The sequence below is a fragment of the Mesorhizobium sp. B2-4-3 genome (assembly GCF_006442815.1).
GTDB lineage: Bacteria > Pseudomonadota > Alphaproteobacteria > Rhizobiales > Rhizobiaceae > Mesorhizobium.
This window is the reverse complement of record NZ_VFVL01000003.1, coordinates 1-53,617: the sequence shown is the minus strand read 5'-3', so window position 1 is coordinate 53,617 and position 53,617 is coordinate 1. Positions and strand designations below refer to the sequence as shown.

Sequence of the window (53,617 nt, the reverse complement as noted above, 5' to 3'; positions counted from 1 at the left end):
CCAAGGCAGCGGGACTTTGAGCAACCATCCACTCGTAATCATGCGGCGCCCCGCAATGGACCGACTGCGAAAGATAGCGCGAGACCGTTGGATTTAGAAAATCGTAAGGGTTTTCAAAAGGCTGCATAAACCCTGCTTTAACCCGCCTTTAAACCGCCGCATCTAGTCTTCAACCCGAACGCCATCGGCACCCGGGGGCAGGCTAGCAAGAGCGCATGGCGAACCGCAGAGACAGTCGCATCGAACCGAGCTTCGAGGGATCGCCGCGCGCGAAATCCTCCGAAGGCTTTTCGGTGAGCGAGGAGGATCGCGCCGTGCCGGGCAGTCGTAAATCCGCTTCGAAAGGCAGGTCCGCCAAGGCGAAATCGCGCGGCCGCGGCCGTGGTCGCGACCGCAATCGGCGCGGGCTGCTCGGTATCGCCACGCGGCTTGCCTACTGGTGCTTCGTGCTCTGCATCTGGGGCGGTATCGCGGCGGCCGGCATCGTCGTCTATTACGGCGCCAAGATGCCGGCTGCGACGACGTGGTCGGTCCCAGACCGTGCGCCGAATATCAAGATCGTCTCGGTCGATGGCGCGCTGATCGCCAATCGCGGCGCGTCGGGCGGCGAGGCCGTCGGCCTGCACGAAATGTCGCCCTATATCCCGGAGGCCGTGGTCGCCATCGAGGACCGGCGCTTCTATTCGCATTTCGGCATCGACCCGATCGGCCTGTCGCGCGCCATGGTCGCCAATCTGCTTGGCGGCCATTTCTCGCAGGGCGGCTCGACGCTGACGCAGCAGCTGGCCAAGAACCTGTTCCTGACGCCGGACCGCACGCTGGAGCGCAAGGTCCAGGAAGTGCTGCTCGCGCTGTGGCTCGAGCACAAGCACAGCAAGGATCAGATCCTCGAAATGTACCTCAACCGGGTCTATTTCGGCTCGGGCGCCTATGGCGTCGAGGCGGCCTCGCGGCGCTATTTCGGCAAGAGCGCGCGCGACGTGACGCTTTCGGAAGCCGCGTTGCTGGCGGGGCTGCTCAAGGCGCCGTCCAAGCTGTCGCCGGCGCGCGACCCGAAGGCGGCCGAGGAGCGGGCGCAGCTCGTGCTGGCGGCCATGCGCGAGACCGGCAAGATCAGCGACAAGGAATACAAGACGGCGCTGAGCGCGCCGGCGACGCGAGCGCCGTCCTACTGGACCGGCTCGGAAAACTATGTCGCCGATACGGTGATGGACGAGCTCCCGGATCTCATCGGCGACGTTCGCGGCGACATCGTCATCAACACCACGGTCGACCTCAACCTGCAGAAGCTTGCCGAACAGTCGATCCGCCGACTGATCGACGAGAGCGGCAAGAAGCTCAACGTCACGCAAGGCGCGCTGGTGTCGATCGACGATTCCGGCGCGGTGCGCGCAATGGTCGGCGGCTATGATTATTCGACCAGCCAGTTCGACCGCGCCTCGGAAGCGCGCCGGCAGCCCGGCTCGGCCTTCAAGCCCTTCGTCTATATGGCGGCGCTGGAAGCCGGCCGCACGCCGGACAGCATCCGTAACGACGCGCCGATCAAGATCGGCAAATGGACGCCGGACAATTACGGCGGCAAATATTACGGCAAGGTGACGCTGGCGACGGCTTTGGCCAAGTCGCTCAACTCAGTGGCGGCCCAGCTCACCATGGAGGTCGGCCCCGACGCCGTGGTGGAAGCCGCGCATCGCATGGGCATCCAGTCGGACCTGCAGGCCAACACCTCGATCGCGCTCGGCACCTCGGAGGTGACGCCGCTGGAACTGACCTCGGCCTATGTGCCTTTCGCCAATGGCGGCTACAAGCCGGACATCCACTTCATCCAGCGCATCACCACCGCCAACGGCAAGGTGCTCTACGAGAACAATGGCGGCAGCGCGCCGCGCGTCGTCAAGGCCGATATCGTCGGCATGATGAACTCGATGATGACGGGCACGGTCGAGGTCGGCACGGCCAGGAAGGCGGCGTTCAACTGGCCGTCGGCCGGCAAGACCGGCACCAGCCAGAACTCGCGCGATGCCTGGTTCGTCGGCTACACCGCCAATCTCACCACGGGCGTATGGTTCGGCAATGACGACGGCAGCCCGATGAAGAAGGTCACGGGCGGCGCGTTGCCGGCGCAGGCCTGGCACGAATTCATGGTGGCGGCGCATGAAGGCGTGCCGGTCAGGCCGCTGCCCGGCACCTGGAAGTCGACGCCGTCCGATACGATCGTGCCGGACGAAATCCCGTCGGCGGACGCCTCGCAGCCGCCGCCGGCGCCGCCCGCTGCCGTCGGCCAGTCACAGCCGGCCGCTACATCGCAGCCTGTCACCCGGGCGCCCGCGCGTCCGGTGCGGACCACGCGACCTGCCGAGACCGTCGATGCCGGCGGCTTCGGCATGCCGAGCGACAGCGGCGAGACCGCCTCGATCAAGCATCCCGTGCCGCCCGGCAATGTCGGCGGCCCGACGAAAAAGCGCCAGACTTCGATTCTCGATATACTGGGCGGGGGTTAGGCAATGGCCGGCGAACCGGCGGAGCCGGCTGATCTGAAGGCATACAAGCATCTAAGCAACTGGCAGTGGCTCCTGCTGCTCGGTATGACTGTTAGTGTCGTGGTCATTCGGCATCTGCCGTACCTCCACTACCCCAATCCGGCATATCTCGATCAGGAAAGAATCGGCGCGATTTACGGCTCCGTCATCATGGGGTTTTTGTTGCCTTATGGGATTGCCTGGGGTGTTGCGCGGCTGGCCAGGCGGTCGCGCAACACTTTCCTCGCGGTTCTCTGGACATTGTCGGGTCTGGTCTTCCTTCTCAATATCGGCCTGCATGTGGCGTGCCCGACCTGCTATTGAATGACGATTTCCGGCCGGCCTTGTGATCTCTGGTGGCCCCTCGCCATTATAACCATATTCGGCTAGATCACGCGCCGGAGACCGCGACATGGCCGAGACTGACAGCAGAAAAACCATTGTGCTCACCGGCGCCAGCCGCGGCATCGGCCATGCGACGGTGAAGCGCTTTTCGCGCGAGGGCTGGCGCGTCATCACCTGCTCGCGGCAGGCTTTCGCCGAGGATTGTCCGTGGCCGGCCGGCCCCGAGGACCACATCAAGGTCGACCTCGCCGACCAGGAAGACGTCGGCATCGCCGTTTCGGAAATCCGTCACCGGCTGGAGGCGCATGGCGGACAGCTGCACGCCCTGGTCAACAATGCCGGCATCTCGCCGAAGCTGAAAGACGGCAGGCGCATGGACTCGATCGAGACGCCGATGCATGTCTGGCGCGACGTGTTCCAGGTCAATTTCTTCGCGCCGATCATGCTGGCGAGGGGGCTGTTCAAGGAACTCGCCGCTGCCAAGGGCTCGATCGTCAACGTCACCTCGATCGCCGGCACCCGCGTGCATCCGTTCGCCGGCACGGCCTATGCCACATCGAAAGCGGCGCTGGGCTCGCTGACGCGCGAGATGGCGCATGACTTCGGCCCGCACGGCATCCGCGTCAACGCGATCGCGCCGGGCGAGATCGACACCGCGATCCTTTCGCCCGGCACCGACAGAATAGTCGAGACGATCCCGCTGAGACGGCTGGGCGCCACTTCGGAAGTGGCCGACATCATCTTCTTCCTGTGCTCGGGCCAGGCGTCCTACGTCACCGGCTCGGAAATCCACATCAATGGCGGCCAGCACGTTTGATTGGCTGACTTCAGGCCATGGTGACAACAGCCTTGCCGCTGAAGCTGCGTTGCCGCAGCGCGTCCAGGGCTTGGCCGATGTCCGTCCACGGCACGGTCATCGCTACGCGGGTCTCCAGCCGACCGGCCGCGACCAGATCGAGCAGCGTGGCGATGTCGGCGCCGATGGCCGAGCCGGACGTATAGTAGGCGAAAGTCTGGAGCCTTGCGCCCTCGTGGCCCGGAACGAACTGTCTGAATCCGATCGGCGTGAGCTCGCCGCTGCTCGAGCCGAACATGACGACAGTCCCGCCGGGCGCGACACGCTCGATCGCGTCGGCGAGGCTTTTGCCGCCGACCGACTCGGTGATCAATGAAAATAGTCCCCCGGCCAGTTCGATCGACTCGACGACCTGCCCGGCGCCCAGATCGCGAAGATCATCGTGGTGCCGGGCCGAGGCGATCGCCGTCACCGAAGCGCCTTGCTCGCGGGCGATCTGGACCTGGAAGCGGCCGACCGCGCCGCTCGCGCCGGTGATCAGGACCCGCTGGTCGGCGAGGTCGCCGCCATGGCGCAAAGTTCTCAGCGCCGTCGTGCCCGCCACCGGGAGCGTGGTTGCGTCGGCGAAGCTGACCGCGTCCGGCACGACGGCAAGGCGGTCGGTCGGAACGGCGACGCGCTCGGCCCAGCCGGCCTGGTCGACCAAGGCGGCAACGCGCGTGCCCGCGGCCGGGCCTGAACCATCGGCCGCCGCGCGCTCGACAATGCCGACGATGTCCTGGCCAGGTATCCAGCCGTCGGGACGTATGCCGAGCAGGCGCAGCTCACCACGATTCAATGATGTTGCATGAACAGCTACCAATGCTTCATTCGTATTGCAGCTTGGCTCATCAATTTCGGCGAGCTTCAGCCTGTTCGGACTGTCTGAAGAGATAGCGAGAGCAAACATAGGCCACCTTGACGCTCGAGCGCCGCGATCGATTGCGAACGGAAACGGCTCGAAACCTATCGACTTTCGCGGCTGTTGAATTTAGAGATAAAGACAAATGATCGCTAAAAGACGTCAGATATGAGACAACCGCTCCGCTGGCCCTGGCTGGATTTCGACGTCGACGACGTGGCCGCGCCGGCGATCGCCGTTGGCGTCGATGTCACCGGGACCAAGGCCGAGGTGCCGGCGCATTGGCATCGCAAAGGGCAGCTCGTCTTCGCGCTCGGCGGCGGCGTCACCTGCCGCGTTCCGAGCGGGCTTTGGATGGTGCCGCCGCATTGCGGGGTGTGGGTGCCGAGCCGCATGGAACACAGCAACATCGCGACGGCGAATGCGCGGATTTTCTTCGTCTATATCGAGCCGGGCGCCGCCGAGTTGCCGGACCGGTGCTGCACGCTATCGATCTCGCCGCTGCTGCGCGAATTGATCATCGAGCTATCGGAATGCGCGCCGGACGAGCCGAGATGCGATTTCCTGGGAAAGGTTCTGCTTGCCGAGCTGCCGCTTATGCCGGTTCAGCAGTTGCACCTGCCGATCTCGGCCGAGCCCCGGCTGCGACGGATCGCCGAAGCGTTGGCGGACGACCCCGCCGATCGCAGCACCTTGGCCGGTTGGGCAGGCCGCGTCGCGCTTAGCGAAAGCAGCCTGGCGCGTCTCGTGGCGAAGGAGACGGGCCTGAGTTTCGGGCGCTGGCGCCAGCAGCTGCACCTGATCGTGGCGCTCAGGGAACTGTCCGCCGGCGCCAGCGTGCAGCAGGTGTCGGGCGATCTCGGCTATGAATCCGTCACCGCCTTCATCACCATGTTCAAGAAGGCGCTGGGCAAGCCGCCGGCGAAATATCTCAGCGATATCGCGCAGCACGGCGGCTCCGCGTTCGTGGCGTGATGCCAATCAAGCAGGCTGCGGATCGATCTCCATGGCAGACCCGGCTGGATCCCTGGCCTTGCCCGTCACAACCTCGACGATGCCGCGGGCGATCTCGCGCTCGCCCATGATGACGGTGTCGGCGCCGAGGCCTTTCAGATGCTCGACCTCGGCGTCGGAATGCGCGCGGGCAATGACGTTGATCGCCGGATTGGCCGCGCGGGCCCTGAGCACAACCTGCCCCGCCTCGAAGGCGTTGGGGATGGCGAGGATAAGCCGCCTGGCACCTTCCGGGTTGGCGGCCGAGAAGACGTCCGCATTGGCGGCGTTGCCGGCGACGGTCTCGACGCCGTCGTCGCGCAGCTTCGCCAGCGTCTTGTCGGCATCCTCGATGACCAGGAAGGGCAGGGCGGCGTCCTTCAGCGCGGCACCCACCAGGCTGCCGACGCGGCCATAGCCGATCAGGATGGAATGGCCGGCAAGCGCCGTCTTCGGCGGCGGGCCATCTTCCTCTCCCAGGGCCGCCGACACCGAGGCGACCTGGCCGGGCTCGGTCGCCGGGCCGATTGGTCGCTGCTCCACGGCCGGCGCTGCCTTGCCGGTGCGCTTTTCGAGCCACGGCTTCATCCAGTCGACGACCAGGAACATCAGCGGATTGAGCAGGATCGACAGAATGGCGCCGGCCAGGATCAGGTCGCGGCCCTGCTCTGGCAACAGTTTAAGGCCGACGCCAAGCTCGGCCAGGATGAAGGAAAATTCGCCGATCTGGGCAAGGCTCGCCGAAATCATCAGCGCGGTGGCGATCGGGTAGCGGAAAGCGAGCACGATGACGAAGGCCGCGATCGACTTGCCGATGACGATGATGGCCAAGGTGGCGAGGATGGGCAGGCCGTTGCTGATCAGGCTGAACGGGTCGAACAGCATGCCGACCGAGACGAAGAACAGCACCGAGAAGGCGTCGCGCAGCGGCAGCGATTCTTCCGCCGCGCGGTGGCTGAGCTCGGATTCGCTCATGATCATGCCGGCGAAGAAGGCGCCGAGCGCCAGCGAGACGCCGAACAGCTTCGCCGCGCCGAAGGCGACGCCGAGCGCTATGGCAAGCACGGCGAGCCGGAACAATTCCCGGGAGCCGGTATGGGCGACGTAATGCAGGATCCATGGAATGACCCTGCGGCCGACCACCAGCATGACGACGACGAAGGCGGCGACCTTGGCGAGCGTGATGCCGACCACGCCCCATATGCCGTAGCTGGCGGGCAGCGAGAGCAGGCTCGCATGGTCGTCGACCTGCGGCTGGCCGCCAAGCACGCCGGCGAGCGCCGGCAAAAGCACCAGCGCCAGCACCATGGCGAGATCCTCGACGATCAGCCAGCCGACGGCGATGCGGCCGCGTTCGGTCTCGATCAGCCGCCGCTCCTGCAACGCGCGCAAAAGCACCACAGTCGAGGCGACCGACAGCGCGAGGCCAAAGACCAGGCCGGCGCCCAGCGACCAGCCGAGCAGCCAGGCAAGCCCAACGCCAAGCAAGGTGGCAAAACCGATCTGCACGATGGCGCCCGGCACCGCGATGGCGCGGACGGACAGAAGGTCCTTCAGCGAAAAATGCAGGCCGACGCCGAACATCAGAAGAATGACGCCGATTTCCGCGAGCTCGTTGGCCAGGCTGGCATCGGCGACGAAGCCGGGCGTGTTGGGGCCGACCAGGACGCCGGCGACAAGATAGCCGACAAGCGGCGGGATGCGGAAACGGTTGGCTAAAGCCCCGAAGACAAAAGCAAGCCCCAGACCGGCGACGATGGTGGCGATAAGGGGCGTGTCATGCGGCATTGTCTATGGAGCGCCTTTCGAAAAATCGCGATGTCGGATGGGCGCCCGCCGAGGCCGTCGCCTTCGGCAATATGGTGGAGGGAGCGGCGATGATGCAACCATCGCCGTGCAGAAATCGACGCCGAAGCAGGGCGCGCCGCCCAAAATCAGCGCCACGCCGCCAAAGCGGCGGCTTCGAGACTCTATTTGCCTCGAAGCTGCTTTCCTTCCGCCGCTTTATGCCGCCTGCAGCAAGTTCTCGATCTCGGAAATGGTGTGATTGGTGAGCGTCTTCGGGATTTCGGCCTGCACTTTCTCGCCGACTTTCTTGTGCAGCTTCTGGCGCATCTCGCCAAGCACCTGCGGCGGCGCGATCAGCACGACGGCGTCGAACTCGCCGCGGTGCGCCAGCTTGTAGAGCCGGTCGGCGATGTCGACGGCGAAGCGTTCCTTGCCGAGACGATGCCAGTCGGTCTCCTCGATGGCGCTGCGAGGACCCTCGTTGCCGTACCGGCCCGGCTTGTCCGTGCCCTGCTCGCGCGTAGCGGGGTTGTCCTGCTCCATCTCCTGCACCACCTCCAGTTTCGGGAACTTGGCGTCGCCCTGGTTGCGCAGGAAGAGCGCCTTCTCGCCGTCAGCCACGATGACCCACAATCCGTGTTTCAGCTTGATGCTCATGGCGTTCCTCCTTGCCTGCTGCTTGCCGATAGATGGAGCTTGGGATCGGCAAATGGATTGCTAGGCAAACGAGCCGCGAGGCATGATTGTTCCGATCCGGCGGTGGCGCCTCGATCGCTCCGGCAGACACGGCCAAGCGCCGATCCCGCAGGGTCGGCTTTAATCTACTAACTTAGTAGAATTTGGGAAAAATTGTTTTGCGGCTTTCCAGGCAAGGCGCTAAAAATTGCGGCGGATCAAGGCAGTTTCTCATGCTGTTCTGATTGCTTCATTCTCAAAGTAGAATTTTTTTCTCTTGCCCTTCGCGGTTGCGAAAAAGCGATTGCCTGCCGTTCGGCGGCGCGCGAGTGCTTGCCTTCTGATTTTTGGCGTGGCCGCGTAAAACTGCCAAACTGTTTCAGTATTGCTCATCGTCATGTCGCCAGCCAACGCCAAGCTCAATACCTTTCCCGTCTTCATGCGGGTCGACGGCGAAGCCGTAGCCATCGTCGGCAATGGCGAGGAAGCGCTCGCCAAGGCGCGACTGCTTTCGCAATCGAGCGCGGTGCTGCGCATCGTTGCCGACGATGCAAGCGACGGCCTGCTTGATTTCATCGCGTCGGCCGGCGCCATTCACATCAACGCGGCCTACGAGGTCGCGCATCTCCAAGGCGCTGCCCTGGCGTTCGCCGCAAGCGGCGACGAGGCGCTCGATCGCCGCGTCGTCGAGGACGCGCGCCGGCTGGGCATTGTGGTCAACGCCGTGGACCGTCCGGAGCTTTGCGATTTCTTCACCCCGGCGCTGGTCAACCGAGCGCCGGTGGCGATCGCCATCGGCACCGAGGGCGCCGGGCCGGTTCTGGCGCAGATGCTGCGCGGGCGTATCGACCGCATGCTGCCGCCGTCGCTCGGCCGGCTGGCCGCACTTGCAGCGTCTTTCCGCACTGCGGCCGAGACGCTGCCGAAGGGCAATCGCCGCCGCCGCTTCTGGAGCGATTTCTTTGCCGGCGCGCCGGCAAAGGCCACTGAAGCCGGGGAACTCGCCGAGGCGCATGGCGCGGCGCTCGAGCTTTTGGCTCAGGATGCTCCGGTCGGCGGACACATCGCGCTGGTCGGCGCCGGTCCGGGCGCGGAGGACCTTTTGACTTTGCGCGCGCATCGCCTGCTGATGGAAGCCGATGCCATCGTCCACGACGCGCTGGTGCCGGAGGCGATCGTCGCCATGGGTCGCCGCGACGCCGAGCGCCTGCCGGTCGGCAAGCGCAAGGGCTGCCATTCCAAGAGCCAGGAAGAGATCAACGCGCTGCTCATCGAGCTGGGCCGCGCCGGCAAGCGCGTGGTGCGGCTGAAGTCCGGCGATCCGCTGGTGTTCGGACGCGCCGGCGAGGAAATGGCAGCACTTCGCGAGGCCGGGATCGCCTATGAGGTGGTTCCGGGCGTCACCGCCGCTTTTGCCGCCGCCGCCGATTTCGAGCTGCCGCTGACACTGCGCGGCGTTTCGTCCTCAATGGTGTTCACCACCGGCCACGATCTCAAGGGCAACTCGCTGCCCGACTGGGCCAAGCTCGCCATCTCGGGTGCGACCGTCGCCGTCTATATGGGCCGTTCGGTCGCGGCTGAGGTCGCCGGCCGGCTGATCGAAGCGGGGCTGTCGCCGGACACGGCGGTTGCCGTCGTCGAGAATGCCAGCCTCGGCAACCGCCGCCGTTTCCACGGCACGCTGGCCGACCTGCCGTCGCTGGAAGAGCGCGCCGACCTCACCGGCCCGGTGATGACGATCATCGGCGACGCCGTTGCCGGCGCCAATTTTGAACAGTCCGAGCCGCTCGCGGCACATAAGCATGAGGGCGCGGTTTCAGCCGTCGCCCAAGGAGTTGAGCAATGAAGGTACTGACCGCGAACAGGCTCTCCGACGGCATCGCCGTTTGGTACGCCGATGGCGGCTGGGCGGAGACCGTAGGTCACGCCGATATCGCGCATGACAAGACGGCGGAGGACCGGCTCGAAGCGATCGGCGCCGCTGCCGCTGCCAACAATGAAGTTCTGGACGTCAACGTGATCGACGTCACCATTGTCGATGGCCTGGTGGAGCCGGTGCGGTTGCGCGAGAAGATCCGCGCCGCTGGCCCGACCATCCACCCCGATCTCGGCAAGCAAGCGGCGCGGGCGGCTTAAATCCAAGGTAGGCAGCGGGCGGACGCGCCCTGAAAGACGAAGCATGTACCGTTACGACGAGTTCGACCACGATTTCGTTCAGGCCCGTGTCGCCGAGTTCAGCGACCAGGTGAAGCGCCGGCTTGCCGGCGAAATCAGCGAGGACCAGTTCCGGCCGCTCCGGCTGATGAACGGCGTCTATCTGCAGCTGCACGCCTATATGCTGCGCATTGCGGTGCCCTACGGCACGCTCAACAGCCGGCAATTGCGCATGCTCGGACACATCGCGCGCAAGTACGACAAGGGCTACGGCCATTTCACCACGCGCCAGAACCTGCAATTCCACTGGCCGGCGCTCGCCGACGTTCCGGCGATCCTGGCCGATCTCGCCAGCGTCGAGATGCATTGCATCCAGACTAGCGGCAACTGCATCCGCAACGTCACCGCCGACCATTTCGCCGGTGCCGCCGCCGACGAGGTCGCCGATCCGCGTCCCTATGCGGAAATCCTGCGGCAATGGTCTTCGGTGCATCCGGAATTCTCGTACCTGCCGCGCAAGTTCAAGATCGCGGTGACGGGCGCCGAGCGCGACCGCGCCGCCATCCAGGCGCATGACATCGGCCTGCACCTGAAGAAGAACGCGGCCGGCGAGCTGGGTTTTGCCGTCTATGTCGGCGGCGGCTTGGGCCGCACGCCGATGATCGCCAAGAAGGTCCGCGACTTCCTGCCGGAAGCCGAGTTGCTGTCCTATTGCACGGCGATCCTGCGCGTGTACAACCTCTACGGCCGCCGCGACAACAAGTACAAGGCGCGCATCAAGATCCTGGTGCACGAGACCGGCGTCGAGGAGATCACCCGCCAGATCGAGGCCGAATGGCAGCAGCTCAAGGACACCGAGCTGAAGTTGCCGGAGGCCGACATCCAGGCCATCAACGCCTATTTCGCGCCGCCGGCGCTGTCGGCCCGGCCGGAAGGCGATGCCCTCGTCAAGCAAGCGCGGCTCGATTCCAAGAGCTTTTCGGAATGGCTCGACCAGAATGTCGTGACGCATCGCCATCCCGACTATGCGGCGGTGACGATTTCGCTCAAGGGCATCGGCGAGGTGCCCGGCGATGTCACCGACAGCCAGATGGAAGCTGTGGCCGACATTGCCGAGAAATATGCTTTCGACGAATTGCGCGTCAGCCACGAGCAGAACCTGATCCTGCCGCATGTGGCGCGCGCCGATCTCAAGGTGGTCTATGACGCGCTGGTCGAGATCGGCCTGGCGACCGCCAATTCCAACCTGATCAGCGACATCATCTCCTGCCCCGGCCTCGACTATTGCGCGCTGGCCACGGCGCGTTCCATTCCGGTGGCGCAGGAAATCTCACGCCGCTTCGCCTCGCTCGAGCGGCAGCGTGAGATCGGCGAGTTGAAGCTGAAGATCTCCGGCTGCATCAACGCCTGCGGTCACCACCATGTCGGCCATATCGGCATCCTGGGGGTGGAGAAGAAGGGCTCCGAGCTCTACCAGGTGACACTCGGCGGCTCGGCCGACGAGAACACCTCGGTCGGCGAGATCATCGGCCGCGGCTTCTCCTCGGAAGAGATCACCGATGCCATCGAGCAGATTGTCGATACCTATCTCGGCCTTCGGCTCAACCCCGACGAACGTTTTATCGACGCCTACCGCCGTGTCGGTCCCGCGCCGTTCAAGGAGGCGCTCTATGCTGGCGAAACCAAGGCCGCTTGACAGGGTAGGCGGCGTCGAGGCCGGCGTTGCCGCGGAAGCGGCGGGGCTGGACGCGCTGCTCGGCCATCTGAAGCCGATCGAGATCATCGAGCGCTCGGCGCGCGAAGCCTTCCGCGGCGAGGTCGCCGCGGTGTCGTCCTTCGGCGCGGACTCCGCCGTGCTTCTGCACATGATCTCGGAGATCGACCGAACCTTGCCGGTGATCTTCCTCGATACCGGCAAGCATTTCGAGGAGACGCTCGGCTATCGCGACGCGCTGGTCGCCGATTTCGGCCTGACCGATATCAGGGTGATCAAGCCGGAGGAGGCGGCGCTCGAACAGGTCGATCCGACCGGCAGGCTGCATGAGACCAACACCGACGCCTGCTGCAATGTGCGCAAGGTCGAGCCGCTGGCGCGTGGCGTCGAGCCGTTCCGCGCCTGGTTCACCGGGCGCAAGCGCTTCCAGGCTTCGACGCGCGCGGCACTGCCCGTCTTCGAGGCGGTCGGCTTGCGCATCCGCATCAATCCGCTGGCGCATTGGACGACCGCCGACCAGGCAGACTACATGCGCGCGCATGCGCTGCGCGAAAATCCGTTGGTCGCCTATGGCTATCTCTCGATCGGCTGCTTCCCCTGCACGCAGCCGGTGCAGCCGGGCGAGGATGCGCGCAGCGGCCGCTGGGCAGGCCACGCCAAGACCGAGTGCGGCATTCATTTGTCGGGGCTAGAGAAGTCGCTGACCGACGCTTCGCTTTAGGTTATGTAATATTCAGGTACTGCTGGCCACCGACGGTGGCCTGCTCCCTTTTTGTGCTTTTAGGATCTTTGATGACTGGATCGACGACAGCGGGGACCCGCCTCTGGACCCCGGATGGTTTTCGCGAGGATGAGTGGACGCACGCCGAAAGCGTCGAGGCGCTGGCCGGCAATGGCCGCTTCATCCTGCCGCTGCAGGCCTTTCTCGGACTCGATGAGGAGGTCCGCAAATCGGCGCGCGAGCGCATCGGCGTCCTGCTGCAGCCTGGCGACGAGCTCGACAAGATCACCGGCCTGCTGGACCAGCTGTCGCTGGTGGCGCTCGCCTTCCCCGCCTTCAATGACGGCCGTTCCTTTTCCAAGGGCGAATTGCTGCGCGCCCGGCATGACTTCAAGGGCGCGGTGCGCGCGACCGGGCAAGTTCTGGTCGACCAGCTGCCGCATATGCTGCGGCTCGGCTTCGACGAGTTCGAGGTCTCCAATCCGGTGCTCTTGAAGCGCCTGGAGGAAGGGCGGACCGGCGGTTTGCCGGTCTATTACCAGCCGGCCGTGGAAGTGGAGCCCAAGGGTCCAAAATATTCGTGGCGACGCAAGCGTCCCAGCTGATCGAGACTTGTGCAGCAAGCTGGATCATCCTGGTCCGACCACCGTTGCGTATTTTGTCGGCCAAATCTGCTCAAGACAGGCCTGGAACGCAACCTGTATTGTTCTGGTCAGACCACATTGGCGATTCAGGCTTCCCCTCCCGTCGTCTTGCCCTTAGGATAGGGTCATTATTTCGCGCTGCGAAATAAATAGCCAGCTAAGGGAGGAAACGGCATGGCAGGCAAGAAGATATTGATGCTCGTTGGCGAGTTCAGCGAGGAATACGAGATTTTCGTCTTCGAACAGGCCATGCACGCGGTCGGCCACACCGTCCATGTCGTGTGCCCGGACAAGAAGGCCGGCGACGTGCTCAAGACCTCATTGCACGACTTCGAGGGCCACCAGACCTATACCGAGAAACTCGGCCACGACTACATCCTCAACAAGACCTTCGCCGAGGTGAACCCCGCCGACTACGACGCGGTCTACGCGGCGGGCGGGCGCGGGCCGGAATATATCCGTATCGACAAGCGCGTGCAGGCGCTGGTCAGGCATTTCCATGAGACCGGCAAGCCGATCTTCACCATCTGCCATGGCGCGCAGATCCTGATCGCGGTCGACGGCGTGGTGCGCGGCAAGGAAGTGGCGGCGTTGCATTATTGCGAGCCGGAAGTGACGCTTGCCGGCGGCATCTATATCGATGTCGCGCCGACCGGCGCGCATGTCGACGGCAATCTGGTTTCAGCCAAGGGCTGGCCCGGCCTTGCCGCCTTCATGCGGGAATGCCTGAAAGTGCTGGGCACCGAGATCCGCCATGGCGAAGCGCTGATGCGTGACGACCGGAAGGCGGCCTGAATCGTCAGTCGCGGCGCGCGGCTACCGCCGCCGCCCGCCGCCTGCATTCTCGGCCTCTGCCCCGCCGAGGCGGTCAAGCAGCTCGCGTAGCTGCCGGGGCATTTCCTTTTCCAGGCGAAATGCGGGCAAGGTGCGCAGAAAGCGCTTGGTCGCTTCGCTGCCCGCCTGCCGCCTGATATCGTTGGCCAATTCGGCGCGCCTCTTGCCTTTGTTGCCGTTCATAGTCCCAAAATCCTGTGTTGGCTTCGAAACTCCCGCAGCCCTTCTATGGTTCCCGCACCGGCGCTCGAGGGCAAGCAAAGCTGCTCGATACGGTAAAATTTGAATTAATCTGGAACGACACGCTGATGTCGGCCACCAACGCTTACCCCTTGATTTTTGGCCCCCAAACCTCGATATCGGGCGCAAATCCAGACCAATCCGAATGACGGGAAACGCGATGAGCGACCAGGCAAAAGACGAACGCACGCCCGAAGAGATAGAAGCCGCCGAGGCTTCCGGCGAGCGTGCGGAAGGTGGCGTCGACGGCGACTACGAAGCGCTGGTGCGGCTGCTGAAGGAAAACGAGGAACTGAAGGACCGCGCGCTGCGCACGGCGGCCGAAATGGAGAATTTGCGGCGGCGCACCGCGCGCGACGTGCAGGACGCCCGCGCCTACGCCGTCGCCAATTTCGCGCGCGACATGCTGTCGGTGTCCGACAATCTGCGCCGCGCGCTGGATGCGATCCCCGCCGAGGCGAAGGCTGGCGGCGACGCCGGCTTCAAGTCACTGATCGAGGGCGTCGACCTCACCGAGCGCGCCATGCTTTCGGCGTTGGAACGCCATGGCGTGAAGAAACTCGCGCCCGAAGGCGAGAAGTTCGATCCGAACTTCCACCAGGCGATATTCGAGGTGCCCAATCCGGAGGTTCCGGCCGGCACCGTCGTCCAGGTGGTTCAGCCGGGCTATTCGATCGGCGAGCGCGTGCTGCGGCCGGCGATGGTCGGTGTCGCGAAGGGCGGCCCGAAGACGGCCGCCGAGGCCAAGGTCGAGCCGGGTCCGGTGAACGAGCAGGCCGAGAAGGATGCGTAGTTAGGGGAGTAGGGGAGTAAGGGAGTAAGGGAGTAGGGATAGCGACCGTACAATTCACGCGACTTGTGCTACTTAATTCCCTATTCCCTTACTCCCTACTCCCTACTCCCTACTCCCCTGCTCTCATGAACCCCATCGCGTTGCTCGACTATGCCGGCGTCGCCGTCTTCGCAGCGACGGGCGCGCTTGCCGCATCGCGCAAAGAGCTCGACATCATCGGCTTCCTGTTCCTGGCCAGCGTCACCGGCATCGGCGGCGGGACGCTGCGCGACGTCATCCTCAACCTGCCGGTGTTCTGGGTCGCCAACAGCGGCTATATGCTGATCTGCGCCGTGGTCGCGGTGCTGGTCTTCTTCAGCGCCCACCGGTTCGAATCCCGCTACAAATTGCTGCTGTGGCTCGATGCCATCGGACTGGCCGCTTTTTCGGTGATGGGCGCGGCCAAGGGGCTGGCGATCACCGGCTCGCCCGTCGTGTCGGTCATCACGGGCGTGCTGACGGCGACCTCCGGCGGCATTTTGCGCGACCTGCTCGCCGGCGAGCCCTCGGTTCTGCTCAGGCCCGAGATCTATGTCACGGCCGCCCTTGCCGGCGCCACCATCTTCACCCTTGGCGATCTTGCCGGCCTGCCTGCGCTGGCGTCCAGCCTGCTCGGCTTCGCGGGCGCATTCATGGTGCGCGGCGGGGCGCTTAAATTCGGCTGGTCGTTTCCGGCCTATAGGAGCCGGCCGGGGCGAAGGCCGGAGGATATTCCCTGAGGGGGTAGGGTTAGTGAGTAGTCAGTAGTCAGTAGTCAGTAGTGACAAGGCGAGAGTGGTGGTATCCATCACTGCTCACTACTCACTACTCACTACTCACTGGAATCACGCCGCGAAGCGCTGGCCTTCGCCGCCATAGTAGTTGACGTAGCGGGCGCCGATCTCCTTGACCGGCATGACGACGAAGACGTCGACGGTCGAGAATTCGTGGTCGATGACGCAGCCGTCGCCAATGCGGGCGCCGACGCGCAGATAGCCCTTGACCAGCGGCGGCATGGCGGCGATCGCCGCCTTGGTGTTCACCGCCTCGATCGGCATCAGGTCCATGGAGCAGTAACGTCCCGGAACCGCGCGGACATCCCAGGCGGAGTCGGTGCGGCAATGATGGGCGAGGTAGGTCAGCGCCTCGGCATGCGCCGCCGGCACGATGCCATGGAAGGAGGCGCAGCCGGTCATCACGCCGATGTTGTAGTGATTGATGTAGGCCCAAATGCCTTGCCAGAGCGCTTCGATGGTGCGCTTGGAACGGTATTCCTTGAGAACGCAGGAACGGCCAAGCTCGAGGAAGCGCTGGCCGGGGTGCCGCGCGATCAGCTTGGTGAGCTCGAACTCGCCCTCGGAATAGAAGCCGCCGGCGGTCGCGGCGATCTCCTGCCGCAGCAGGCGGTAGGTGCCGACGATGCGGCGGTGCTCAGGGCCGGGAAGGGAAGTGTCCAGCACCAGAAGGTGATCGCAGAGCGGGTCGAACCGGTCGGCGTCGCGGCGGTCCTGCGCCTGGAACAGGTCCTTCCTCGCGCCAAGCTCGTCGTAGAATACCCGATAGCGCACTTCCTGGGCGGCGGCGATCTCGGCCTCATTGCGGGCGAGCCGCACTTCGAGATTGCCGATGCGGCCCAGCGGAGCACCGCTTGCGACGGCGTCGGCGGTACGGGCGGCGAGCAGGGCGCCGCCGGCATTCGGCCGAGTGTCACATTCAGGCACGACTGTATGCACGAGTGATTCTCCTTCGAGCCATCCCTCTTGGCACGGGGATACGGTGTAGGTGCAACAGGATTGTGACAGTACCGTGATACGACGTGGCGGGCAATACTTTGTCGGCTGGGCAATACCCTCAACCGGCTATCTTGTGATCGCGAAAGCCAGGCAAGCCAAGGCGTTCAACGGTTAAAAATTTCCTCAGGCGGCAACCTGGCCCTCGACTGCCTGGACGAGCGCGTCCGGGTCGAGTGGCTTGGTCACGAAACCGCTGGCGCCATGGGCGAGCACGGCATGCCGGGTCTTTTCCTGGCTGTCGGCCGAAAGCACCATGATCGGGATCGGCGGCATGGCCAGGGACTCCTCATGGCGGCGTATGGCGGCGATCGCGTCCAGCCCGTCCATGACAGGCATATGCAGGTCCATCAGCACCACATCGAAGCGAAACTTGAGGCCGGCATCGGTAACGGCATCGACCGCGGCCTTGCCGTTGCCGACGATCTTGACGCGATGCCCGGCCTTCAACAGCGTGGCACGGGCGAGCATGGCGTTGATGTCATTGTCTTCCGCGATCAGCACCGACAGGCCCTGGTCGCGCTTGCGCACCGAGGGCGCCCCGCGCGGTTCCGGCCGCGGCTGGGCGAGCGCGGAGCCATGGCTGGTCAACAGCACCCGCAGCAGGGTCTCGCCGCGCACCGGCCTGGCGAGGAAGGTGGCGTAGCCGCTGGCGCGGAATTCGCCGAGCATGCCGCGATCGGTCGGCGCGATCAGGGTGACGGCCTCGCAGTCGGCGAAGCCCGAGTCGCGCAACCGCTTGAGCAACCTGCCGTCGCTGTTTTCGAGCGCGGCGTCGATCAGAAGCACGTTGCAGCCGGCGGCGAAGGGGGCGGCCTGGCTTGGTGTCGCCGCGATCTCGACGATGCCGCCATGGGCCATGATCGTGCGGGCAATGGCATCGGCCTCGATGGCGTTTTTCGACACGATCACCGCCCGCCGGTCGGCAAGGATGTTGTGGCGATGCGGCGGCGGCTCGGTCGCGGCGACCGCCGGAAGCTCGAGGACGAATTCGGACCCTTCGCCGAGCCGGCTCGAAACCGAGATCGCGCCGCCCATCGCCGTCGCTAGCCGCTTCGAGATGGCAAGACCGAGACCCGCGCCGCCATGCACCCTGGTCGAGGTGCCGTCGGACTGCTCGAATTCCTCGAAGATGCGCTCCATGTCCTCTTCGCGCAGGCCCGGGCCGCTGTCGGCGACGGTGAAGCAGATGCGGTCTGTGGTTTCGGTGCGGGCGCGCGCCACGGTGAGCAGCACGCCGCCCGTGTCGGTGAACTTCACCGCATTGCCGATGAGGTTGAGCAGCACCTGGCGCACGCGGCCGGGATCGGCGGTGATCATCTGCGGCACGTCGGGCTCGACATGGCAGCCGAGGCCGATGTTCTTGGCGAAGGCCTTCGCGGCCAGAAGCTCGATGATGTTGTCTGCGATCTCGCGCAGCGAGGTCGGCTGCGGCTCGGGCTCGAAGCGGCCCGCCTCGATCTTGGAATAGTCGAGCAGGTCCTCGATGAGCGCGAGCAGCGCGCTGGCCGAGGTGGAAACGGCGCCGACATAGGTGCGCTGCTCGGGCGAGAGGTCGGTGTCGGCAAGCAGCTTCGCCATGCCCATGATGCCGTTCATCGGCGTGCGAATCTCATGGCTGACGGTGGCCAGGAAGCGCGATTTGGCCTGGCTGGCATATTCGGCCCGTTCGCGCGCGGTGATCAGTGAGGATTCGGCGCGCTTGCGGGCGGTGATGTCGCGGGCGATCGCCCGGTGCGAGACCGCGCCCGTGTCCTTGTCGCGCACCGACAATTCGATCCAGGAGAACCAGCGCGGCCCGTTCGGGGTGCGGATCGCTACATCGGTGGAACTCAGGCATTCATGATCGGAGAAGGCGGCGTCGGGAACGATGCCGACATCGATGCCAAGCTCGGACAAGGTCTTGCCGGCAAGATCGCGCGCGTCGAGCTCGACAAGCGAGGCGAAGACGCTGTTGGCATAGACGATATGGCCGTCGCGATCGCGGTGGACGACGAGATCGCCAAGCGCGTCGATCAGGCCGCGGAAGCGTTCCTCGCTCTCCTGCATCTCCCACATGCGATCGGCGAGAGTCTCGATCTCGGCGCGGCTGCGGGCGGCGGTCGCGTCGAGAAGCGCTGCGGTGCGCCGCTCGTCGTGACGGCTGCGCAGATGCATGGCAAGGCCGGCAAGCGCGGCGGCCGCAAGGCCGATTGTGACGATGAGCGGCGCGCCGGTAAGATGCGCCAGCCCCGCCATGACGGCGATGGCGACGATCGTCAGGAACGGCAAGCCTTCGTGGCTCGCCGCGGGCAATTCAGGAGCCAGCGGCGGCGCGACGAGCACCTGCCGCGTCGGCGCATCGGGTATGAGCCTGTCAGCGCCAGCGGCTTTGCTATCCTGTCCGATGTCGGAGTCCGCGACCATGCGCAGACCATGCCAGACAGAAATTATGGAAGACTGGGACGGATCGTTCGAATTTTAGCGATTGCGCGGATTCTAACCACCGCATGCGCGGGCGAAACCGAACTCTGGTTCGTTGTTTTTACGCAATTCCGGACGGAAAGCTACGGCGAAGTCGCCGAGCCTAACCACCGTGCACTTTTCCTGGAATTGCTGCCAGCTACATATCGACGACGACGCGGCCCCTTATCTTGCCTTCGACGATGTCGCGCGCGGCGGCGACAACGCCGTCGAAACCGATCGTGCGCGACAATGTCGACAGCTTCTTCAAGTCGAGATCGGTGCCGATGCGGCGCCATGCCTCCAGGCGGACCGCCTTCGGCGCCATCACCGAATCGATGCCCAGCAGCGAGACGCCACGCAGGATGAAGGGCGCGACGCTTCCCGGCAGGTCCATGCCGCCGGCCAGACCGCAAGCGGCGATCGCGCCGCCATAGGAGGTCATCGACAGCGCATTGGCCAAGGTATGGCTGCCGACCGAGTCGACGCCGCCCGCCCAGCGCTCCTTGGCGAGCGGCTTCGCCGGCTGGCTGAGCTCCTCGCGCGAGATCACCTCGGCCGCGCCGAGGTCTATCAGATAGGGGCTCTCGGCGTTGCGGCCGGTCGAGGCGACGACGTGGTAGCCGAGGCTCGACAGGATCGAGATGGCGACCGAGCCGACGCCGCCGGCAGCACCCGTCACCACCACCGGGCCGCGGTCCGGCACGATGCCATGCCGCTCCAGCGCCATGACGGAGAGCATTGCCGTGTAGCCCGCCGTGCCGACGGCCATCGCATCATGCGCGCTCATGCCCTCGGGCAACGGCACCAGCCAGTCGCCGTTGACGCGCGCGCGGCCGGCATAGGCGCCATAATGCGTCTCGCCGACGCCCCAGCCGTTGAGGATCACCTTGTCACCCTTGCGCCAGTCGGCATGCGAGGAGGAGATCACGGTGCCTGCGAAATCGATGCCTGGAACCAGCGGCCAGCGGCGCACGACCGGCGCCTTGCCGGTGATGGCGAGCCCGTCCTTGTAGTTCACCGTCGTCGCCTCGACGGCGACGGTGACATCGCCTTCCATCAGGTCGGCCTCGGTGAGGTCGACGACATCGACGGACTGCTTCTTGTCCGCATCGCGCGAAACGAGGATGGCTTTGAAGGTATCCGACATTTTTTCTCCTCGGTTCTGGGCTTTACGTTTTAAGCAATTCCGGACGGAAAACCGCTGCACACTTTTCCTGGAATTGCTCTGAAGTCTGCGGTTTCAACCGCGTGAGGTCAATTGCCTGGATCCTGCGGCTTGGCCTCGCGGCCCCAGCCGATCAGCTCGTCGAAGACGACAAGTGCCGCGCCTACCGAGATGAAGGCATCGGCCAGATTGAACACCGCGAAGGACCAGACCGGCGTGTGGAACAGGATGTAGTCGATGACGTGGCCGTAGACGGCGCGGTCGATGAGATTGCCGAGCGCGCCGCCGATGATGAGCGCAAAGCCGATGCGGGCGACGACATGGCCGGCCGGCGTGCGCGTGGCGAGGTAGAGCACGAAGGCGACGACCAGCACGGCGACGACCACCAGGCCGGTATCGCCGAAGGACTGGAACATCGAGAAGGCGATGCCGGTGTTGTAGGTGCGGAACAGCGCCAGGAACGGCAGCAGATCGACCTTCTCCTGAAATGCGAGACCGTTCTCGACCAGCTGCTTGATCCACTGATCGAGCGCGATGGCGATGACAACCAGCACGACGTAAGGAGACCAGGATTTCATTTGGCAATCCTCATCGGCTGTCGTTGGCAGGCTCGAGCTTCAACGCGCCGCGCCTGATCTCGAACAACATCACGCCGGTGGCAACCGCCAGATTGAGCGAATCGGCCCGGCCTGCCTGGGGGATTCTGAGCAGCCGGTCGCAGCTTTCGGCGAGGCTGTCCGGCAGCCCCTGCTGCTCGTTGCCCATCAGCAGCAAGACCGGCCCCCTGGAGAAATCGACGGAGCGATAGTCGACCGCGCCCTTGAGGTGCGTTCCTGCGACCAGGCCGGAAAAATCGCGCCGCCAGGCAAGGAAGGCCTGCTCGGTCGCCCTGGCGACCGGCACGGCGAAGATCGAGCCCATGGTGGCGCGCACCGTCTCGAGCGAGAACGGGTCGGTGGTGTCGCCGACCAGGATGACGCCCTTGGCGCCGACGGCGTCGACGGTGCGGATCACGGTGCCGAGATTGCCGGGGTCGCGCACCCGGTCGAGCGCGACCCAGACATCGCCGTCCCTGGCGCGGACGTCCTTCAGCGGCACGGTCTGCTGCGCAAACACGCCGACCACCATTTGCGGGTTTTCACGGCGGGTGATGGCCGCGAGCACCTTTTCGGAAACTTCGAGCACCATGCCGCCGGCGGCAACGGTCCGGGCGGCGGCCTTTTCGATGGCCGCGTTGCCGCGTCCGGCCTTGGCGAAGACCAAAGTCCTGATCGACCAGCCGAGGTCTAGCGCGTCGATGACCAGCTTCAGGCCCTCGGCCATGAAGGCGTTCTGCTGGTCGCGGAATTTCTTGAGCGCCAGCGCCTTGATGTCCTTGATCAGGGGATTGGCAAGGCTGGTGACTTCCTTGACCTGCCCGACAGGGCGCGCGCCGTCATGTGCCGTCATTCAAGCCACCCAGCGCGAGAACAGCGAGGTCGACAGCGCGCGGCCGGCCGATTTCTCGCGAATGACCAGTTCGCCGGATTCGATCGTGCCGCCCATGCCGGCGAAAGTATCGCGCATCAGCGCATGGATGGCGAAGAAAGAGGCGCGGATCGAATAGGCGGTGAGAACGACGGCGAGCGGCTTCGGCGTAAGGATCGAGCGGCAGAGGTCGGTGAGGCCCGGCAGGTCCTCGAACAATTGCCAGACCTCGCCCTTGGGGCCGCGGCCATAGGCCGGCGGGTCGAACAGCACGATGTCGTAGCGGCTGCCGCGGCGCTCCTCGCGCTCCGCGAACTTCACCGCGTCCTCGACGATCCAGCGGATCGGCTTGTCGGCAAGGCCGGCCATTTCCTGGTTCTCGCGCGCCCAGCCGATCGCTTTCTTCGAGGCATCGACATGGGTGACCTCGGCGCCGGCGCGGGCCGCTACCAGCGAGGCAAGACCGGTATAGCCGAACAGGTTCAGCACCTTGACCGGTCGCTTCGCCGCCGCGATCAGCCCCGCCATATGGTCCCAATGCGAAGCCTGTTCCGGAAAGACGCCGACGTGACGAAACGAGGTGAAACGGCCGAGATAGTCGATGCCGTCATGCTTCATCGGCCAGGTTTCGCCAAGCGGCGCCTTCGGAAAGCGCCAGCGGCCGATGCCTTCCTCGTCGGTGTCGCCGGTGAAGATGGCGTCGGCGCGCTGCCATTCCTTCACCGGAAGGGCCCGCTGCCAGATCGCCTGGCCTTCGGGGCGCACGATGCGGTAGGGGCCGTATTGCTCGAGTTTTTCGCCGGCGCCGCTGTCCAGCAGCGCGTAATCGGCGTTGGGCGCGACTTCGAGGATCAATGGCAGGCGCTCGGCAGGCAGCACGCCTTCGCGGCGCGCAAGCACGCGCGGCGCCGGTTTGGCGTCCTGCCGGTCCGCCTGTCTCGTTTCACGTCGCTCGGCGGGTGCGGCCTGCTGACGTCCGGCCGGGAATGCATCCCGCGAGCGGGGCTGTTCCGCCCTTGCGGGATGCGGGTGGCCATCGCGGCGTTTGTCGCGAAAAGATTTCAAGAAGTATCATCTCCGGCGGTTCGGCCCGCTTCTGCCACAGCAACACCCTTCGGTGCAACAAAGCACGCAGCGAGCGGTGGCTTCCGGCCGCGCCTTCGCGGTTCTATCCTAAGCGGCAGATGTCCCGTTCCGCCCGTCTGCTCGACCTCGTCCAGATCCTGCGCCGCTACCGCCGGCCGGTGAGCGGCCATATGTTGGCGGACGAGATGGGCGTCTCGATCCGCACGCTCTATCGCGATATTGCGACGCTGCAGGGGCAGGGCGCGCCGATCGAAGGCGAGGCCGGGCTCGGCTATGTGCTGAAGCCCGGCTTCATGCTGCCGCCTTTGATGTTCAGCGACGAGGAGATCGAGGCGATCGTGCTCGGGTCGCGCTGGGTGGCGAAGCAGCCGGACAAGAGGCTGGCCACCGCCGCGGCCGATGCGCTGGCAAAGATCGCGGCGGTGCTGCCGGATGATTTGCGCGAGGATCTCGACGCGACGACGCTGCTTGTCGGACCGCGCGTGGAGAGCGCCGAAGCGATCGACCTTGGTGTCGTGCGGCAGGCGATCCGCGACGAGCGCAAGCTCGGCTTCCTCTATCGCGACGCCGGCGGTTCGGCATCCGAACGGATGGTCTGGCCGTTCGCGCTCGGCTTCTTCGACAAGGTGCGGGTGATGGTGGCGTGGTGCGAGATGCGTCAGGATTTCAGGCATTTCCGCGCTGACCGGATGTCCGACCTGACAGCGACAGACATGCGCTATCCGCGCCGCCGCCAAGCGATGCTCAAAGAATGGCGGGCAACCCTCGATCTGCCAGGCCAAAATGGAGCGAAAGACGCTTCCCGCTGATCGCTACTGCCAGAATCTGACAGCAGGTCCGCTTATGGTTCTCAAGGTTCAGAAACGTTGGAGATCAGATATGACCGCGCCGAATTTCGTCATCCTCTATGTCGACAGCCCGGAAAAGAGCGGCGCTTTCTATGCCAAGCTGCTCGGATGCGAGCCCGTCGAGTCCTCGCCGACCTTCGCGATGTTCGTGCTCGATAAAGGCTTCAAGCTTGGCCTCTGGTCGCGCCACACGGTGGAGCCGGCGGCCGCAGCAACGGGTGGCGGCGGCGAGATCGTGATCGCGGTGTCGGATGCGGGCGCCGTCGATGCGACGCATGCGGACTGGGCGGGACGCGGCCTGAACATCCTGCAAACGCCGACCGATTTGGATTTCGGCCGCACCTTCGTCGCCCTCGATCCGGACAATCACCGCCTGCGCGTCTACTGGCCGTTCGAGGGAGCGCAAGGATGAGCGCTTTCTGGGTTGCCGTCGCGTCGGCCGAGCATGTGCGGATCGGCCGCAAGAATGGCTTCATGCAGGTCAATCACGGCAAAGCGGCGCCATTGCGCCGCATCAAGCCCGGCGACGGCATCGTCTACTACTCGCCGAGCACCGTGTTCGACGAGAAGGATGGGCTGCAATCCTTCACCGCGATAGGCACGGTGCGGCAAGGAGAGGTGTATGAGGGCGTCATGGGCGGCGGTTTCACGCCAGCGCGGCGCGACGTCGACTGGTGTGACGCCGAGGAAGCGGCTGTCAAGCCGCTGCTCGGCAGGCTGGATTTTACCGCCGGCAAGCCGAATTGGGGCTACCAACTGCGCTTCGGTCTGTTCGAAATCAGCGAGCATGATTTCCGGCTGATCGGCGGAGCGATGGGAGCCAACCTGGCGTCTACTTGAGCGCCCTATAGACGGCGATGCCGGCGGCAAGGTCCTCGAGCGCCGCGCCAACTGACTTGAACAGCGTGATCTCGCCGTCGGTTTGCCGGCCCTGTTTCTCGCCGCGCGCAAGCTCGTGCAGGTCGGCGACGATCGCTTCCGGCTTCAGCACGCCCGAGGCCAGCGGCTGGACGATGTCGCCCGCCTCCTTGGTGGCGCCGGCGCGGGTGTCGACATAGACGCGGGCACGGGAAATCGCGTCGTCATCGGCCTCGCGCATGTCGGGCGTGAAGCCGCCGACGAGATCGACATGGGCGCCCGGCTTCAGCAGCGCGCCCTTGACCAGCGGCGTGTTCGAGATGGTCGCGGAGGCGACGATGTCGGCCTCGGCAAGCTCGGCGTCGAGATCGCCGGCTGCACTCACCGGAAGGCCTTCGGCGCGCAAGGCGGCGGCCACCTTTTCGGCATTGGCCGGCGTGCGGTTCCAGATGCGGATGGATGTGATCGGCCTGACCGCCGAATGCGCCTTGGCAAGGAATGGCGACAGGGCGCCGGCGCCGATCACCAGAAGCCGCGAGGCGTCCTTGCGGGCGAGATAGGAGGCGGCAAGCGCCGAGGCGCAGGTCGTGCGCCACTGTGTCAGCCGCTGGCCGTCGATCAGCGCCTGCGGCTCGCCGGTGACGCCGTCGAGCAAAAGGTAGAGGCCCATCACCGACGGCTTGCCTTTTGTGTTGTTGTCCGGTGACACGGTGACGATCTTGACGCCGATATGGCCTCCCGCGGAGGTGCCCGCGGCGTTGAAGTCGGTCCAGGCCGGCATCAGAAGCAAGGTCGAGGCGGCGCCGTCCGGCCGCTCGACGCCATGGTGGTGGCGGACTGGCTGCACGGCACCATCGCGGAAGGCGGTGCGCAGCGTCTCGACAAGGCCCGGAAAGGTCAGCGCCCGGTCGATCTCCGCGGCCGAAATGGTCAGCATTGAAAGCTCCGTGGTGTCGAAATGACGCTCGACCATCTTCTACGCAATTCCGGGCGTAAAACCGCTACGCACTTTGCCTGGAATTGCTAAAGCGCGTCGCGCTGAAACAGATTCAGGCGACGCGCTTTAAGCCTTTGTTGATGCATGTCGTTGTCCCAGAACCGCTGCGCACTTCTGGGCGACATGCATTAGCTCGTCGGGCTGGGCAGCGCCGGTCCCTTGGGCGCAACGGGCGCGCGGCTCACCGCCTGGCGCAGATTTTCCGCCTCCAGGCCGCGCTGGCGCGCGAGCTTGCGATAGCGCCCCTGCTTCACCCAGGTCGCCATGCTGCCGACGACCATGCCGACGGCCAAGGCCAGGAACAGGAAGATGAACAGCGGCAGGTTCAGGGTCAGCGCGGGATTGCCGGGATGGAATGGATCGAGCGTGAAGGCGACGGAGCCGCGATTGGCGACGGCGAGCGCGATCAGGATGATGGCCAGCGGCACGAAGACCACGACGAGGATGAAGCGATTGAACATCAGATCTCCATATAGAGAAGCGGCTTGCGCCAAGATGCCGTTTCGACCCGCCGGCGCGGCGCCTATTTGCCGCCGTTCAGCCTTTCGCGCAACTCCTTGCCGGTCTTGAAGAACGGCACCCACTTTTCCTCGACCTCGACGGATTCGCCGGTGCGCGGGTTGCGGCCGGTGCGGGCGGGGCGGTTTTTCACCGAAAAGGCGCCGAAACCGCGCAACTCGACCCGGTTGCCCTCGGCAAGCGCATCGGTGATCTCATCAAAGATCGCGCCGACGATGTTTTCGACGTCGCGTAGGAAAAGGTGCGGGTTGCGTGCAGCGATGATCTGCACAAGCTCCGATTTGATCATAGAACGTTCCCCGTAAAACCACTGCTATCGATTATCAGAATGATTTTTATTGATTTTTTGGCTCGTACCAACGGCACCTCAAGGGTGCCAGACCGAAACGAGACCGTCAAGAAACAAGCGGTCGGCGCCAAGTTCGTGAATGACATCGCCGCCGGCATCCGGCAGACCGAGCGCCTTGGCCGCCACTTTTGCCATCGACTGCGAAAACAGGAAACCGCCGCGCCGGTCCTTGTCTTTCCATTCGACGACCTTGAGCTTGGCGTCGACGCCCTTGGTCGCCAGCCAGTCGATTGCCTCCTGCTCGCCGCCGACGGCGTCGACCAGATGATTGGCCAGAGCCTGGCGGCCGGTGAAGATCGAACCGTCGGCCAGCGCCAGCGCCTGGTCATGCGTCATCTTGCGGCGGTCGGCGACGATGCCGACGAACCAGTCGTAACTGTCGAGGATCAGCTTGCGCACCATGGTGCGCTCGTCGTCATTGGTCGGCTTGAAGGGCGAGGGCGAAGCCTTGAGCGGCGACGATTTCACCTCCTCAAGCTTGATGCCGAGCTTATCCATGAGGCCGCTGACGTCCGGATACTGGATCAGCACCCCGATAGAGCCGACGATGGAGGTCTTGCGGGCGACGATGTGGTCGGCAGCGCTGGCGATCATATAGCCGGCGGATGCCGCCAGCGTGCCGACTTCGGCCACCACCGGCTTGTCGCCGGCAAGCTTGCGCACCTGCTCGAAGATCGACTCTCCGCCGACCGTGGTGCCTCCGGGCGAATCGATCGACAGGATGATGCCCTTCACCTGAGGCGACGTGCGGATAGCTTCCAGCCTTTTGAGTAGTTCCTCGTCCTCGGTGATGGTGCCTTCAATCTTGACCTTGGCGATATGAGGCACTGCCTGGCCGGTAAAATTGTCGTCATAGACCCAGGCCGAGAAGGCGATAATCGCTGCCGCCAGAACCAGAAACGCGGCGACGCGCCAGAACGTCAGCTTGCGGCGCAAGCGGCGGCGGTCGATCAGGTCGTCGGCTCTCATTGCCATCGTCAGCCTCATGTATGGGTGGAAGCACGCTTTTAAAGCAAGCCTCGGCGCACGGCTACCGTTTCCTGGAGCGGTCACCGCTTCACGGAACGGTGACACGCTCTATTCCTTGTCCTGATGCAATTCCCGTCGGAAAAGGCCCGGTTTCGGGCTTCGGCGTTGACGCCGGCCTCACGAAAAATTAACGCAAGCAGTCCGTATCTGCTATGAAGTACAAGCCGTCTCGCCGGATTCCTCTCGATTTTGCGGGCGGCAGTTGTCACATTTTTGCAGTTTTCCTCCGCTTGTGCTTGCTTGTAGGTGCCGGCATACCACCTATAGGCGGTGTTTGGGCGGGCAAAGGTCCATTAGAAAAGTCATGTTGGCGCGATCTGACGAAACGAGCGATGCCGCTGAGGCATCGGCTCCCGCGAGCCAAGACGGCACGCGTGGCGATGCCTTCGACCGCGCGCAGCGGCACTCGCGCCGCGTCCGCGTGCTGAAATTCGCCGTGCCGCTGCTCGCGGTCGCGATCGCCGTCGCCTTTCCGGTCTACTCCTACCTCAAGGCGCCCCTGTCCGTCTCGGTGCAGGCCGATGGCACGGCGTTCTCCGACGGCAAGCTGGTGATGGCCAATCCGAAGCTCAATGGCTTCACCAAGCAGAAGCTGCCCTATTCGCTGACGGCGACCAGGGCGACGCAGGATGTCGGGCAGCAAGCCGTCATCGACCTCGACGGCATCAATGCCAAGCTGCCCGTCGCCACCGACAATATCGTGTCGGTCGACGCCGCGCACGGTATCTACAATCGCGACGCCAATACGATGGACCTGACCAGCGAGGTCAGCGTGACGACGACGGACGGCCTGGTAGCGAAGTTCAAATCGATCTTCCTAGACATGGGCAAAGGCTCTATGAAGACGAGCAATCCGGTCGACGTCAGCCGCGGCGGGTCGCGCATCACCGCGGACTCGATGTCGGTCGAGGACAATGGCAGGCTCGTGGTCTTCGAGAACCGGGTTCGCGTCAACATAGATCCAGCTGCGCTGAAGGCAGCGGGGGTAAACGGTGGAGAACAGAATGCGTCGCAGTAAATCCGCATGGCTTCCGGGCGCTGCTTCCGCATTGCTGCTTTTGGCAACCGCGCATTCGTTCGCGCAATCGAGCGCGACCAGCCAGATCCCGGGGTTGAAACTGTCAGGCGACCAGCCGATCCAGATCGAAAGCGACAAGCTTGAGGTCCGCCAGGCCGACAGCATGGCCATATTCAGCGGCAACGTCACCGTCAATCAGGGACCGACCCTGCTCAAGGCCGGCAAGATGACGGTCTATTACGTCAAGGATGCCAATGCCGGCAAAAGTGCCGCGGCCGGCGCATCGGCGATGACGGGCGCGGCCAATATCGACCACCTCGAGGTCGAGAACAAAGTCTACATCAAATCGAACGACCAGATCGCCACCGGCGACACCGGCAAGTTCGACATGAAGACGCAGGTGCTGGTGCTTTCGGGCAAGGAAGTGGTGCTGTCGCAGGGCGACAACGTGCTCAAGGGCTGCAAGCTCACCGTGCAGATGAAGAGCGGCCTCGGCAACGTCGAGGGCTGTCCGCGCGTCATCATGATGTTCAAGCCGCAGAAACAGGACACGCAGCAGCAGGGAGCGTCGAGCAACTAATGGCCGGCGTGACCTCGCTGCTGGCCCGTCTTCCAGGACGGGCAGCCGCACAACCCGCTGCGCCGGCGACGGTCGGCACCGACAAGGCGAAGTTCAAGGGTACCCTGATCGCCAAGGGGCTGACCAAGAGCTACAAGGGCCGCAAGGTGGTGAGCGGGGTGACGCTTGGCGTGCGCGCCGGTGAGGCCGTCGGTCTGCTCGGCCCCAACGGCGCAGGCAAGACCACCTGTTTCTACATGGTCACCGGCCTTGTTCCCGTCGACGAAGGTTCGATCGAGATCGACGGCTTCGATGTCACCTCGATGCCGATGTACCGGCGTGCCCGCCTCGGCATCGGCTACCTGCCGCAGGAAGCGTCGATCTTTCGCGGCCTGAATGTCGAGCAGAACATTCGCGCCGTGCTGGAGGTGGTGGAAAAGAGCCGCAAGGAACGCGAGCGCATGCTCGACGAGCTGCTCGAGGAGTTTCACATCAGCCATCTGCGCAAGGCGCCGTCCATGTCGCTGTCAGGCGGCGAACGGCGTCGCCTTGAAATCGCGCGAGCGCTGGCGACGCGGCCGGCCTATATGCTGCTCGACGAGCCCTTCGCCGGCATCGACCCGATCGCCGTCGCCGACATCCAGCAGCTCGTTCGCCATCTGACGGCGCGCGGCATCGGCGTCTTGATCACCGACCACAATGTGCGCGAGACGCTCGGCCTGATCGACCGCGCCTACATCATCCATGCTGGCCAGGTGCTGACGCATGGCCGCGCCGACCAGATCGTCGCCAACGCCGATGTGCGGCGTCTCTATCTCGGCGAGGGCTTCACGCTCTGACCCGCGGGTTCCGACGCGGTTTCGATGGCCGCGTCGTGGCTTTCGGTCATTTTAGCGCTCGATAACGCTCCGGTAAGCCGCAACTGCTAGCGTTTTCCTTGACAAGCAAAAGCCGGGCCAGTTTCTATGCCCGACCGAAAAACAGTCGACGCGTAGACGAGGCGTTTGAATCCCACCATGGCGCTGGCAGCCAAACTGCAGCTCAGACAGTCCCAGTCGCTGGTGATGACGCCGCAGCTGATGCAGTCGATCCGGCTGCTGCAGCTTACCCATGTCGAGCTCGAGCGCTTCATCGACGAGGAGATCGAGCGCAACCCGCTGCTGGAACGGGCCGAACCGCAGGACGATGCCGCCGGCGATCTATCCCAGAAAAGCGAGGCGTCGCCGGAAAAGGATACCGAAGGCGATTGGTTCGAGGGCGAGACGGAGTGGAGCTCGGAAGCGATCTCGCAAAAGCTCGATTCTTCCCTGGAGAACCTGTTTCCCGACGATCCAGGCACCAGCGAGAGGCTGGGGCCGGATCTTACGGCGCAATGGAAGTCGGCCGCTGGGGGCGGCGCGGGCGCAGCATCGTCCGAGGGGTTCGACGTCGGCGACATGGCCGCGGCCGCCATTACGCTGCGCGAGCATGTCGGCGAGCAGATCGCGCTTGCTTCGCTCGGCCCCGGCGAGCGGCTGATCGCGGGTGAGCTGGCCGACGGGCTCGACGAAGCTGGTTATTTGCGCGCCGAATTCGATGAGATCGCGGTCCGGCTCGGCGCGGATGAGGCGGCGGTGGCGCGTGTGCTTGGCGTCTGCCAGGCCTTCGAGCCGGTGGGACTTTTCGCGCGCGACCTTGCCGAGTGCCTGTCGCTGCAGCTTGCTGCGCGCGACCGGCTCGATCCGGCGATGAAGGCGCTGGTAGCCAACCTCGAGCTTCTGGCGCGGCGGGATTTCCAGACGCTGAAACGCATCTGCGGCGTCGACGAGGAGGATCTGCTCGACATGCTGGCCGAGATCCGCGCGCTCGATCCGCGCCCCGGCCTGGCGTTTTCGGGCGGCGCGAGCGATGCGATCGTCGCCGATGTCGAGGTGCGCGCCGCCAATGACGGCAGCTGGGCGGTGGAGCTCAACGCCGACACGCTGCCGCGCGTGCTGGTGGACAATGTCTACTTCGCCCGCGTTTCGAGCCACGCCAAGGATCAGGCGGAAAAGGATTTTCTCGCCGAATGCCTGCAGAACGCCAACTGGCTGACGCGCAGTCTCGACCAACGGGCCAAGACCATCCTCAAGGTGGCGTCCGAGATCGTGCGGCAGCAGGATGCCTTCCTCGTCCACGGCGTGCGCCACCTCAAGCCGCTCAACCTGCGCACGGTGGCCGACGCCATCGGCATGCATGAATCGACCGTCAGCCGCGTCACCGCCAACAAATACATGCTGACGCCGCGCGGCGTCTTCGAGCTGCGCTATTTCTTCACCGCGTCGATCGCCTCGGCCGAAGGCGGTGAGGCGCATTCGTCCGAGGCAGTGCGCGACCGCATCAGGCAGATGATCGACGAGGAAAAGCCCGCCGACGTGCTTTCCGACGACGCCATCGTCGACATGCTCAAGGAAAACGGCGTCGATATCGCGCGCCGTACCGTCGCGAAATACCGCGAAGGCATGAACATCCCATCGTCGGTGCAGCGGCGGCGGGAGAAGCGAGCGCTGGCGAACGCCGGCCGCTAGGCCGCCCCCGAATCTCGACAGTTCTCCACAATTCCCAAGCTTGATTGACAAGCTGCAATGAAGTGGCTAGAAGCCCGCCCGCATGAGCAGGGCGGTAATGCCAGCTTGCGAATGGGTCCGTCAGACACGGCCACGGACGGCCAAGAAGGCGACTTGTGATCAACCGGAAAGTTCGGGTCTAAAATCGGCGCGCATGCCGCTGCGAAGCTTGTGCGCGCGCACCACGGGTATAAACTCGGGAACAGTTTGAAGCCTGAGCAAGGAAGGTCAGTTTTCAGATGAATCTACGCATTTCGGGAAAACACATGGACATCGGCGATGCGTTCCGTACGCGCATCAACGACCGGGTCGGCGAGGCGATCGAGAAATATTTCGATCGGGGTTTTTCAGGACATGTCACGGTCATCAAATCGGGGTCGCGTTTCTCCGCCGACTGCATGGTCCGGCTCGATTCCGGCGCTTCGCTGCAGGCGACCGGCGACGCCCAGGACCCGACGCTGGCCTTCGAGGCGGCGGCCGACCGCCTGGAAACACGGCTGCGGCGCTACAAGCGCCGGCTGAAGTCGCGCAATACGGGCAACGGCAATGGCGAAGAGCCGACCGACATCGCCTACACCGTGATGGCTCCTCTCACCGACGATGAGGAAGATATTCCGGAGGACTTCGCTCCGGTCATCGTCGCCGAATCAAGCATGACGCTGCGGACCATGTCGGTGGCGTCGGCGGTCATCGAGCTCGACAACAGCGACAGCCCGGTCTTCCTGTTCCGCAACGCCGGAACCGACCATCTCAACATCGTCTACCGCCGGCCGGATGGCAACATCGGCTGGATCGATCCGTCGACGACCAAAGTCGCGCAGGGATAAAAAGCCAGCCGCGCGAGGGGGCGACGACTGGCGCGGCAGGCGAGCAAGGGATTTTTCAAGCATGGATCTCAGTGATCTCATCAGCGTCCCGGCGATCATGCCGGCGTTGAAAGCGAATTCCAAAAAGCAGCTTCTGCAATTGCTGTCGGAGAGGGCGTCGGCGATTTCGGGGATTCCGGAACGGGAGGTGTTCGACACCATCCTGCAGCGCGAGCGGCTAGGCTCGACCGGCGTCGGCAACGGCATCGCCATTCCGCACGGCAAGCTCGCCGGCGTGAAGCGGATCGCCGGCGTCTTCGCCCGACTGGAAACGCCGGTTGATTTCGAGGCGCTCGACGACCAGCCGGTCGACTTGGTGTTCCTGCTGCTTGCTCCGGAAGGCGCCGGCGCCGACCATCTCAAGGCGCTGTCGCGCATCGCGCGCGTGCTGCGCGACGCCGACACCGTGGCCAAGGTCAGGGGGACACGCGACGCGGTGGCGATCCATGCCTTGCTGTCGGACACACAGGCCTCGCACGCGGCCTGAAATCTTAGGATTAAAACCTTCGGGGGTCGCCGCGACCGGTCCTTTTGATTTCGAAGGCCTGGAGTCGCATTAGTGGATCGCGACTGTGGTCAGGTCGTTCTCCAGCGCACCCGCCAGCGCGCGGTCACGGGCATCGGAAAGCAGGATCGGCTGGCCGTTGGCGGCAAACAGCGCCCACAGCTCCATGCCGGGCGCGATTTCGTCGAGGCCGGGGAAGCGGCCGCGCAGGTCGTCGCTCGACACTTTCCTGAGATAGGCGACCGAACCTTCGCCGAGATGGGCGAGTTCGCCGCTCGTCATGGTGGTCGTTTCGTCAGTTCTGGTCATTTCAAGCCTCCTTGGCGCGAGGACGCCAGGATTGGCCGCCTCGCATAGAGCCATCGGCGAAGATCAGTCTTTCACCGATATGTTTATTTTCCGTACAAGCCGCTCGGACTCCGGCCGGTCCAGATCGACCGACAACAGGCCGTTCTTCAGTTCCGCCGCGATCACCCGCATGCCGTCGGCCAGCACGAAACAGCGCTGGAACTGGCGCGCGGCGATGCCGCGGTGGAGGAATTCGCGCTCGGTATCGTCAGTCTGACGTCCGCGCACGATCAGCTGGTTTTCCTCCGTGGTGACATCGAGGTCGCTCTCGGCGAAACCGGCAACGGCCAGCGTGATGCGCAGCCTTTCGGCCTTGCCGTCGTCGGCGCTGAGGCGCTCGATATTGTACGGTGGATAGCTGTCACCGGACTTCGCCAGACGCTCAAGCGTCTTTTCCATAGCATCGAAACCCAGAAGAAGCGGGCTGGAGAAAGGCGTCATTCGAGACATTGTTACACTGTCCTCTAAGGAGCGACACAAACTGGAAAAACCCGGATGGCATTTTTCCCGATGGTCTTGATATGGTCCGTCGCGCGATCAAGTTCAAGCCGCCAAATCAGGATGGCGTTTCGTCGAACCGTCATCCTGATTTGGCCTCTTCGTTGGAGCATGATCCTGTCCGAAACCGGATCCCACTTTCGGGATCATGCTCTAAAACCCGCCCAAAAAGACTCCCCAAAAGGAAATGAAATGCCCCAGTCCAGAAAGATCATCATCGACACGGATCCCGGCCAGGACGATGCCGTCGCCATATTGCTGGCGCTCGGCAGCTCCGAGCTGGAGATCGTCGGCATCACCGCGGTTGCCGGCAACGTGCCGCTGAATCTGACCCAGAACAACGCCCGCAAGATCTGCGAGCTGGCCGGCAGGCCGGACGTCAAGGTCTATGCCGGCGCCATACGCCCGCTGGCGCGCCAGCTCGTCACCGCAGAGGAGGTGCACGGCAAGACAGGCCTGAACGGCCCGCAATTGCCCGAGCCGACCATGCCATTGCAGGAACAATACGCCGTCGATTTCATCGTCGAGACGCTGATGCGCGAGGAAAGCGGCACGATCACGCTCTGCCCGCTCGGACCGCTCACCAACATCGCGCTGGCGCTGATCCGCGAGCCGAGGATCGCGCCCCGCATCAAGGAAATCGTCCTGATGGGCGGCGGCTTCTTCGAGGGCGGCAATGTCACGCCGGCCGCCGAATTCAACATCTATGTCGACCCGCAGGCCGCCGATCTGGTGTTCAAATCGGGCATTCCCATCGTGATGATGCCGCTCGACGTCACCCACAAGGCGCTGACCACATCCAAGCGCATACAGGCTTTCCGCCAGCTCGGCACCAAGGTCGGCACCGCGACCGCCGAGATGCTGGAGTTTTTCGAGCGCTACGACGAGGAAAAATACGGCACCGATGGCGGGCCGCTGCACGATCCGTGCGTGATCGCCTATCTGATCAAGCCCGAGCTGTTCAAGGGCCGCCACTGCAATGTCAGCGTCGAGACCGCGTCGGAGCTCACCATGGGCATGACGGTGATCGACTGGTGGGGTGTCACCAAGCGGAAAAAGAACGCCACCGTGATGCACGACATCGACCATGACGGCTTCTTCGCGCTGCTGGTGGAGCGGCTGGGACGGCTCAACTGACCGTCAAGGATCACAAGGCGGACGGCAACCCGTTAAACAATCGATAGGTGTCGGCGCCGTGCTTGTGATGCTGCCGCTCGATGGGGATGACCGAGCCGACAGAGTGAGGAGTCCCCACATCGCCATCGACCAAGACCAGCGCATTGTCGTCTTGAAGACGGACGTCGTAGATATAGTAGATCCCGCGACCAACTGCGGCTTTGGGATTAATAGGTGCCAAGCTGACATGCTCAACTAGGCCCGTCACACGTTGCGTTGCAACGACAGGATCGTTCTGCAGCCTTAAGAGGGAGGCCCCAACCGCAAGCGCCAAGGCGCAAAAGAAAGCGACGCCGAGGACGGCGCCGCTGTACTCGTATCGCCAAATAACCAAGCGATTCCGGAAGGAAACGTTTGACTTGTTCACGACTAAGAGTTGTGGTGGTACCCACAACTCTTCAATATGCTTGCAAAAATAATTGTGCGGACGGCGGCCCGGTCGCTCATTTCGCCTTCGAGAACGCCAGCCATAGCCCGCCCCCGACCAGGAAGCTGCCGCTGATCCTCGACATCAGCCTGACGCGGCTGGCCGACAGCATTCGGCCGGCCCGCCCGGCGGCAAGCGCGTAGGTCGAGTCCGACATGGCGGCGAAGATCATCGCGGTCAGGCCCATGACGACGATCTGCAGCGTGTAATTGCCCTGCGGTGAAATGAACTGCGGGAAGAAAGCGCCGAAGAACACCAGCGTCTTGGGATTGGAAATCGCCACCACGAACCCTTGCAGGAAGAAGCCGCCGCGCGGCTTTTTGGCCGAGCCGTCGGGGTTCAGCGTGCCTTTGGCGCGGAACATCTGCACGCCCATCCAGATGAGATAGGCGGCGCCGATCAGCCGCACCCATTCGAACCAGTGGCCCATGCCGGCGATCAGCGTGTTGAGGCCGATGCCGACGATGGCGATCGTGATGGCAAGGCCGGCCTGGGTGCCGGCCACATTGGCCAAGCCCGCGCGCGAGCCGTGGCGGATGCTGTTGGCGATGATCAGCGTGACCGTGGGTCCCGGCACCAGGATGATGACGATGCAGGCGACGACATAGGTGGCGTAGAGTTCCAGCGACATGATTTTCCTCGAACAGGACAGCGCCGACTTGGGCGGAGCGCGATCAATGCACGGGATTGACGCCGGCGCAAGCTGGTCGGGCAGGGCGGCCCGTCATGCAGCTCCCGCCGCCCAGGGCAGGGTCGCCTCGTAGGCGGCGCCGGCCTGGAGCACAGCGAGGTCGCCGCGCGGGCGGCCGATCAACTGCATGCCCATGGGCCGGCCCTTCTCGTCGAAGCCGACCGGGACGCTGAGCGCCGGGCAGCCGCCCAGGGTGGCGAAGGCGGAGACCTGCATCCAGCGGTGATAGCTGTCCATGGCCCGCCCCGCGACCTCGCGCGGCCAGTGGGTGGTCACTTCGAACGGGAAGACCTGGGCGGTCGGCAGCGCGATCAGGTCGAAGCGCTCGAACAGCGCAAGCAGCGTCCTGTGCCAGGACGTGCGCCGGACTGTCGCGGCATGGACCTGCGGCGCGGTCAAGCGCTTCGCCTGCTCCACTTCCCAGACAGCCTCGGGCTTCAGAAGTTTGCGTTTCACCGGGTCGTCGTAGTGCGCCTTCAGCCCGCAGCCGCTGCTCGCCTGGCGCAAGGTGACAAAGGCCTGCCAGAGCGCCTCGAAATCGACATCCGGGACCAGGGCCTCGCTGTGGAAGGAAGCAGCGGCGAAGCGGGCAAGCGCGGCCTCGCAAAGGTCGAGCACGCCCGGTTCCGTCGGCAGGTGGCCGCCGAGATCGCCCAGCCAGGCGATGCGGCCGCCGGACGCTTTCGCGCCCAAGCCGTCGAGGAACGAACCCTCCTTGGCATATGACAGCGGCGCGTGCGGGTGATAGCCGGCCTGTTCGTCGAGCAGCAGCGCGATGTCGCGAATGTTGCGGCCCATCGGCCCTTCGACGCCCATCTGCGAATGGAAGACATCGAGGTCCGGGCCTGCAGGCACAAGGCCCTGCGAGGGACGGAAGCCGTAGACGTTGTTGTAGGCTGCCGGATTGCGCAGCGAGCCGCCGAAGTCGCTGCCGTCGGCGACCGGCACCATGTCGAGCGCCAGCGCCACGGCCGCGCCGCCGCTCGAGCCGCCGGCGGTCAGCGCCGGGTCGAACGCGTTGAGCGTCGGCCCGAAGACCGGATTGTAGGTGTTGGAGCCCAGCCCGAATTCCGGGACATTGGTCTTGCCGATGATGATGGCACCGGCCTTGCGGACGCGCTCGACGAAGAAATCGTCCACGTCGGGAATGAAATTGGCGAAGATCGGCGAGCCGAAGGTGGTTCTAAGCCCCTTGGTGAGGACGAGGTCCTTGATGGCGATCGGCAGGCCGAAGAGCGGTCCGGCCTTGCCGCCGCGGGCCAGATGAGCATCGGCCCTGTCGGCCTCGGCCAGGATATCGGCGCGCTCGCGCAGCGAAACGACGGCGTTGACAAGCGGGTTCACCGCCTCGATGCGGTCGAGGAAAGCGCCGGCCACCTCGCGCGCCGACAGATGGCGCTGCCTGATCTTGCCGGCAAGCTCGACGGCGGAGAGGCGGCAGATATCGCCGGCTGGCGGCACTGCGTGCTTGGTGACGGGACGCATGGCCATTACCGCGCCGCCACCAGGGCGGCCTCGACATCCTTTGCCACCGGAATGGCCGGCTGCGCGCCGGGTTTCAGGCAGGCGAGCGAGCCGGCCGCGGCGGCGCGGGTGAGCGCCTCCAGAAGCGGCAGCCCGGACGACAGGCCGGCGCCGAAATAACCGCAGAAGGTGTCGCCCGCGCCAACCGTGTCGACCGGCGTGATCTTCAGCGCCGGAACGGTGAGGAAATCGTCCGGCGTGGCGGCGAGCACGCCGTCGCCACCGAGCGTGACGACGATGGCGCGGCCCGTCTTCTTGGCATAGTCGCGCATGCGGGCAGGGCGGTCGCGCCCCGAAAGCGCCAGCGCCTCGCCATAGAGATCGAACTCGGTTTCGTTGGCGACGGCATAGTCGGCCTTGCCGACGAAGCCGGCGGCCTCGGCACGGAAAGGGGCGGTGTTGAGCACGCTGACGGCGCCCGCCGCGCGCGCCGCGTCGAGCGTGGCGTCGACCGTTTGCAGCGGGATCTCATGCTGCAGGAGCACGACGTCGCCCTTTTTGAGAAAGGCCTTGGCGACATCGCCCGGCACCACCGAATCATTGGCGCCCGGCACGACGGCGATGACGTTCTCTCCATCGGCGCCGACCAGGATCAGCGCCGTGCCGGTGGAGGCGAAGCTCTGGCCGACACCGGAGAGATCGACATTGCCGGCCTTGAGAAGAGCGAGCGCCTCGGCGGCAAAACCATCCTTGCCGACCGCGCCCACCATGCGCACCGACGCGCCGGCGCGCGCCGCGGCCAGGGCCTGGTTGGCGCCCTTGCCGCCGGGCGCGGTGGCGAAGCCGGAGCCGCGCACCGTCTCGCCGGGCTCCGGCAAGCGGTCGACATTGGCGATGAGGTCCAGGTTGATCGAACCGACAACGATAATCAAAAAACTGCCTCCCGTTGAAGCGGATCAGCCTGCGCTGAAAGGCGGACCTGCTCCAAGACTCTGCTTTTGCGCAAGTCCAGGCGAAATGCGTGGAGCGTTTCCAGGAATTGCGGGCTGGGCGCGAAGCTAGCCGCAAAGTCCGCCGGTTGCCAGATCATGTGGCCGTCCGCGCGGCTTGGCCCACAGCATCATTCGCAACGGACGGTGACCTGGGCCTGGTAACTACCGGCCGGAAAGATGCCTGGAGACTTCGTGGCGGTCAGATCGACCTGGATGGTGTGGGTGCCGTTGGTCAGCTTTTGCGGCGAGCCGCCCGGGATATCGAGCCCCGAGCCGTCGAGGCGGAAGACGGAGGCGAAAGAGACATTAGTGTCGCCACCGCTCGGCGCCGACGTGAAGGCGATCGGCGCCGGCGCGGAGACGGTATAGCAGTCTAGCAGGTTCAGGATCGAACACAGCGTCGAGTTCGCGGTGATGGTGGCGCCGGCGCTCGACCCGCCCGCCTGCTTGGAGCCAAAGATGTTGATGGCGGGGTTTGGTTTCATCGTTCCCGAGGCGCCGATCATGATCGTGCAGGTGCCGATGATCGCCGCCTGCGCCGGGAGATAGAGGCCGGCGAGCGCTGCCAGCGCGAACAGCGCGCGGCTATTTCCGCTTCTTTTTCTTTTCACTGCCGGTCGTGCCTCTGATGCTCCAGCCTTCGTTGGCCCATCGTGCTGATTTGACCTGGGCTGCGCTGGCCTGGGGCTCGAGACCCTGAGGCGTGGGGGCGGCCACACTTCCTGTCGTCTGGCCGTCGGAGCCGAGGCCCATTTTGAGAAGCTTCAATTCAAGCTGCAGCCGCTCGACTTCCAACTCGTAGAGGCGGCTGCAATCGACGCGTTTCGGAGTCCGCCCGATCGGGATCACCACGCGGCCATATGTGGCGATGTCGCTGTTGGTCTGGTTGCCCGAGTTGTTGCCGCGGATGACGCCAAGGTCGAGATAGGCGCCGCTGCCGGAAACGGCCGAGCGGCAGGTCGTGCCGTCACTGGCATGAACCTCATCCTGGCCCTGAGGCAGGCTGACGCCGGGCAGGCTGAAACCCGTCTGGTTCTGATTCAGGTTCAGGATATCCTCGGCAAGCCCCCGACTTATGACAGCCAGGACGGACAGCAGGGACAAGGTCAGAACCTGCGATGCCCGAAGAACTTTCCGCATATCTGTGCCCTTATCTGGGTCTGCTCGCTTGGAAAGGGGATACTCTCGGTACAGATACGCACTTTACGCTCGTTCGCGCCGTCGAACGGGACGACCACCAGGACAGGGCGCGACGCCTGGCCGGCCAGAAGGAAGGCGCTTGGCGTGATCCTGGCGTCGACCGGTTGGAAATCCTGGTCGTAGACATGGACTTCGACACGAATGCGCTGGTTGTACGGATTGCCCGGGAAGACGCGGACGGCGAAGGCATCCGTGAAGGATCGCACCTCGCCGCGCATCGGCGTCATCGACTGGCCGGTCGCGGCCATGGGAGACAGCGCGGCAGTCAGGCCCGCCGCCAGAATTGCAATCGTTCTCAAGGACCGCTCCTTTCGCGAGAGGGCTATTCGCAGCGCAGCGTCACGGTTGCTTGATAGTTGCCGGCGGAGAAGCGGTTGGTGCCGCTCTTGGTGCCCGCAAGATTGATCGCGACCGTCGACGTGCCCGGCGCCGTCAGTGCCGTCGCAGTGCCGGTTTCGGCAATCGTCTGAGCGCCAGAAGTGGCGAAGGTGGGGGTCCATGTCGTCGCCGTCGCGTCCGAGGCCGGCACGGTCGTCGTGGTTACCGGGTCGACGCTGAGCGAGACGCCGCCCGTGGTATCGACCTGAGCGCTGCCGGCTGAGCCGCCGGCATTATGCGAGCTCAGCGACTGAAGATTGCTGCTGACGGTCATCGTGCCGTTGGAGTTGATCGTGACCGTGCAGGTCGCGGTGATCGTACCATTGAACAGCACGTTTCCGGTGGTGGCGGCCGATGCTGCCTGGCCGGCGCAGGCGGCCAGCACGCTCGCAGCCGTGGCGGCGCGAAAGAACTTCATTGAGACCCCGCTTTCGAGCCGGACAATGCGGCTCAACGTTGGGGTTATCTTCTCTTTGTCGTGGTTAATTTAGCGTTAAGTGAAATAACGCCTGAAAGCAACTTCAAAGAAAACCGACGATAACCAGAGGTTGTCGCCGGTTGTATCTCACGCATAAAACAATGTATTTATTTGGCTTGTGCCAGTTTATATTATGATGCGCGGTTTTTCGCAACGGGATGCGAAAAAATCGATTGTTTCAGGACGTCGCTTGCCCCGCTTCCCAACCGAGGATGGCGCGCTTGCGCGTCAGGCCCCAGTGATAGCCGGTGAGCGCGCCGGACTTGCCCAGCGCCCGGTGACAGGGCACCACGAAGGACATCGGGTTGGCGCCCACGGCCGCGCCGACGGCCCGGCTGGCGCTTGGATGGCCGATGCTTGCCGCGATCGAGGAATAGGTGCAGGCCCGGCCCATCGGGATGCGCAGCAACGCTTCCCAGACGCGAAGCTGGAAATCGGTGCCGATCATCACCACGCGCAGCGGCTGGTCGGCGCGCCATTTTGTCGGGTCGAAGACCCGCGCGGCGTAAGCCTGGGTGGCCGACATGTCCTCGACGTAGGTCGCGTTCGGCCAGCGGCCGGACATGTCGGCGAAGGCGGCCCGCTCGCCGCCGGCGTCACAGAAGGCGAGGCCGGCGAGGCCGCGGTCGGTGACCATGATCAGCGCGATGCCGAAAGGCGAGATGTGATAGCCGTAGCGGATGGTGAGACCCGCCCCCCGGGTCTTGTAGTCGCCGGGCGACATCGCCTCATGGGTGACGAAGAGGTCGTGCAGCCGGCCGGGACCGGACATGCCGAGCTCGAACGAGGTCTCCAAGAGCGGCATGCCGGAATCGAGCAGCCTGCGCGCGTGGTCGAGCGTCACCGCCTGCAGGAAGGCCTTTGGCGACAGGCCGGCCCAGCGGGTGAAGAGTTTCTGCAGGCCGGTCGGCGTCTCGCCGACTTCCTCGGCCAGGACCTCGAGCGAGGGCTGGTCGCGATAGTCGAGGCTGATCTTCTCGATGGCGCGGCGCACGACCTCGTAGTCGCTGCCTTCCGGCGTGATGTCGTTCTCAAGGATCGCGGTCGGTTTCATGCGGGTATTCATCGTCATCTGAGCGTTCATGGCAATATCTCCTTGGTCCCGAATATCGGTCTTCCAGAACTTTGCCTCCACCCGAAACTTGCCTTCCTGCCACCCACACCCAGATAGAGTCGGTTTCGGGCCGAAGAGGACGATCATGGCCGGCGAAAAGGTTGATATGACGGGGGCAAGGGAAACCTTGCTGATGACGCTCTACGGCAAGGCGCTGGAGAGTCGGCTGCCCAATTCGTTGCTTCAGGATCGCTTCGCCGACGAGGCGGTGCGCAAGATCGACTATGATTTCGCAAGGCTCAAGGTCGACGGCAATCTCGGGCTGGGATTTGCAATCAGGGCGAAGGCGCTGGACGTCTGCGTCGCGGATTTCCTCGCAAGATATCCGGACGCGATCGTGCTGCATCTGGGATGCGGGCTCGATACACGGATATTTCGCGTCGACCCACTGCCAGGCGTCGATTGGTTCGACGTCGACTATCCGGACGTCGTCGAGCTCAGGCGCAGGCTCTATCCGCACAGGGACCAGTATCGTCTGATCGCTTCCTCTGTGACCGAACCGGACTGGCTGGCCGAGGTGCCGCGCAATCGCCCGGCGATGATCGTGGCCGAGGGATTGACGCCATACCTCGCCGCCGACGAGGGGCTGCGGCTGTTTGCGCGGCTTGTCTCGCATCTGGCCGGCGGCGAGTTGATGTTCGACGCCTACAGCCGTTTCGGACTGAAGCTGATGCGTCTCAGCCCTGCCTTGAAGGCAACGGGCGCCGAAGTTCATTGGGCCATTGAGGATCCGCGCGAACTGGAGCGAGCCATCCCGAAACTTCGCTTCATCGGCGAGGTCCCATCCTACAAGCCGGAGCAAGGGGCGCGCCTGGGCTGGTCAGCGCGTCTGTTCGTCGGTCTCTGGAAGCTCATCCCAGCGATGCGCAAGGTCGGCAGGCTGTTGCGCTACCGGTTCTGAAACGCTTGAGCGTCAGCGCGCCTTGGCGGTCGCTAGCGCGCGCGAAAAGGCGGTGGCGAAACTCTCGCGGTCGTCGGGATTGAGGAAGCCGCCGATCGCCACGCTCTTGCCTTGCGCTTCGACGGCCATCTTGGTGATGCCGATCTCGCTGTGGCGGGCAATCGAGAACCGCGTCCAGAACGGGTTGAAGCGATGGTTTTCCGAGCGGCCTGAAGGGGCGGTCTTGCGAATGTCGAGACTGGTGCGCGAGACCGAGATTTCCTCGCGGGCGCGCGCGGCCCGGTAATTGGCGCGGAAAGCGATGTAGACGGCGATCACGTCGAGGCCGAAGAAGCCGAACACCGGCCAGGCGCCGTGCGCCAGGAAGAAGGCGCCGGTGATCGCCCAGCCGAACAGAAGCGCGCCCATCAGAATCAGGAAGCCGGTGCGGCCGAGCGAGCGGTGCGGCGTCAGCAAGGCCTGGAAAAATGGCTCGTCGGCTTGGAACGAGGCGTTTGTGTCGCTCATGAGGGAATATTATAGGAAGGGATATGGCGCCTCCCAAGTCGAAAAAATCCGTAGCTGTCAAAAAGTCTCAACCTTCCACTGCCGGTGGCAGCCGGGCGCCTGGTCGGCGGCCGCGAAAGACCGCCTCGCGGTCGCTCTATAGCCCCGCCGAGGTGCACGAGATCTTCCGGCGCTTTTGCGTGCAGCGGCCTGAGCCGAAAGGCGAGCTCGACTATGTCAACGCCTTCACCCTGCTGGTCGCGGTGGTGCTGTCCGCGCAAGCGACGGACGCCGGCGTCAACAAGGCGACGAAGGCGCTGTTCGCGGCGGCCGACACGCCGGCCAAGATGCTGGCGCTGGGCGAGGCCAAGGTCGGCGATTATATCCGCACCATCGGTCTGTGGCGCAACAAGGCCAAGAACGTGATCGCGTTGTCGAAGGCGCTGATCGACGACCATGCGGGCCAGGTGCCTCAGGATCGCGACGAGCTGGTGAAGCTGCCGGGCGTTGGGCGCAAGACCGCCAATGTGGTGCTCAACGTCGCCTTCGGCCAGCACACGATGGCGGTCGATACGCATATCTTGCGCATCGGCAACCGGATCGGGCTGGCGCCGGGCAAGACGCCGGAACAAGTCGAAGAAGGGCTGCTCAAGGTCATCCCGGCCGAATATATGCGCCATGCGCATCACTGGTTGATCCTGCACGGCCGCTATGTCTGCAAGGCGCGCAAGCCCGACTGCCCGGCCTGCGTCATCGCCGACATCTGCAAGTCGAAGGAAAAGACCACCGACGTGCCGGCCCCGCTGGTGCCGATCGCGCCGCTGGACGAGACGTTTCCGGTCGAGGCCGTCTGACTCGGTAAGACCAGGCCGTGTTCTAATACCCGTAGCCGCGCGCCATGGCCGCGGCAAAAACCGGAATGAGCAGGAAGATGAAGCCCTCGGCGCGGACATAGTTCTTCACCGAGGCCAGTTCCGCCGCCGGTACCGCGAAAGACGGATTGCCGCTCGCCTGCCTGTTCCAGGAGATGAAGCGCATAGTCGGCACGATCGACAGCAGACCGACGATGGCGAAGGCCACCATCTTTGCCCAGAACACCCAATTGTAGATATAGAATTCCCAGCCTTTCAGGCCGAAGAACACACGGCAGACGCCGACGATGACGATGAGCGCGGCGATGATGCCGTAGTGGCGGTCGATGCCGGCAAGGCGCTTCAGCGTCGCCGCCGCCAGATCGCCGCGCACCAGCACGAACTCCGCGCCGATGATGCCGGCCAGCGAGAACACCAGAAGGTGATGCGCGATCGCCAGCAACAGGTCCGTGGTGTCCATGGTGCGTCTCCGGTCGACTTGCGTTTTTGGGTCGGTTTCGCCCGCAAACTAGCATCGCCAGGCGAAAAGCCCATAGCGATGCAGCCGTGCCATGGCCATTATGGCTGGAAGAGCCAACGCATTGGCCTGGCTCTTGATCCGGCGAGCTGGTTTGCTAAGCGCTGTCGCGTCAATGGAGGGCAATGCCATGAGCATCAAAACGGAAGCCGGCGTGCCGATCCTCGAGACGGCGCGCACCGTTTTGCGGCCGCACAGGCTCGGCGATTTCGAGACCTATGCCGCCATGTGGGCCGAGCCCGCCGTCACCCGTTTCATCGGCGGCAAGCCGCGCACGCGCGAGGAGAGCTGGATGCGCTTCCTGCGCCATGCCGGCCTGTGGTCGCTGATCGGCTACGGTTTCTGGGCGATCGAGGACAAGGACACGAAGCGCTTCATCGGTGAGGCCGGGTTCCACGATCTGAAGCGTGAGATCGAGCCGTCGATCGAAGGCGTGCCGGAGGCCGGCTGGGCACTGGCCTCGGAGGCGCATGGCCAGGGGCTTGCGAGCGAAGTCGTCGGGCGGATCGTCGCCTGGAGCGACGAGGCGTTGCGACAGGCGAGAACCGTCTGCATCATCGATCCGGAAAACGGTGCTTCGCTCAAGGTGGCCGAGAAGAACGGCTATTGCGAAATCCTGCGCACCACCTATCACGAAAAGCCGACGATCCTGTTGGAGAGGCCGGCTGGAGGGGTTGTCCCCCAGTTCCCGACACAGGGATTTTGAAAGGTCGCTATTTGTCTTGGTGCAAGATTTTCCATTCATGTCCGCGAAATCAGCGCAAACGCCGGGGATTGGTCGAGAGCCGCCCAACCTCGTCATTCTATGGCGGAGCAAGGAGCGAAGCGACGCGCGCAGACCATAGAATCCATTCCGTGACTTGGAAGCGCCGCCACGGTGCGGAATTCTGCTCCGTTGCACGCCTTGGCGAAGGTAACGGCATGGATTCCAGGGTCTTCGCGACGGAGCTTCGCTCCTGCTCCGCCCTGGAATGACGATCGCGTGGGCGTTTCGGCCAATCTCCAAGGCACGCCGCCTGCCACGCAAACCCTTTAGAGGGCTGGATAATTAGCCGGCTTTGCGGCGCAGCGTCTGCGCCAAAGTCTCCCAGCTATCCGCCGTTGCATCGCGCTCGCTGCGATTGCCGCGCACAACGGTGGCGGCGTCGAACGGCTGGGGTCGCGCGATCGCATAGCCCTGCGCGTAGTCGACGCCGATCGCTTTCAAGGCTTCGACGATGCCGTCGCTTTCGACGAATTCGGCGATGGTGCGTTTTCCCGTCACCTTGCCGATATGATGGATCATCTCGACCATCGCGCGATCGATGCGGTCGTCGAGCATATCCTTGACGAAGCTGCCGTCGATCTTGAGGTAATCGACCGGCAAATGCTTCAGATAGGCGAAGGACGACATGCCGGAGCCGAAATCGTCGAGCGCGAAGCGGCAGCCCAGTCCTCGCAGGTCGGCGATGAAGCGCATGGCCTCGGTCAGATTGGCGATGGCGCTGGTCTCGGTGATCTCCAGGCAGATCGTTTCGGGCGCAATGGCGTGCGCGGCGAACTGCTCGCGCATGAAGCCGAGAAACGTCTCGTCGCCGAACGTGGCGCCGGAGAGATTGATCGCGCAGGTGGATATCGGCGTCGCGCGCGGGTCGGTGCGTCTGGCCGCCAATGTGGCGAAGGCGTTTCGCACCACCCAGCGGTCGATCGCCGGCATCAGTCCGTAACGCTCCGCCGCCGGGATGAAGCTCTGCGGGGTGACGAAGCTGCCGTCCTCGTCGGTCAGCCTGAGCAGGATTTCGATATGTGCCCCTGGCTCGGCAATATCGTCCCGCAGCGGCGCGATCTCCTGCGCATGCAACCTGAAGCGGTTCTCATCCAGCGCGGCATGCAGGCGCTGCACCCAGGCCATCTCGCCGAAACGCTCGCGAAGCGCGGTGTCGCCGTCGCTGTGGATCTGGACGCGGTTGCGGCCCTTTTCCTTGGCCATGTAGCAGGCGACGTCGGCGGCGCGCAGCACCTCTTCCAGCGTCATGCCGGCATTGGCGACTTCGACCATGCCGATGCTGACGCTGATGTTGAAGGGACGTCCATCCCAGGAGAAATGCAGATCCTGGACCGTGGCGCGCAGCCTTTCGGCCGTCGCCGCGGCACAGTCGGTATCGCAATCGAAGAGCAGCACGCCGAACTCGTCGCCGCCCAGTCTCGCCAGGATATCGCCGGGCGGCAGCTCGTTTGCGAGCAGCACCGAGATCTGGCGCAGCAACTGGTCGCCGGCGGCATGGCCGCAGGTATCGTTGACCAGCTTGAACTGATCGAGATCGAGATACATCAGCGCGTGCCGGCGCGACCTTTCCGGCGCCTCGGAGATCGCGCTTGCCAGACGGTTCTCGAAGTCGCGGCGGTTGACGAGACCGGTCAGCGCGTCATGCGATGCCTGCCACGACAGGCGCTCGATATAGTCCTGCTCACGTGTCATGTCGTGCAGGGCAAGGACGCACCCCAGGATCGTGCCGGAGACGATCAGCGGAGCGCCGTTCAGCGCCACCGGCACGACCGAACCGTCGGGACGCTCCAGAAGCTGCGGGCGCACATTGGAGCGGCGCGGCTCGCCCGCCAGCAGGCGCGGGACCAGATCGGACTCCTCGACGCCGCTGTCCTTGTCGACGAGCCGGAACAACGAGGCGACCGGCCTGCCCTTGGCGGCGGCCAGCGAACAGGCAAGCAGCCTTTCCGCTCCGGCATTCATATAGTCCAGCCGCCCCTCGGCATCGGTGCTGATGACTGCCTGGCCGATCGAAGCCAATGTGATCTGGGCACGCTCGCGCTCGGCATTGAGGGCGTTCTGGAAGGCCTGGCGCTGCTTCATCAGCTTGCGCGTGCGCCAGACGGCGAGCAGGATAAGCAGGGCGGCGGTGGCGAGATTGGCCGCCGTCAGCGCCATTTTGATGAAGCGCGATCCCTCGCCGAGACTGTCGGAAAAGGCTTTGGACAGAGGCCCGATCCGGTGGTCGATCTGGTGGATTTGCGCTTTCCAGAGGCCGATCTCGGCCGACGATCCCGGCCCCTTTTCGAGCCTGCGATGCATGTCGTCGCCAAGTCTTTCGATGGCGAGGATCATCTCGTCGGCGTCCGTCCAGTGGCGGATCGCGGTGTCGAGATAGCTGACGCTGCGGAAATTCCGGAACAGCCAGATCAGGCCGGCGACATCGTCGGGATGGTTGTTGCCGCCAAGAAAGCCAAGCCTGGCCGCATTCGTATCGGGCTCGGCCTGTTCGAGCGCCAGCCGCGCGGCGCGATCGGCCAGCGGCACGGCGATGGCTTGACGATATTCGCTGAAATACTCTTCCCGGCCGGTGTCGGCATAAAGGCTGAGGAAATAGATGGCGTGCTTCTGCCCCTTCGACCATTGGCTTTCGCCGCCGACATAGGCGCGGACAGCTGACAGCGTGTGGAGGCTAAGCGTCGCAACCAGCGCCTGGATCAGGACGACCGCGACGAAAGGCCAGACCAGCCCGATGAGACGCGGGGCGGCATCGGCCAATGAGAGCTTCATCCCATTCCCATGGAGCTCATATGCTGGCTCCCTCGGTGTCCGTCCGGCTGGTTCATCCGCCGGTTGAGACGGTGTTCTTCCCTGCATGTCGTCCGGTTACTGGCGACATCAATCCAGATAGCGCGCCTGGCTTAACAGCCGATAAATTTGTCCAGTATTTGTTTCATGAGTTATTGCTCAGCAACAAAAGGACGCTTACGCCGCGTGATGCCGATATTTTGTGCATAGTATCGATCCACAGTGCGAGGACGCGGAAGAAAAAAGCCGGCCACATCAATCCGATAGCGCCGCGTGGCAGCCGCGTCTCAGCGCTTGGTCTTGGATTTGTTGAGGGCCACGGCCTCGCGGACGAGCGCCTTCAGGGCGTCGGCGTCGACCGTGTCGCCTTCCTTGAAATCGATGGCGCGCCTGGTGTTGCCTTCGAGGCTGGAGTTGAAGAGCTTCTTGGGATCGGGCAGCGCCGCGCCCCTGGCGAAGGTCAGCTTGACGACAGCCTTGTAGGTCTCGCCGGTGCAGATGATGCCGGCATCCTCCCAGACCGGCACGCCGCGCCATTTCCATGTCTCGACGGCTTCGGGCGCGGCTTGCCTGATCAAGGCGCGGAGCCGTGCAAGCGTCTCGCCTCGCCAGTCGCCGAGTTCCTTGATCCTTACGTCGATCAGCTCGGATGCAGACTTGCCGTCCTGTGCGCTGCCTTCTTGCATATCCGGTTCTCCTTCGGGCTGGATAAGAGATTGCCACCGTTGTCGCTTCCGGGAAACGGCGCTTGATCGTTCGTGCGCTTACATCCGTTCGCCGGGCAGCTGGCTTGCCTGCTTCACCCAGGAGACGAACTGCTCCTCGTCGAGCCGGTCGCTCTCATGGATGTGGAAATAGCGTGTGTCCCTGCTCTTGGATTCGACAGGCGGCACCGGTTCCAGCGACAGGCCGCGGAAGAACGCCACCTTGATGTATCTGGCGAAGCAATGGATACCGAGAAACCAGCCTTCGCCTTCCATTCCGTAGAAGGGAGAGTTCCATTTGACGGCCTTCTGCACGTTGGGAACGGCCTTAACGATGAGCTGGTCGAGCCGGCGCCCGACCTCGCTCTTCCAGCCCGGCATCGCCGCGATATAGGCCTGGACAGGCGCGTCGCCATAGCCCTTGGCGATCTGCGGGTTGCCGCCTGAAAGCAGGACGGGCTTCTTGTCCGGGGAACCGGCGGCAACCTTTTGCGATTTTACCTTCGCCATCAGGCCGATCCCATGCGCTCGCGCACCGGCTCATCGCGCCGCTTGGCGGCATAGGGCAGCACGAACATGTAAAGGCCGCTGAACAGCAGCAGGAAAAGCGGAACCAACGGCGAATAGACGATCCAGGCGGGCGGCGGGCCCATGGCCATGGCGGCGAAATTGGCAATGACGGTGACGGTGAAGATGATCGACAGCCAGCGGTGAAGCTGCCTGATCCATTTGCTCCAGTTCAATCAAACCTCCCTTGCAAATGACGATACGGATCGAGCTGCCTACCAGCGCGCCAGCTGCGAAAGCTGAATGAGGTTGCCGCAGGTGTCGTTGAGCTCCGCGATGGTGGCGCCGGTCACCGCGGTCGGCGCCATGGCGAAGCTGCCGCCGTTGGCCTTGATGCGCTCATGGTCGCTCTTGATGTCGTCGGTGAACAGCATCAGCGCCGGCTGGCCCTGCTTGAAGATGGCCTGCTGATAAGTCTTTGCCGCCGGATTGTCGTTGAGGGCCAGCTGCAGCTCGGTGCCGTCCGGATCGTCAGGCGAGGTGACGGTCAGCCAGCGAAACGGCCCATTGGTGAAGTCGGCCTTCTTCGTGAAGCCCAGAATTTCAGTATAGAAGCCAAGAGCCTTTTCCTGGTCGTCGACATAGATGCTGGTCAGCTTGATCTTCATTTTCGTGTCTCCATTGCTTACGCCCGCGGTTTGCCGTCCCGCCGGGACCCATGTCTGTCTTTTGAAGCTTCGGCGGGCTTCAATCGATCCGCGAAAGCAGCTGTTCCAGGGCCGTGAAGTTGCGCTTCCAGCCCACCGTGGCGCCGCGGTAGTACGGCTCCTGATCGGTGCGGAAGCCGACCTGCTCCATGCGCAGATGCGTGCCCGTGCCCGTCGGGGTGAGCGTCCAGGTGACGACGCTCTCGAGATCCTTGGTGTCCCAGCTGTAGGACAGGGTCCGGTTGGGCTCGACCGTCCGCACCTGGCAGTCGACGCCTCCCCATTCGGCGCTCATATTGAAGCGATGGTCCACGACCGGCTTGAAGCTGTTCTTCATCAGCCACTCCTCGATGAGATGCGGTTGGGTGAGCGCGCGCCAGATCTTTTCCGGCGGAAAAGGTATCTCGCGCTCGACGACGACTGAGCGCGTTGCTGCCTCATTCATTGATCCATCCTTTTGAGCAGGTCTTCCAGATCGTCGAACCGGCTTTCCCAAAACCCCGCCATGTCGCGCGTCCAGTCCATCAACGGCGCCAGCGCCTTGAGCTGGGCGCTGTAATGGGTCTGGCGCCCTTCATGGCGGTCGCGCACCAGTCCCGCCTCCTTGAGGACGCCCAGATGCTTCGACACAGCCGGCTGCGATACGCCGGCCTGCGCGGTCAGGGCACCGACCGTCTGCTCGCCCTGGCGGCAGAGACGTTCGAAGATGGCGCGTCGCGTCGGATCGGCAAGCGTCCTGAACAGCATATCGTGCGCGGTCGTCATTTTTAATCAATAACTCGTTGGCTATTGATTGACGTATAACCATTGGGATATGCATGAGTCAAGCAGCGAATGAGGGTACCAGGCCGGAGCCGCTGCTGGTGGGCCTATACCGGCACGCCGGCAAGGCCGTTCCCGGACGACATTGAATAGCTGGTTGCTTATGCCGGGTCTGTTGGCGGAACAGTCAAATCCCTCAACAGCGCCGAAAGCTCCGGCTCGTCGATGAGCAGGGCGGCGTCGGCCGCCGGCAGCCATGCGCGCTGCCTGTTCGCGGCTTCCTGCCAGTCAACAAGCTCCTCGGTGACCTCGAGCAGATAGACCGCAACGTCCACGCGAATGAAGCCGTTGGCCATGCGTTTCCAATAGGAATAGGTGCCGGCAGGCTGCTTCAGCGTCTTGCCGAGAACGCCGGCTTCTTCCTGGGCTTCGATCATTGCGGCCTTGCGCCCGCTCTTGCCCTTCATCGGCCAACCCTTGGGTACGATGAAGCGCCGCGTGGTGCGTGAGGTGACCAGCAACACTTCGAGGCTGCCGTCTTCCCGCACCCGATACGGAATGGCCGCCACCTGGCGGATCCGTTGGCCCTTCTTGGCTCTGCGAACTGCTTTCTTCTTGGTTGTTGCCATCCCAAATTCCGCTGAGAGCAGCATCCCTGCCACACGCTCTCCGCGCGGCAAAAACCTTCCCTCTGCAAACCCTAAAACCGCCGCCCTTGCAATCCGGCATTTTGCCAGCAAGTAAGTCGGCTAATAAACTGAAAAAAACAAAATGTCAGCGGCAAACCCGCGAAATCGTGTTGCCGACCGCTTCCATCCGACAGGTGTTGCCGTACACCGGCACATCGGGCCGGGGCTTGGGCGCGCTCTGCCGGTCAAGCTCGCGATACAATTGCTGCTGCTGCTGGTATTGCTGCCGCTGCAGCCGGTTCTGCAACTGCTGCAGCTCATTCTGCTGTACCAACGCGTTGCGATTCGTCGGGATGACGATCTGCGCATAAGACGGCGCAACCTGAGAAACCGCGGCCATCAGCACGGCGCCGGCCAGAACAGCCTGAGTGTGACGAAGCATCCGCACGGGTCCCATACGAAAAACCATGCGTTTCATATAGTGCGGGCGGCCCGCAACGCCATGGCTAACCGCCAAATGTGATGCGGCTCACGGAGGCTGCGCGATTGCCGTCATATGACGACTGGTAAACGCCCTGCGATTTGGTCAGTGTCCCTTACGTAAGTTTTAGGGTTCCACAACCGAAAAGTTAGGATATCCTAAAAAAGGCACCGCTCAGCAACCGGACGGTGCATCGACTTGGACGGGCGTGACGCGGCCTGCAAGCCGCAAGGGACGTGGCGCTGACTTAAGGGTGGTAAGCGCGATCACGACGGGGTGGGGACATGTCGCTGTTTTGGAATCGGCGCGCGCAATGCGCATTGCGCATTGCAGATCATCGGGCTGCGTTCGGTCGGCCAATCGGGGCGCCTACCGAAGCCGGCGACTTGAGTGCCAGGCGCACCGCAATTTTCGCTGGTCGTCTTGCTTTGCTGCTCGGCGCGACGGCTCTGGCCGGGCTCACCGTTTATTGTGGTTCCGCCCATGCGCAGGTGGTGATCAACAATGATGGGGCGGCTGGCGACGGCGGCGCCAACGCTTTCGGCGATTCGGACGGTGAGAACGGCGACCCCGGTGGAAATTCCACCTTTACCAACAATAGTCCCATCTCCACGGTGGGAACGGCTGCGTTTGTCGGCAGCGCCAAGGGCGGCAACGGCGGCGACGGCGGCACCGTCATCCACGCCACCGCAATCCCGCCCTTTGTCGAACTCGAGGGCGGCGACGGCGGAAATGGCGGCTCCGGCGGTGTCGTCGACATCACCAACACGTCGGTGCTGCAGACGTCAGGCGGATCCGCCGATGGCATCATCGCCAACGCAAACGGCGGCAACGGCGGCGATGGGGGATTCGCTGCCTCTCTGGGCCTGTCGGATGGGGGCGTCGGCGGTCGCGGCGGCAATGGCGGCACAGCCACTGTCACCACCACTTCCAGCAGCGACATAACCACGACCGGCGACCTCTCCAATGGTATCAGCGCCATCTCGGACGGCGGCAATGGTGGTGACGGCGGCTTCGCTGGGGCTATCGGCAGCGGCGATGGCGGCGACGGCGGAGCGGGCGGTTACGGTGGTCCCGCCTCGGTCGACAATGCAGGCACGATCCTCACGCAAGGGGCGTTCTCGAAGGGCATTCTCGTGCGTTCCGCCGGCGGCGTTGGCGGCGATGGCGCCGGTGGCGGCGGCCTGATCGCCGGCGGCGGCGGCAATGGCGGCGTGCCGACCGTCGGCGGCACGGCGGACGGAAAAAATTCCGGCAACATCACAACGATGGGCGACTATGCCAGCGGCATGGTCGTGCAGTCGGTGGGCGGCGGTGGCGGCGACGGCGGCGGGGCGTTCGGATTGTTCGGCGGCGGCGGCTCGGGCGCCGGCGGCAATGATGGCGGCAAGGCCACGGGAACAAACACCGGCAACATCACCACCAACGGTATCGCGGCGATCGGCATGCTGGTCGAATCGGTGGGTGGCGGCGGTGGTGACGGCGGCGGCGCGGCCGGCATCGTTTCGATC

The 53,617-nt window shown here is 64.2% G+C and carries 63 protein-coding genes and 1 pseudogene (1 of these 64 cut by a window edge); 27 read left to right on the top strand and 37 right to left on the bottom strand.

Features of this window, described 5'->3' with window-relative positions:
- The 4 genes from FJ956_RS04345 to FJ956_RS04330 form a co-directional block, all read left to right on the top strand.
- On the top strand, positions 1-20 hold the 3' end of the coding sequence (locus tag FJ956_RS04345; RefSeq protein WP_181170113.1) for an acyltransferase family protein. Its footprint begins 1,948 nt before the window's first position; only the last 20 of its 1,968 coding nucleotides appear in the window; its start codon lies off the left edge, out of view; it ends in the stop codon at positions 18-20.
- Positions 21-215: 195 nt separating this feature from the next.
- Positions 216-2,501 (top strand): transglycosylase domain-containing protein, encoded by a 2,286-nt coding sequence (locus FJ956_RS04340; protein WP_140674102.1) that lies wholly within the window; start codon positions 216-218, stop codon positions 2,499-2,501.
- A gap of 3 nt (positions 2,502-2,504) precedes the next feature.
- Positions 2,505-2,843, top strand: a complete 339-nt coding sequence (locus FJ956_RS04335) for a hypothetical protein (protein WP_140674104.1) — start codon at positions 2,505-2,507, stop codon at positions 2,841-2,843.
- 88 nt (positions 2,844-2,931) lie between these two features.
- Positions 2,932-3,681, top strand: coding sequence for an SDR family oxidoreductase (locus FJ956_RS04330; protein ID WP_095769240.1), 750 nt, complete (start codon positions 2,932-2,934; stop codon positions 3,679-3,681).
- A gap of 10 nt (positions 3,682-3,691) precedes the next feature.
- Here the strand turns inward: FJ956_RS04330 and FJ956_RS04325 are convergent, their stop codons facing one another.
- On the bottom strand, positions 3,692-4,609 hold the full coding sequence (locus FJ956_RS04325) for a zinc-binding dehydrogenase (RefSeq protein ID WP_140674106.1): 918 nt from the start codon (positions 4,607-4,609) through the stop codon (positions 3,692-3,694).
- A gap of 120 nt (positions 4,610-4,729) precedes the next feature.
- On the opposite strand from FJ956_RS04325, the gene FJ956_RS04320 reads away from it, so the two are divergent.
- Positions 4,730-5,536 (top strand): helix-turn-helix transcriptional regulator, encoded by an 807-nt coding sequence (locus FJ956_RS04320; RefSeq protein ID WP_140674108.1) that lies wholly within the window; start codon positions 4,730-4,732, stop codon positions 5,534-5,536.
- Between the two features lie 6 nt (positions 5,537-5,542).
- On the opposite strand, the gene ybaL is transcribed toward FJ956_RS04320, so the two are convergent.
- The 3 genes from ybaL to FJ956_RS30430 form a co-directional block, all read right to left on the bottom strand.
- Positions 5,543-7,342, bottom strand: coding sequence for a YbaL family putative K(+) efflux transporter (gene ybaL, locus FJ956_RS04315; RefSeq protein ID WP_140674110.1), 1,800 nt, complete (start codon positions 7,340-7,342; stop codon positions 5,543-5,545).
- 216 nt (positions 7,343-7,558) lie between these two features.
- Positions 7,559-7,999, bottom strand: a complete 441-nt coding sequence (locus tag FJ956_RS04310) for a host attachment family protein (protein ID WP_140674112.1) — start codon at positions 7,997-7,999, stop codon at positions 7,559-7,561.
- Between the two features lie 249 nt (positions 8,000-8,248).
- Positions 8,249-8,410 carry a hypothetical protein gene (locus tag FJ956_RS30430; RefSeq protein WP_181170114.1) on the bottom strand — a complete coding sequence of 54 codons (162 nt, stop codon included), beginning with the start codon at positions 8,408-8,410 and terminating at the stop codon, positions 8,249-8,251.
- A gap of 4 nt (positions 8,411-8,414) precedes the next feature.
- Here FJ956_RS30430 and cysG point away from each other — a divergent pair, with 4 nt between their 5' ends.
- The 6 genes from cysG to FJ956_RS04280 all read left to right on the top strand — a co-directional run bounded on the left by cysG (position 8,415) and on the right by FJ956_RS04280 (position 14,045).
- The gene (gene cysG / locus FJ956_RS04305) at positions 8,415-9,863 is read left to right on the top strand and encodes a siroheme synthase CysG (protein WP_140674114.1); all 1,449 of its coding nucleotides are present in this window, start codon (positions 8,415-8,417) and stop codon (positions 9,861-9,863) included.
- Complete coding sequence (locus tag FJ956_RS04300; RefSeq protein WP_140674116.1) at positions 9,860-10,153, top strand: DUF2849 domain-containing protein; 294 nt, start codon at positions 9,860-9,862, stop codon at positions 10,151-10,153. The genes cysG and FJ956_RS04300 overlap by 4 nt, the downstream gene beginning before the upstream one ends.
- A 43-nt stretch (positions 10,154-10,196) precedes the next feature.
- Positions 10,197-11,867, top strand: coding sequence for a nitrite/sulfite reductase (locus tag FJ956_RS04295; protein ID WP_140674118.1), 1,671 nt, complete (start codon positions 10,197-10,199; stop codon positions 11,865-11,867).
- Positions 11,842-12,606, top strand: a complete 765-nt coding sequence (locus FJ956_RS04290) for a phosphoadenylyl-sulfate reductase (RefSeq protein ID WP_140674120.1) — start codon at positions 11,842-11,844, stop codon at positions 12,604-12,606. Before FJ956_RS04295 ends, FJ956_RS04290 begins: the two co-directional genes overlap by 26 nt.
- Before the next feature lie 71 nt (positions 12,607-12,677).
- Positions 12,678-13,211 (top strand): DUF934 domain-containing protein, encoded by a 534-nt coding sequence (locus FJ956_RS04285; RefSeq protein WP_140674122.1) that lies wholly within the window; start codon positions 12,678-12,680, stop codon positions 13,209-13,211.
- Between the two features lie 213 nt (positions 13,212-13,424).
- Complete coding sequence (locus FJ956_RS04280; protein WP_140644581.1) at positions 13,425-14,045, top strand: DJ-1/PfpI family protein; 621 nt, start codon at positions 13,425-13,427, stop codon at positions 14,043-14,045.
- A gap of 21 nt (positions 14,046-14,066) precedes the next feature.
- Here FJ956_RS04280 and FJ956_RS04275 read toward each other — a convergent pair whose 3' ends face one another.
- Complete coding sequence (locus tag FJ956_RS04275; RefSeq protein ID WP_140674124.1) at positions 14,067-14,267, bottom strand: hypothetical protein; 201 nt, start codon at positions 14,265-14,267, stop codon at positions 14,067-14,069.
- 217 nt (positions 14,268-14,484) lie between these two features.
- Here FJ956_RS04275 and grpE point away from each other — a divergent pair, with 217 nt between their 5' ends.
- Together grpE and FJ956_RS04265 are read left to right on the top strand one after the other, a co-directional pair.
- Positions 14,485-15,117, top strand: coding sequence for a nucleotide exchange factor GrpE (grpE, locus tag FJ956_RS04270; RefSeq protein WP_140674126.1), 633 nt, complete (start codon positions 14,485-14,487; stop codon positions 15,115-15,117).
- 125 nt (positions 15,118-15,242) lie between these two features.
- Positions 15,243-15,875, top strand: a complete 633-nt coding sequence (locus FJ956_RS04265) for a trimeric intracellular cation channel family protein (RefSeq protein ID WP_140781949.1) — start codon at positions 15,243-15,245, stop codon at positions 15,873-15,875.
- Positions 15,876-15,980: 105 nt separating this feature from the next.
- On the opposite strand, the gene FJ956_RS04260 is transcribed toward FJ956_RS04265, so the two are convergent.
- The 6 genes from FJ956_RS04260 to FJ956_RS04235 all read right to left on the bottom strand — a co-directional run bounded on the left by FJ956_RS04260 (position 15,981) and on the right by FJ956_RS04235 (position 23,067).
- Positions 15,981-16,868 (bottom strand): GNAT family N-acetyltransferase, encoded by an 888-nt coding sequence (locus FJ956_RS04260; protein WP_140674130.1) that lies wholly within the window; start codon positions 16,866-16,868, stop codon positions 15,981-15,983.
- Between the two features lie 183 nt (positions 16,869-17,051).
- Positions 17,052-19,331, bottom strand: a complete 2,280-nt coding sequence (locus FJ956_RS04255; protein WP_140674132.1) for a PAS domain-containing hybrid sensor histidine kinase/response regulator — start codon at positions 19,329-19,331, stop codon at positions 17,052-17,054.
- Positions 19,332-19,527: 196 nt separating this feature from the next.
- The gene (locus FJ956_RS04250; RefSeq protein WP_140674134.1) at positions 19,528-20,517 is read right to left on the bottom strand and encodes an MDR family oxidoreductase; all 990 of its coding nucleotides are present in this window, start codon (positions 20,515-20,517) and stop codon (positions 19,528-19,530) included.
- 107 nt (positions 20,518-20,624) lie between these two features.
- The gene (gene lspA, locus FJ956_RS04245; protein ID WP_140674136.1) at positions 20,625-21,113 is read right to left on the bottom strand and encodes a signal peptidase II; all 489 of its coding nucleotides are present in this window, start codon (positions 21,111-21,113) and stop codon (positions 20,625-20,627) included.
- A 10-nt stretch (positions 21,114-21,123) separates the two neighbouring features.
- Positions 21,124-21,984, bottom strand: a complete 861-nt coding sequence (locus tag FJ956_RS04240) for an RNA methyltransferase (RefSeq protein ID WP_140674138.1) — start codon at positions 21,982-21,984, stop codon at positions 21,124-21,126.
- Entirely contained in the window at positions 21,985-23,067 is a 1,083-nt protein-coding gene (locus tag FJ956_RS04235) for a class I SAM-dependent rRNA methyltransferase (protein WP_140674140.1), read from the bottom strand. It abuts the gene before it with no gap.
- Positions 23,068-23,186: 119 nt separating this feature from the next.
- Between FJ956_RS04235 and FJ956_RS04230 the strand changes: the two genes are divergently transcribed.
- The 3 genes from FJ956_RS04230 (at position 23,187) to FJ956_RS04220 (ending at position 24,776) form a co-directional block, all read left to right on the top strand.
- Positions 23,187-23,897 (top strand): YafY family protein, encoded by a 711-nt coding sequence (locus FJ956_RS04230; RefSeq protein WP_140674143.1) that lies wholly within the window; start codon positions 23,187-23,189, stop codon positions 23,895-23,897.
- Positions 23,898-23,967: 70 nt separating this feature from the next.
- Entirely contained in the window at positions 23,968-24,348 is a 381-nt protein-coding gene (locus FJ956_RS04225; protein ID WP_140674146.1) for a VOC family protein, read from the top strand.
- A complete protein-coding gene (locus FJ956_RS04220) occupies positions 24,345-24,776 on the top strand; it encodes an EVE domain-containing protein (RefSeq protein ID WP_140674148.1) in 432 nt (143 codons plus the stop codon). Before FJ956_RS04225 ends, FJ956_RS04220 begins: the two co-directional genes overlap by 4 nt.
- Here FJ956_RS04220 and FJ956_RS04215 read toward each other — a convergent pair.
- From FJ956_RS04215 to sppA, 4 genes are all read right to left on the bottom strand, one after another.
- Complete coding sequence (locus FJ956_RS04215; protein ID WP_140674150.1) at positions 24,769-25,731, bottom strand: ornithine cyclodeaminase family protein; 963 nt, start codon at positions 25,729-25,731, stop codon at positions 24,769-24,771. The two genes, FJ956_RS04220 and FJ956_RS04215, sit on opposite strands and share 8 nt — an antisense overlap.
- 188 nt (positions 25,732-25,919) lie before the next feature.
- Positions 25,920-26,252, bottom strand: a complete 333-nt coding sequence (locus FJ956_RS04210) for a DUF1049 domain-containing protein (protein ID WP_140674152.1) — start codon at positions 26,250-26,252, stop codon at positions 25,920-25,922.
- Between the two features lie 62 nt (positions 26,253-26,314).
- Positions 26,315-26,599, bottom strand: coding sequence for an integration host factor subunit beta (locus tag FJ956_RS04205; RefSeq protein ID WP_027165368.1), 285 nt, complete (start codon positions 26,597-26,599; stop codon positions 26,315-26,317).
- Between the two features lie 78 nt (positions 26,600-26,677).
- Positions 26,678-27,634 (bottom strand): signal peptide peptidase SppA, encoded by a 957-nt coding sequence (sppA, locus tag FJ956_RS04200; protein ID WP_140674154.1) that lies wholly within the window; start codon positions 27,632-27,634, stop codon positions 26,678-26,680.
- A gap of 358 nt (positions 27,635-27,992) precedes the next feature.
- On the opposite strand from sppA, the gene lptC reads away from it, so the two are divergent.
- From lptC to ptsN, 6 genes are all read left to right on the top strand, one after another.
- Positions 27,993-28,706: an LPS export ABC transporter periplasmic protein LptC gene (lptC, locus tag FJ956_RS04195; protein ID WP_140674156.1), complete on the top strand. Its 714-nt coding sequence runs from the start codon at positions 27,993-27,995 to the stop codon at positions 28,704-28,706.
- Positions 28,693-29,286 carry an LptA/OstA family protein gene (locus tag FJ956_RS04190; RefSeq protein ID WP_140674158.1) on the top strand — a complete coding sequence of 198 codons (594 nt, stop codon included), beginning with the start codon at positions 28,693-28,695 and terminating at the stop codon, positions 29,284-29,286. Before lptC ends, FJ956_RS04190 begins: the two co-directional genes overlap by 14 nt.
- A complete protein-coding gene (gene lptB, locus FJ956_RS04185; RefSeq protein ID WP_140674160.1) occupies positions 29,286-30,104 on the top strand; it encodes an LPS export ABC transporter ATP-binding protein in 819 nt (272 codons plus the stop codon). Before FJ956_RS04190 ends, lptB begins: the two co-directional genes overlap by 1 nt.
- A 177-nt stretch (positions 30,105-30,281) precedes the next feature.
- A complete protein-coding gene (gene rpoN / locus FJ956_RS04180; protein ID WP_140674162.1) occupies positions 30,282-31,811 on the top strand; it encodes an RNA polymerase factor sigma-54 in 1,530 nt (509 codons plus the stop codon).
- A 278-nt stretch (positions 31,812-32,089) separates the two neighbouring features.
- Positions 32,090-32,677, top strand: a complete 588-nt coding sequence (gene raiA / locus FJ956_RS04175; protein WP_140644560.1) for a ribosome-associated translation inhibitor RaiA — start codon at positions 32,090-32,092, stop codon at positions 32,675-32,677.
- A 61-nt stretch (positions 32,678-32,738) separates the two neighbouring features.
- Positions 32,739-33,203 (top strand): PTS IIA-like nitrogen regulatory protein PtsN, encoded by a 465-nt coding sequence (ptsN, locus tag FJ956_RS04170; protein WP_140674164.1) that lies wholly within the window; start codon positions 32,739-32,741, stop codon positions 33,201-33,203.
- A 69-nt stretch (positions 33,204-33,272) separates the two neighbouring features.
- On the opposite strand, the gene FJ956_RS04165 is transcribed toward ptsN, so the two are convergent.
- Together FJ956_RS04165 and FJ956_RS04160 are read right to left on the bottom strand one after the other, a co-directional pair.
- On the bottom strand, positions 33,273-33,530 hold the full coding sequence (locus FJ956_RS04165; RefSeq protein WP_140658061.1) for a DUF1150 family protein: 258 nt from the start codon (positions 33,528-33,530) through the stop codon (positions 33,273-33,275).
- Between the two features lie 63 nt (positions 33,531-33,593).
- Positions 33,594-34,019, bottom strand: a complete 426-nt coding sequence (locus FJ956_RS04160; protein WP_140674166.1) for an Hsp20 family protein — start codon at positions 34,017-34,019, stop codon at positions 33,594-33,596.
- 240 nt (positions 34,020-34,259) lie between these two features.
- Here FJ956_RS04160 and FJ956_RS04155 point away from each other — a divergent pair, with 240 nt between their 5' ends.
- Positions 34,260-35,204 carry a nucleoside hydrolase gene (locus FJ956_RS04155; RefSeq protein WP_140674168.1) on the top strand — a complete coding sequence of 315 codons (945 nt, stop codon included), beginning with the start codon at positions 34,260-34,262 and terminating at the stop codon, positions 35,202-35,204.
- Between the two features lie 10 nt (positions 35,205-35,214).
- Here FJ956_RS04155 and FJ956_RS04150 read toward each other — a convergent pair whose 3' ends face one another.
- The 9 genes from FJ956_RS04150 to FJ956_RS04110 form a co-directional block, all read right to left on the bottom strand.
- On the bottom strand, positions 35,215-35,610 hold the full coding sequence (locus tag FJ956_RS04150) for a hypothetical protein (RefSeq protein ID WP_140674170.1): 396 nt from the start codon (positions 35,608-35,610) through the stop codon (positions 35,215-35,217).
- A 76-nt stretch (positions 35,611-35,686) separates the two neighbouring features.
- Positions 35,687-36,301 carry a LysE family translocator gene (locus FJ956_RS04145; RefSeq protein ID WP_140674172.1) on the bottom strand — a complete coding sequence of 205 codons (615 nt, stop codon included), beginning with the start codon at positions 36,299-36,301 and terminating at the stop codon, positions 35,687-35,689.
- Positions 36,302-36,394: 93 nt separating this feature from the next.
- Complete coding sequence (locus FJ956_RS04140; protein ID WP_181170115.1) at positions 36,395-37,852, bottom strand: amidase; 1,458 nt, start codon at positions 37,850-37,852, stop codon at positions 36,395-36,397.
- The gene (locus FJ956_RS04135) at positions 37,852-38,757 is read right to left on the bottom strand and encodes a ribokinase (protein WP_140674174.1); all 906 of its coding nucleotides are present in this window, start codon (positions 38,755-38,757) and stop codon (positions 37,852-37,854) included. Before FJ956_RS04135 ends, FJ956_RS04140 begins: the two co-directional genes overlap by 1 nt.
- Positions 38,758-38,945: 188 nt before the next feature.
- A complete protein-coding gene (locus tag FJ956_RS04130; RefSeq protein ID WP_140674176.1) occupies positions 38,946-39,428 on the bottom strand; it encodes a hypothetical protein in 483 nt (160 codons plus the stop codon).
- The gene (locus FJ956_RS04125) at positions 39,403-39,957 is read right to left on the bottom strand and encodes a hypothetical protein (protein WP_140674178.1); all 555 of its coding nucleotides are present in this window, start codon (positions 39,955-39,957) and stop codon (positions 39,403-39,405) included. The genes FJ956_RS04130 and FJ956_RS04125 overlap by 26 nt, the downstream gene beginning before the upstream one ends.
- A complete protein-coding gene (locus tag FJ956_RS04120; RefSeq protein WP_246671997.1) occupies positions 39,924-40,316 on the bottom strand; it encodes a hypothetical protein in 393 nt (130 codons plus the stop codon). Before FJ956_RS04120 ends, FJ956_RS04125 begins: the two co-directional genes overlap by 34 nt.
- Before the next feature lie 23 nt (positions 40,317-40,339).
- Positions 40,340-40,813 (bottom strand): hypothetical protein, encoded by a 474-nt coding sequence (locus FJ956_RS04115; RefSeq protein ID WP_140674181.1) that lies wholly within the window; start codon positions 40,811-40,813, stop codon positions 40,340-40,342.
- 238 nt (positions 40,814-41,051) lie between these two features.
- Complete coding sequence (locus FJ956_RS04110) at positions 41,052-41,957, bottom strand: methylated-DNA--[protein]-cysteine S-methyltransferase (RefSeq protein ID WP_181170116.1); 906 nt, start codon at positions 41,955-41,957, stop codon at positions 41,052-41,054.
- Between the two features lie 115 nt (positions 41,958-42,072).
- Here FJ956_RS04110 and FJ956_RS04105 point away from each other — a divergent pair, with 115 nt between their 5' ends.
- Complete coding sequence (locus FJ956_RS04105) at positions 42,073-42,888, top strand: class I SAM-dependent methyltransferase (RefSeq protein WP_140674183.1); 816 nt, start codon at positions 42,073-42,075, stop codon at positions 42,886-42,888.
- Between the two features lie 12 nt (positions 42,889-42,900).
- Here the strand turns inward: FJ956_RS04105 and FJ956_RS04100 are convergent, their stop codons facing one another.
- Entirely contained in the window at positions 42,901-43,395 is a 495-nt protein-coding gene (locus FJ956_RS04100) for a DUF2244 domain-containing protein (RefSeq protein WP_140674186.1), read from the bottom strand.
- 23 nt (positions 43,396-43,418) lie between these two features.
- Here FJ956_RS04100 and nth point away from each other — a divergent pair, with 23 nt between their 5' ends.
- Positions 43,419-44,228: an endonuclease III gene (gene nth, locus FJ956_RS04095; protein WP_140674188.1), complete on the top strand. Its 810-nt coding sequence runs from the start codon at positions 43,419-43,421 to the stop codon at positions 44,226-44,228.
- Between the two features lie 22 nt (positions 44,229-44,250).
- Here the strand turns inward: nth and FJ956_RS04090 are convergent, their stop codons facing one another.
- Positions 44,251-44,706 carry a DUF2214 family protein gene (locus tag FJ956_RS04090; protein WP_140674190.1) on the bottom strand — a complete coding sequence of 152 codons (456 nt, stop codon included), beginning with the start codon at positions 44,704-44,706 and terminating at the stop codon, positions 44,251-44,253.
- A gap of 187 nt (positions 44,707-44,893) precedes the next feature.
- Between FJ956_RS04090 and FJ956_RS04085 the strand changes: the two genes are divergently transcribed.
- Positions 44,894-45,469 (top strand): GNAT family N-acetyltransferase, encoded by a 576-nt coding sequence (locus tag FJ956_RS04085; RefSeq protein WP_140674192.1) that lies wholly within the window; start codon positions 44,894-44,896, stop codon positions 45,467-45,469.
- 342 nt (positions 45,470-45,811) lie between these two features.
- On the opposite strand, the gene FJ956_RS04080 is transcribed toward FJ956_RS04085, so the two are convergent.
- The 9 genes from FJ956_RS04080 to FJ956_RS04040 form a co-directional block, all read right to left on the bottom strand.
- Positions 45,812-48,298, bottom strand: a complete 2,487-nt coding sequence (locus FJ956_RS04080) for an EAL domain-containing protein (protein ID WP_140674194.1) — start codon at positions 48,296-48,298, stop codon at positions 45,812-45,814.
- A 305-nt stretch (positions 48,299-48,603) separates the two neighbouring features.
- The gene (locus FJ956_RS04075) at positions 48,604-49,002 is read right to left on the bottom strand and encodes a DUF1801 domain-containing protein (protein ID WP_140674196.1); all 399 of its coding nucleotides are present in this window, start codon (positions 49,000-49,002) and stop codon (positions 48,604-48,606) included.
- Between the two features lie 78 nt (positions 49,003-49,080).
- On the bottom strand, positions 49,081-49,530 hold the full coding sequence (locus FJ956_RS04070) for a DUF1801 domain-containing protein (RefSeq protein WP_140674198.1): 450 nt from the start codon (positions 49,528-49,530) through the stop codon (positions 49,081-49,083).
- On the bottom strand, positions 49,530-49,763 hold the full coding sequence (locus FJ956_RS04065) for a hypothetical protein (protein WP_140674200.1): 234 nt from the start codon (positions 49,761-49,763) through the stop codon (positions 49,530-49,532). The genes FJ956_RS04070 and FJ956_RS04065 overlap by 1 nt, the downstream gene beginning before the upstream one ends.
- 39 nt (positions 49,764-49,802) lie before the next feature.
- On the bottom strand, positions 49,803-50,195 hold the full coding sequence (locus FJ956_RS04060) for a VOC family protein (RefSeq protein WP_140674202.1): 393 nt from the start codon (positions 50,193-50,195) through the stop codon (positions 49,803-49,805).
- 79 nt (positions 50,196-50,274) lie between these two features.
- Positions 50,275-50,679, bottom strand: coding sequence for an SRPBCC domain-containing protein (locus FJ956_RS04055; protein ID WP_140674204.1), 405 nt, complete (start codon positions 50,677-50,679; stop codon positions 50,275-50,277).
- On the bottom strand, positions 50,676-50,999 hold the full coding sequence (locus FJ956_RS04050; protein WP_040990288.1) for a metalloregulator ArsR/SmtB family transcription factor: 324 nt from the start codon (positions 50,997-50,999) through the stop codon (positions 50,676-50,678). The genes FJ956_RS04055 and FJ956_RS04050 overlap by 4 nt, the downstream gene beginning before the upstream one ends.
- Before the next feature lie 158 nt (positions 51,000-51,157).
- A complete protein-coding gene (locus FJ956_RS04045; protein ID WP_140674229.1) occupies positions 51,158-51,625 on the bottom strand; it encodes an NUDIX hydrolase in 468 nt (155 codons plus the stop codon).
- A gap of 145 nt (positions 51,626-51,770) precedes the next feature.
- Positions 51,771-52,067 (bottom strand): hypothetical protein, encoded by a 297-nt coding sequence (locus FJ956_RS04040; protein WP_246671998.1) that lies wholly within the window; start codon positions 52,065-52,067, stop codon positions 51,771-51,773.
- A 425-nt stretch (positions 52,068-52,492) separates the two neighbouring features.
- Here FJ956_RS04040 and FJ956_RS30970 point away from each other — a divergent pair.
- Positions 52,493-53,617, top strand: a pseudogene (locus FJ956_RS30970) (autotransporter outer membrane beta-barrel domain-containing protein); the annotation flags it as partial.

Excerpts from the sequence above, each read along its gene's own strand:
- FJ956_RS04340 (WP_140674102.1), top strand. The coding sequence starts at position 216 with ATGGCGAACCGCAGAGACAGTCGCATCGAACCGAGCTTCGAGGGATCG.
- FJ956_RS04335 (WP_140674104.1), top strand. The coding sequence starts at position 2,505 with ATGGCCGGCGAACCGGCGGAGCCGGCTGATCTGAAGGCATACAAGCAT.
- FJ956_RS04330 (WP_095769240.1), top strand. The coding sequence starts at position 2,932 with ATGGCCGAGACTGACAGCAGAAAAACCATTGTGCTCACCGGCGCCAGC.
- FJ956_RS04325 (WP_140674106.1), bottom strand. The coding sequence starts at position 4,609 with ATGTTTGCTCTCGCTATCTCTTCAGACAGTCCGAACAGGCTGAAGCTC.
- FJ956_RS04320 (WP_140674108.1), top strand. The coding sequence starts at position 4,730 with ATGAGACAACCGCTCCGCTGGCCCTGGCTGGATTTCGACGTCGACGAC.
- ybaL (WP_140674110.1), bottom strand. The coding sequence starts at position 7,342 with ATGCCGCATGACACGCCCCTTATCGCCACCATCGTCGCCGGTCTGGGG.
- FJ956_RS04310 (WP_140674112.1), bottom strand. The coding sequence starts at position 7,999 with ATGAGCATCAAGCTGAAACACGGATTGTGGGTCATCGTGGCTGACGGC.
- FJ956_RS30430 (WP_181170114.1), bottom strand. The coding sequence starts at position 8,410 with ATGAGCAATACTGAAACAGTTTGGCAGTTTTACGCGGCCACGCCAAAA.
- cysG (WP_140674114.1), top strand. The coding sequence starts at position 8,415 with ATGTCGCCAGCCAACGCCAAGCTCAATACCTTTCCCGTCTTCATGCGG.
- FJ956_RS04300 (WP_140674116.1), top strand. The coding sequence starts at position 9,860 with ATGAAGGTACTGACCGCGAACAGGCTCTCCGACGGCATCGCCGTTTGG.
- FJ956_RS04295 (WP_140674118.1), top strand. The coding sequence starts at position 10,197 with ATGTACCGTTACGACGAGTTCGACCACGATTTCGTTCAGGCCCGTGTC.
- FJ956_RS04290 (WP_140674120.1), top strand. The coding sequence starts at position 11,842 with ATGCTGGCGAAACCAAGGCCGCTTGACAGGGTAGGCGGCGTCGAGGCC.
- FJ956_RS04285 (WP_140674122.1), top strand. The coding sequence starts at position 12,678 with ATGACTGGATCGACGACAGCGGGGACCCGCCTCTGGACCCCGGATGGT.
- FJ956_RS04280 (WP_140644581.1), top strand. The coding sequence starts at position 13,425 with ATGGCAGGCAAGAAGATATTGATGCTCGTTGGCGAGTTCAGCGAGGAA.
- FJ956_RS04275 (WP_140674124.1), bottom strand. The coding sequence starts at position 14,267 with ATGAACGGCAACAAAGGCAAGAGGCGCGCCGAATTGGCCAACGATATC.
- grpE (WP_140674126.1), top strand. The coding sequence starts at position 14,485 with ATGAGCGACCAGGCAAAAGACGAACGCACGCCCGAAGAGATAGAAGCC.
- FJ956_RS04265 (WP_140781949.1), top strand. The coding sequence starts at position 15,243 with ATGAACCCCATCGCGTTGCTCGACTATGCCGGCGTCGCCGTCTTCGCA.
- FJ956_RS04255 (WP_140674132.1), bottom strand. The coding sequence starts at position 19,331 with ATGGTCGCGGACTCCGACATCGGACAGGATAGCAAAGCCGCTGGCGCT.
- FJ956_RS04250 (WP_140674134.1), bottom strand. The coding sequence starts at position 20,517 with ATGTCGGATACCTTCAAAGCCATCCTCGTTTCGCGCGATGCGGACAAG.
- lspA (WP_140674136.1), bottom strand. The coding sequence starts at position 21,113 with ATGAAATCCTGGTCTCCTTACGTCGTGCTGGTTGTCATCGCCATCGCG.
- FJ956_RS04240 (WP_140674138.1), bottom strand. The coding sequence starts at position 21,984 with ATGACGGCACATGACGGCGCGCGCCCTGTCGGGCAGGTCAAGGAAGTC.
- FJ956_RS04230 (WP_140674143.1), top strand. The coding sequence starts at position 23,187 with ATGTCCCGTTCCGCCCGTCTGCTCGACCTCGTCCAGATCCTGCGCCGC.
- FJ956_RS04225 (WP_140674146.1), top strand. The coding sequence starts at position 23,968 with ATGACCGCGCCGAATTTCGTCATCCTCTATGTCGACAGCCCGGAAAAG.
- FJ956_RS04220 (WP_140674148.1), top strand. The coding sequence starts at position 24,345 with ATGAGCGCTTTCTGGGTTGCCGTCGCGTCGGCCGAGCATGTGCGGATC.
- FJ956_RS04215 (WP_140674150.1), bottom strand. The coding sequence starts at position 25,731 with ATGCTGACCATTTCGGCCGCGGAGATCGACCGGGCGCTGACCTTTCCG.
- FJ956_RS04210 (WP_140674152.1), bottom strand. The coding sequence starts at position 26,252 with ATGTTCAATCGCTTCATCCTCGTCGTGGTCTTCGTGCCGCTGGCCATC.
- FJ956_RS04205 (WP_027165368.1), bottom strand. The coding sequence starts at position 26,599 with ATGATCAAATCGGAGCTTGTGCAGATCATCGCTGCACGCAACCCGCAC.
- sppA (WP_140674154.1), bottom strand. The coding sequence starts at position 27,634 with ATGGCAATGAGAGCCGACGACCTGATCGACCGCCGCCGCTTGCGCCGC.
- lptC (WP_140674156.1), top strand. The coding sequence starts at position 27,993 with ATGTTGGCGCGATCTGACGAAACGAGCGATGCCGCTGAGGCATCGGCT.
- FJ956_RS04190 (WP_140674158.1), top strand. The coding sequence starts at position 28,693 with ATGCGTCGCAGTAAATCCGCATGGCTTCCGGGCGCTGCTTCCGCATTG.
- lptB (WP_140674160.1), top strand. The coding sequence starts at position 29,286 with ATGGCCGGCGTGACCTCGCTGCTGGCCCGTCTTCCAGGACGGGCAGCC.
- rpoN (WP_140674162.1), top strand. The coding sequence starts at position 30,282 with ATGGCGCTGGCAGCCAAACTGCAGCTCAGACAGTCCCAGTCGCTGGTG.
- raiA (WP_140644560.1), top strand. The coding sequence starts at position 32,090 with ATGAATCTACGCATTTCGGGAAAACACATGGACATCGGCGATGCGTTC.
- ptsN (WP_140674164.1), top strand. The coding sequence starts at position 32,739 with ATGGATCTCAGTGATCTCATCAGCGTCCCGGCGATCATGCCGGCGTTG.
- FJ956_RS04165 (WP_140658061.1), bottom strand. The coding sequence starts at position 33,530 with ATGACCAGAACTGACGAAACGACCACCATGACGAGCGGCGAACTCGCC.
- FJ956_RS04160 (WP_140674166.1), bottom strand. The coding sequence starts at position 34,019 with ATGTCTCGAATGACGCCTTTCTCCAGCCCGCTTCTTCTGGGTTTCGAT.
- FJ956_RS04155 (WP_140674168.1), top strand. The coding sequence starts at position 34,260 with ATGCCCCAGTCCAGAAAGATCATCATCGACACGGATCCCGGCCAGGAC.
- FJ956_RS04145 (WP_140674172.1), bottom strand. The coding sequence starts at position 36,301 with ATGTCGCTGGAACTCTACGCCACCTATGTCGTCGCCTGCATCGTCATC.
- FJ956_RS04140 (WP_181170115.1), bottom strand. The coding sequence starts at position 37,852 with ATGGCCATGCGTCCCGTCACCAAGCACGCAGTGCCGCCAGCCGGCGAT.
- FJ956_RS04125 (WP_140674178.1), bottom strand. The coding sequence starts at position 39,957 with ATGCGGAAAGTTCTTCGGGCATCGCAGGTTCTGACCTTGTCCCTGCTG.
- FJ956_RS04115 (WP_140674181.1), bottom strand. The coding sequence starts at position 40,813 with ATGAAGTTCTTTCGCGCCGCCACGGCTGCGAGCGTGCTGGCCGCCTGC.
- FJ956_RS04110 (WP_181170116.1), bottom strand. The coding sequence starts at position 41,957 with ATGAACGCTCAGATGACGATGAATACCCGCATGAAACCGACCGCGATC.
- FJ956_RS04105 (WP_140674183.1), top strand. The coding sequence starts at position 42,073 with ATGGCCGGCGAAAAGGTTGATATGACGGGGGCAAGGGAAACCTTGCTG.
- FJ956_RS04100 (WP_140674186.1), bottom strand. The coding sequence starts at position 43,395 with ATGAGCGACACAAACGCCTCGTTCCAAGCCGACGAGCCATTTTTCCAG.
- nth (WP_140674188.1), top strand. The coding sequence starts at position 43,419 with ATGGCGCCTCCCAAGTCGAAAAAATCCGTAGCTGTCAAAAAGTCTCAA.
- FJ956_RS04090 (WP_140674190.1), bottom strand. The coding sequence starts at position 44,706 with ATGGACACCACGGACCTGTTGCTGGCGATCGCGCATCACCTTCTGGTG.
- FJ956_RS04085 (WP_140674192.1), top strand. The coding sequence starts at position 44,894 with ATGAGCATCAAAACGGAAGCCGGCGTGCCGATCCTCGAGACGGCGCGC.
- FJ956_RS04080 (WP_140674194.1), bottom strand. The coding sequence starts at position 48,298 with ATGAAGCTCTCATTGGCCGATGCCGCCCCGCGTCTCATCGGGCTGGTC.
- FJ956_RS04075 (WP_140674196.1), bottom strand. The coding sequence starts at position 49,002 with ATGCAAGAAGGCAGCGCACAGGACGGCAAGTCTGCATCCGAGCTGATC.
- FJ956_RS04070 (WP_140674198.1), bottom strand. The coding sequence starts at position 49,530 with ATGGCGAAGGTAAAATCGCAAAAGGTTGCCGCCGGTTCCCCGGACAAG.
- FJ956_RS04060 (WP_140674202.1), bottom strand. The coding sequence starts at position 50,195 with ATGAAGATCAAGCTGACCAGCATCTATGTCGACGACCAGGAAAAGGCT.
- FJ956_RS04055 (WP_140674204.1), bottom strand. The coding sequence starts at position 50,679 with ATGAATGAGGCAGCAACGCGCTCAGTCGTCGTCGAGCGCGAGATACCT.
- FJ956_RS04050 (WP_040990288.1), bottom strand. The coding sequence starts at position 50,999 with ATGACGACCGCGCACGATATGCTGTTCAGGACGCTTGCCGATCCGACG.
- FJ956_RS04045 (WP_140674229.1), bottom strand. The coding sequence starts at position 51,625 with ATGGCAACAACCAAGAAGAAAGCAGTTCGCAGAGCCAAGAAGGGCCAA.
- FJ956_RS04040 (WP_246671998.1), bottom strand. The coding sequence starts at position 52,067 with ATGCTTCGTCACACTCAGGCTGTTCTGGCCGGCGCCGTGCTGATGGCC.